The organism is Serratia sp. C2(1), from assembly GCF_036352655.1.
In the GTDB taxonomy this organism is placed as follows: Bacteria; Pseudomonadota; Gammaproteobacteria; order Enterobacterales; family Enterobacteriaceae; genus Serratia; species Serratia inhibens.
On sequence record NZ_JAZFBA010000001.1, the window covers coordinates 1265410 to 1323080 of the forward strand.

At 52.7% G+C, this 57671-nt stretch carries 57 protein-coding genes, 1 pseudogene and 1 other annotated feature (2 of these 59 only partly in view); of the genes and pseudogenes, 35 read left to right on the forward strand and 23 right to left on the reverse strand.

Going from position 1 to position 57671, the window contains the following annotated elements:
* From V2S86_RS05875 to oppF, 6 genes are all read left to right on the forward strand, one after another.
* On the forward strand, positions 1-376 hold the 3' portion of the coding sequence (locus V2S86_RS05875; RefSeq protein ID WP_330761625.1) for an ABC transporter substrate-binding protein. It extends 1262 nt beyond the left edge of the window; the window shows 376 of its 1638 coding nt (coding positions 1263-1638); its start codon lies off the left edge, out of view; it ends in the stop codon at positions 374-376.
* A gap of 150 nt (positions 377-526) precedes the next feature.
* The gene (oppA, locus tag V2S86_RS05880; RefSeq protein WP_330761626.1) at positions 527-2164 is read left to right on the forward strand and encodes an oligopeptide ABC transporter substrate-binding protein OppA; all 1638 of its coding nucleotides are present in this window, start codon (positions 527-529) and stop codon (positions 2162-2164) included.
* A 129-nt stretch (positions 2165-2293) separates the two neighbouring features.
* A complete protein-coding gene (oppB, locus tag V2S86_RS05885) occupies positions 2294-3214 on the forward strand; it encodes an oligopeptide ABC transporter permease OppB (protein WP_330761627.1) in 921 nt (306 codons plus the stop codon).
* 14 nt (positions 3215-3228) lie between these two features.
* Positions 3229-4137 (forward strand): oligopeptide ABC transporter permease OppC, encoded by a 909-nt coding sequence (gene oppC / locus V2S86_RS05890; RefSeq protein ID WP_006321181.1) that lies wholly within the window; start codon positions 3229-3231, stop codon positions 4135-4137.
* Positions 4138-4148: 11 nt separating this feature from the next.
* Positions 4149-5165, forward strand: coding sequence for an ABC transporter ATP-binding protein (locus V2S86_RS05895; RefSeq protein WP_330761628.1), 1017 nt, complete (start codon positions 4149-4151; stop codon positions 5163-5165).
* Positions 5162-6163, forward strand: coding sequence for a murein tripeptide/oligopeptide ABC transporter ATP binding protein OppF (gene oppF / locus V2S86_RS05900; protein ID WP_004945302.1), 1002 nt, complete (start codon positions 5162-5164; stop codon positions 6161-6163). Before V2S86_RS05895 ends, oppF begins: the two co-directional genes overlap by 4 nt.
* A 91-nt stretch (positions 6164-6254) precedes the next feature.
* Here the strand turns inward: oppF and V2S86_RS05905 are convergent, their stop codons facing one another.
* Together V2S86_RS05905 and cls are read right to left on the reverse strand one after the other, a co-directional pair.
* On the reverse strand, positions 6255-6578 hold the full coding sequence (locus V2S86_RS05905) for an HI1450 family dsDNA-mimic protein (protein WP_004945300.1): 324 nt from the start codon (positions 6576-6578) through the stop codon (positions 6255-6257).
* Positions 6579-6634: 56 nt separating this feature from the next.
* Positions 6635-8095 (reverse strand): cardiolipin synthase, encoded by a 1461-nt coding sequence (gene cls, locus V2S86_RS05910; protein WP_330761629.1) that lies wholly within the window; start codon positions 8093-8095, stop codon positions 6635-6637.
* 253 nt (positions 8096-8348) lie between these two features.
* Here cls and V2S86_RS05915 point away from each other — a divergent pair, with 253 nt between their 5' ends.
* Entirely contained in the window at positions 8349-8525 is a 177-nt protein-coding gene (locus tag V2S86_RS05915) for a YciY family protein (RefSeq protein WP_004945296.1), read from the forward strand.
* A gap of 116 nt (positions 8526-8641) precedes the next feature.
* Here V2S86_RS05915 and V2S86_RS05920 read toward each other — a convergent pair whose 3' ends face one another.
* Complete coding sequence (locus V2S86_RS05920) at positions 8642-10120, reverse strand: MFS transporter (protein ID WP_330761630.1); 1479 nt, start codon at positions 10118-10120, stop codon at positions 8642-8644.
* A gap of 124 nt (positions 10121-10244) precedes the next feature.
* On the opposite strand from V2S86_RS05920, the gene V2S86_RS05925 reads away from it, so the two are divergent.
* On the forward strand, positions 10245-10820 hold the full coding sequence (locus V2S86_RS05925; RefSeq protein ID WP_330761631.1) for a TetR/AcrR family transcriptional regulator: 576 nt from the start codon (positions 10245-10247) through the stop codon (positions 10818-10820).
* Positions 10821-10889: 69 nt separating this feature from the next.
* Here the strand turns inward: V2S86_RS05925 and V2S86_RS05930 are convergent, their stop codons facing one another.
* A complete protein-coding gene (locus V2S86_RS05930; protein ID WP_330761632.1) occupies positions 10890-11102 on the reverse strand; it encodes a KTSC domain-containing protein in 213 nt (70 codons plus the stop codon).
* A gap of 330 nt (positions 11103-11432) precedes the next feature.
* Complete coding sequence (locus V2S86_RS05935; RefSeq protein WP_004945285.1) at positions 11433-11729, reverse strand: YciI family protein; 297 nt, start codon at positions 11727-11729, stop codon at positions 11433-11435.
* A gap of 181 nt (positions 11730-11910) precedes the next feature.
* On the opposite strand from V2S86_RS05935, the gene V2S86_RS05940 reads away from it, so the two are divergent.
* Both V2S86_RS05940 and tonB read left to right on the forward strand, forming a co-directional pair.
* Complete coding sequence (locus V2S86_RS05940; RefSeq protein WP_330761633.1) at positions 11911-12564, forward strand: epoxyqueuosine reductase QueH; 654 nt, start codon at positions 11911-11913, stop codon at positions 12562-12564.
* Positions 12565-12801: 237 nt separating this feature from the next.
* The gene (tonB, locus tag V2S86_RS05945; RefSeq protein WP_330761634.1) at positions 12802-13530 is read left to right on the forward strand and encodes a TonB system transport protein TonB; all 729 of its coding nucleotides are present in this window, start codon (positions 12802-12804) and stop codon (positions 13528-13530) included.
* Positions 13531-13594: 64 nt separating this feature from the next.
* Here tonB and yciA read toward each other — a convergent pair whose 3' ends face one another.
* Both yciA and V2S86_RS05955 read right to left on the reverse strand, forming a co-directional pair.
* Positions 13595-14023: an acyl-CoA thioester hydrolase YciA gene (gene yciA / locus V2S86_RS05950; RefSeq protein WP_004945276.1), complete on the reverse strand. Its 429-nt coding sequence runs from the start codon at positions 14021-14023 to the stop codon at positions 13595-13597.
* A gap of 75 nt (positions 14024-14098) precedes the next feature.
* Positions 14099-14638 carry a septation protein A gene (locus V2S86_RS05955; protein WP_330761635.1) on the reverse strand — a complete coding sequence of 180 codons (540 nt, stop codon included), beginning with the start codon at positions 14636-14638 and terminating at the stop codon, positions 14099-14101.
* Between the two features lie 234 nt (positions 14639-14872).
* On the opposite strand from V2S86_RS05955, the gene V2S86_RS05960 reads away from it, so the two are divergent.
* A complete protein-coding gene (locus tag V2S86_RS05960) occupies positions 14873-16573 on the forward strand; it encodes a SulP family inorganic anion transporter (protein WP_330761636.1) in 1701 nt (566 codons plus the stop codon).
* A gap of 47 nt (positions 16574-16620) precedes the next feature.
* Here the strand turns inward: V2S86_RS05960 and V2S86_RS05965 are convergent, their stop codons facing one another.
* Positions 16621-17373 (reverse strand): YciC family protein, encoded by a 753-nt coding sequence (locus V2S86_RS05965; protein WP_330761637.1) that lies wholly within the window; start codon positions 17371-17373, stop codon positions 16621-16623.
* A 97-nt stretch (positions 17374-17470) separates the two neighbouring features.
* Positions 17471-17911, reverse strand: a complete 441-nt coding sequence (locus V2S86_RS05970) for a YkgJ family cysteine cluster protein (RefSeq protein ID WP_330761638.1) — start codon at positions 17909-17911, stop codon at positions 17471-17473.
* Positions 17912-18193: 282 nt separating this feature from the next.
* On the opposite strand from V2S86_RS05970, the gene ompW reads away from it, so the two are divergent.
* Positions 18194-18838, forward strand: coding sequence for an outer membrane protein OmpW (ompW, locus tag V2S86_RS05975; RefSeq protein WP_330761639.1), 645 nt, complete (start codon positions 18194-18196; stop codon positions 18836-18838).
* Positions 18839-18879: 41 nt separating this feature from the next.
* On the opposite strand, the gene V2S86_RS05980 is transcribed toward ompW, so the two are convergent.
* The 6 genes and pseudogenes from V2S86_RS05980 to V2S86_RS06005 form a co-directional block, all read right to left on the reverse strand.
* Complete coding sequence (locus V2S86_RS05980; protein ID WP_004945257.1) at positions 18880-19194, reverse strand: BON domain-containing protein; 315 nt, start codon at positions 19192-19194, stop codon at positions 18880-18882.
* Between the two features lie 220 nt (positions 19195-19414).
* Positions 19415-20221, reverse strand: coding sequence for a tryptophan synthase subunit alpha (trpA, locus tag V2S86_RS05985; RefSeq protein ID WP_330761640.1), 807 nt, complete (start codon positions 20219-20221; stop codon positions 19415-19417).
* The gene (gene trpB / locus V2S86_RS05990) at positions 20221-21411 is read right to left on the reverse strand and encodes a tryptophan synthase subunit beta (RefSeq protein WP_004945250.1); all 1191 of its coding nucleotides are present in this window, start codon (positions 21409-21411) and stop codon (positions 20221-20223) included. Before trpB ends, trpA begins: the two co-directional genes overlap by 1 nt.
* Before the next feature lie 162 nt (positions 21412-21573).
* Positions 21574-22935: a bifunctional indole-3-glycerol-phosphate synthase TrpC/phosphoribosylanthranilate isomerase TrpF gene (gene trpCF / locus V2S86_RS05995; protein WP_330763159.1), complete on the reverse strand. Its 1362-nt coding sequence runs from the start codon at positions 22933-22935 to the stop codon at positions 21574-21576.
* Positions 22936-22938: 3 nt separating this feature from the next.
* A pseudogene (trpD, locus tag V2S86_RS06000) lies at positions 22939-24533 on the reverse strand (bifunctional anthranilate synthase glutamate amidotransferase component TrpG/anthranilate phosphoribosyltransferase TrpD).
* Positions 24533-26095 carry an anthranilate synthase component 1 gene (locus tag V2S86_RS06005; RefSeq protein ID WP_330761641.1) on the reverse strand — a complete coding sequence of 521 codons (1563 nt, stop codon included), beginning with the start codon at positions 26093-26095 and terminating at the stop codon, positions 24533-24535. Before V2S86_RS06005 ends, trpD begins: the two are co-directional and overlap by 1 nt.
* Positions 26096-26120: 25 nt before the next feature.
* Positions 26121-26224 (reverse strand) — a sequence feature (Trp leader region).
* 242 nt (positions 26225-26466) lie between these two features.
* Between V2S86_RS06005 and rnm the strand changes: the two genes are divergently transcribed.
* The 12 genes from rnm to V2S86_RS06065 all read left to right on the forward strand — a co-directional run bounded on the left by rnm (position 26467) and on the right by V2S86_RS06065 (position 36208).
* Entirely contained in the window at positions 26467-27354 is an 888-nt protein-coding gene (gene rnm / locus V2S86_RS06010; RefSeq protein ID WP_330761642.1) for an RNase RNM, read from the forward strand.
* Between the two features lie 47 nt (positions 27355-27401).
* Positions 27402-28022, forward strand: a complete 621-nt coding sequence (locus V2S86_RS06015; RefSeq protein WP_311992409.1) for an L-threonylcarbamoyladenylate synthase — start codon at positions 27402-27404, stop codon at positions 28020-28022.
* Positions 28023-28136: 114 nt separating this feature from the next.
* On the forward strand, positions 28137-28496 hold the full coding sequence (locus V2S86_RS06020; protein WP_006321147.1) for a Rap1a/Tai family immunity protein: 360 nt from the start codon (positions 28137-28139) through the stop codon (positions 28494-28496).
* Between the two features lie 151 nt (positions 28497-28647).
* On the forward strand, positions 28648-29463 hold the full coding sequence (locus V2S86_RS06025; RefSeq protein WP_330761643.1) for an alpha/beta fold hydrolase: 816 nt from the start codon (positions 28648-28650) through the stop codon (positions 29461-29463).
* Positions 29464-29930: 467 nt separating this feature from the next.
* Entirely contained in the window at positions 29931-30704 is a 774-nt protein-coding gene (locus tag V2S86_RS06030) for a DUF3800 domain-containing protein (protein ID WP_330761644.1), read from the forward strand.
* A gap of 69 nt (positions 30705-30773) precedes the next feature.
* The gene (locus V2S86_RS06035; protein WP_330761645.1) at positions 30774-31250 is read left to right on the forward strand and encodes a hypothetical protein; all 477 of its coding nucleotides are present in this window, start codon (positions 30774-30776) and stop codon (positions 31248-31250) included.
* A gap of 1079 nt (positions 31251-32329) precedes the next feature.
* Complete coding sequence (locus V2S86_RS06040) at positions 32330-32785, forward strand: hypothetical protein (protein WP_330761646.1); 456 nt, start codon at positions 32330-32332, stop codon at positions 32783-32785.
* A 153-nt stretch (positions 32786-32938) separates the two neighbouring features.
* A complete protein-coding gene (locus tag V2S86_RS06045; protein ID WP_330761647.1) occupies positions 32939-33832 on the forward strand; it encodes a hypothetical protein in 894 nt (297 codons plus the stop codon).
* A 10-nt stretch (positions 33833-33842) separates the two neighbouring features.
* A complete protein-coding gene (locus V2S86_RS06050; protein WP_330761648.1) occupies positions 33843-34268 on the forward strand; it encodes a hypothetical protein in 426 nt (141 codons plus the stop codon).
* 136 nt (positions 34269-34404) lie between these two features.
* Positions 34405-34863: a hypothetical protein gene (locus V2S86_RS06055; protein WP_330761649.1), complete on the forward strand. Its 459-nt coding sequence runs from the start codon at positions 34405-34407 to the stop codon at positions 34861-34863.
* A 3-nt stretch (positions 34864-34866) separates the two neighbouring features.
* Positions 34867-35013, forward strand: a complete 147-nt coding sequence (locus V2S86_RS06060) for a hypothetical protein (RefSeq protein ID WP_330761650.1) — start codon at positions 34867-34869, stop codon at positions 35011-35013.
* A gap of 634 nt (positions 35014-35647) precedes the next feature.
* Positions 35648-36208, forward strand: a complete 561-nt coding sequence (locus V2S86_RS06065) for a recombinase family protein (RefSeq protein WP_330761651.1) — start codon at positions 35648-35650, stop codon at positions 36206-36208.
* A 533-nt stretch (positions 36209-36741) separates the two neighbouring features.
* Here the strand turns inward: V2S86_RS06065 and V2S86_RS06070 are convergent.
* On the reverse strand, positions 36742-37125 hold the full coding sequence (locus V2S86_RS06070; RefSeq protein WP_330761652.1) for a hypothetical protein: 384 nt from the start codon (positions 37123-37125) through the stop codon (positions 36742-36744).
* A gap of 172 nt (positions 37126-37297) precedes the next feature.
* Complete coding sequence (locus V2S86_RS06075) at positions 37298-38218, reverse strand: DUF4238 domain-containing protein (protein WP_330761653.1); 921 nt, start codon at positions 38216-38218, stop codon at positions 37298-37300.
* 1432 nt (positions 38219-39650) lie between these two features.
* Between V2S86_RS06075 and V2S86_RS06080 the strand changes: the two genes are divergently transcribed.
* The 3 genes from V2S86_RS06080 (at position 39651) to V2S86_RS06090 (ending at position 41273) form a co-directional block, all read left to right on the forward strand.
* Positions 39651-39992, forward strand: a complete 342-nt coding sequence (locus V2S86_RS06080; RefSeq protein ID WP_330761654.1) for a hypothetical protein — start codon at positions 39651-39653, stop codon at positions 39990-39992.
* Positions 39993-40017: 25 nt separating this feature from the next.
* Positions 40018-41034, forward strand: coding sequence for a major capsid protein (locus V2S86_RS06085; RefSeq protein WP_330761655.1), 1017 nt, complete (start codon positions 40018-40020; stop codon positions 41032-41034).
* A gap of 62 nt (positions 41035-41096) precedes the next feature.
* A complete protein-coding gene (locus V2S86_RS06090; RefSeq protein ID WP_330761656.1) occupies positions 41097-41273 on the forward strand; it encodes a hypothetical protein in 177 nt (58 codons plus the stop codon).
* Positions 41274-41302: 29 nt separating this feature from the next.
* Here the strand turns inward: V2S86_RS06090 and V2S86_RS06095 are convergent, their stop codons facing one another.
* Both V2S86_RS06095 and V2S86_RS06100 read right to left on the reverse strand, forming a co-directional pair.
* Complete coding sequence (locus tag V2S86_RS06095; protein WP_330761657.1) at positions 41303-41848, reverse strand: site-specific integrase; 546 nt, start codon at positions 41846-41848, stop codon at positions 41303-41305.
* A gap of 51 nt (positions 41849-41899) precedes the next feature.
* Positions 41900-42934: a hypothetical protein gene (locus V2S86_RS06100; RefSeq protein ID WP_330761658.1), complete on the reverse strand. Its 1035-nt coding sequence runs from the start codon at positions 42932-42934 to the stop codon at positions 41900-41902.
* 111 nt (positions 42935-43045) lie between these two features.
* On the opposite strand from V2S86_RS06100, the gene rluB reads away from it, so the two are divergent.
* Positions 43046-43942, forward strand: a complete 897-nt coding sequence (gene rluB / locus V2S86_RS06105) for a 23S rRNA pseudouridine(2605) synthase RluB (RefSeq protein ID WP_006321138.1) — start codon at positions 43046-43048, stop codon at positions 43940-43942.
* A gap of 43 nt (positions 43943-43985) precedes the next feature.
* Here the strand turns inward: rluB and cobO are convergent, their stop codons facing one another.
* Positions 43986-44576 (reverse strand): cob(I)yrinic acid a,c-diamide adenosyltransferase, encoded by a 591-nt coding sequence (cobO, locus tag V2S86_RS06110; protein WP_330761659.1) that lies wholly within the window; start codon positions 44574-44576, stop codon positions 43986-43988.
* A 13-nt stretch (positions 44577-44589) separates the two neighbouring features.
* Entirely contained in the window at positions 44590-45351 is a 762-nt protein-coding gene (locus tag V2S86_RS06115) for a YciK family oxidoreductase (RefSeq protein ID WP_330761660.1), read from the reverse strand.
* 359 nt (positions 45352-45710) lie between these two features.
* Between V2S86_RS06115 and sohB the strand changes: the two genes are divergently transcribed.
* On the forward strand, positions 45711-46757 hold the full coding sequence (sohB, locus tag V2S86_RS06120; protein WP_330761661.1) for a protease SohB: 1047 nt from the start codon (positions 45711-45713) through the stop codon (positions 46755-46757).
* 46 nt (positions 46758-46803) lie between these two features.
* On the opposite strand, the gene V2S86_RS06125 is transcribed toward sohB, so the two are convergent.
* Entirely contained in the window at positions 46804-47055 is a 252-nt protein-coding gene (locus tag V2S86_RS06125) for a YciN family protein (RefSeq protein ID WP_330761662.1), read from the reverse strand.
* A 425-nt stretch (positions 47056-47480) separates the two neighbouring features.
* On the opposite strand from V2S86_RS06125, the gene topA reads away from it, so the two are divergent.
* From topA to acnA, 3 genes are all read left to right on the forward strand, one after another.
* Positions 47481-50078 carry a type I DNA topoisomerase gene (gene topA, locus V2S86_RS06130; RefSeq protein ID WP_330761663.1) on the forward strand — a complete coding sequence of 866 codons (2598 nt, stop codon included), beginning with the start codon at positions 47481-47483 and terminating at the stop codon, positions 50076-50078.
* A 348-nt stretch (positions 50079-50426) separates the two neighbouring features.
* Positions 50427-51401 (forward strand): HTH-type transcriptional regulator CysB, encoded by a 975-nt coding sequence (gene cysB, locus V2S86_RS06135; protein ID WP_004945202.1) that lies wholly within the window; start codon positions 50427-50429, stop codon positions 51399-51401.
* A 550-nt stretch (positions 51402-51951) separates the two neighbouring features.
* The gene (acnA, locus tag V2S86_RS06140; protein WP_330761664.1) at positions 51952-54624 is read left to right on the forward strand and encodes an aconitate hydratase AcnA; all 2673 of its coding nucleotides are present in this window, start codon (positions 51952-51954) and stop codon (positions 54622-54624) included.
* 57 nt (positions 54625-54681) lie between these two features.
* Here acnA and ribA read toward each other — a convergent pair whose 3' ends face one another.
* Positions 54682-55275: a GTP cyclohydrolase II gene (gene ribA / locus V2S86_RS06145; RefSeq protein WP_006321116.1), complete on the reverse strand. Its 594-nt coding sequence runs from the start codon at positions 55273-55275 to the stop codon at positions 54682-54684.
* Between the two features lie 278 nt (positions 55276-55553).
* On the opposite strand from ribA, the gene pgpB reads away from it, so the two are divergent.
* The 3 genes from pgpB to lapB form a co-directional block, all read left to right on the forward strand.
* Positions 55554-56324, forward strand: a complete 771-nt coding sequence (gene pgpB, locus V2S86_RS06150; protein ID WP_330761665.1) for a phosphatidylglycerophosphatase B — start codon at positions 55554-55556, stop codon at positions 56322-56324.
* Between the two features lie 343 nt (positions 56325-56667).
* Entirely contained in the window at positions 56668-56970 is a 303-nt protein-coding gene (locus V2S86_RS06155; protein WP_330761666.1) for a LapA family protein, read from the forward strand.
* A gap of 6 nt (positions 56971-56976) precedes the next feature.
* Positions 56977-57671: the 5' portion of a lipopolysaccharide assembly protein LapB gene (gene lapB / locus V2S86_RS06160; RefSeq protein ID WP_330761667.1), read on the forward strand. 475 nt of this gene lie beyond the right edge of the window; only the first 695 of its 1170 coding nucleotides appear in the window; the start codon lies at positions 56977-56979; the stop codon falls past the right edge of the window.

Genomic DNA, 57671 nt, shown 5'->3' on the forward strand with positions numbered 1-57671 from the left:
CAATCAGGAGTGGAAAACCTCGTTGGAAAGCCGCCATCAAGGCCAATACGACGTGGCGCGTGCGACCTGGTGCGGCGATTATAACGAGCCCAGCGCTTTCCTGAATTTGGTGGTGTCCAATAGCAGCATCAACACGATCTTCTACAAGAGCCCGGCATTCGACGCCCTGATAGCCAGTACGCTGAAGGCGCCGGATGAGGCTGCGCGTGCCGCTATTTACCAACAGGCGGAAGCGCAGTTGGACAAAGATTCTGCGTTGATCCCGGTGTATTACCGCGTCAGCGCACGCCTGATCAGACCGTCGGTGGGGGGCTTTACCGGTAAAGATCCGCTGGATTATACCGACGTAAAAAATCTGTACATCATCAAGCAGTAAAAGGGGTATTACGCCACGCCAACAACGGGGGAGTAATACAGGGAAGGCCGGCTGCCGCCTTCGTTCATCGGCAGCCGGTATAACAAGGTCCGCTCACGGGCAACGCAGGCTCCACGATGAGTCTGTGATAATAAAAACTGGAGTATATCAATGACCAACATCACGAAAAAAAACCTCCTTGCCGCCGGCATCATTGCCGCGCTGGGCATCACAGCAACCGGAAGTGCCATGGCGGCCGACGTGCCGGCAGGTGTGCAACTGGCAGAGAAACAAGTGCTGGTACGTAACAACGGCGCAGAAGTGCAGTCGTTGGATCCGCATAAAATTGAGGGGGTGCCCGAGTCCAACGTCTCCCGCGATTTGCTGGAAGGCTTGACCATCAATGATCAAAATGGCGCCATCGTTCCCGGCGTAGCGGAAAGCTGGGATAACAAAGACTTTAAAGTCTGGACCTTCCACCTGCGCAAAGACGCAAAATGGTCGAACGGTGAGCCGGTTACGGCGCAAGATTTCGTCTACAGCTGGCAGCGTCTGGCCGATCCTAAAACCGCTTCTCCGTATGCCAGCTATGTGCAGTACGCGCACATTGCCAATATCGACGACATCATCGTCGGCAAGAAAAAGCCGGAAACGCTCGGTGTGAAAGCGATTGACGATCATACCTTCGAAGTGACGCTGACCGAGCCGGTGCCTTATCTGCCTAAACTGCTGGCGCACCCTTCCATGTCGCCAGTCAATAAAGCCGCGGTAGAAAAATTTGGCGAGAAGTGGACCCAGCCTCAGAACTTTGTGGCCAATGGCGCATACAAATTGAAAGGCTGGACGGTGAACGAGCGTATCGTCCTGGAGCGCAACCCGGAATACTGGGATAACGCCAAAACCGTGATCAACCAGGTTACCTACCTGCCAATCTCTTCAGAAGTAACGGACGTCAACCGTTACCGCACCGGCGAAATCGACATGACCTATAACAACATGCCGATTGAACTGTTCCAGAAGCTGAAAAAAGAGATCCCGACAGAAGTTCACGTCGATCCGTATCTGTGTACCTATTACTACGAAATCAACAACCAGAAGTCGCCGTTGACCGACGTGCGCGTGCGTACCGCCCTGAAGTTGGGTATGGATCGCGATATCATCGTTAACAAAGTAAAAAATCAGGGCGATCTGCCCGCTTACGGTTACACCCCGCCATACACCGACGGTGCCAAGCTGACACCACCAGAATGGTTCGGTTGGACCCAGGACAAGCGTAACGAAGAAGCGAAGAAACTGCTGGCTGAAGCCGGCTACGGTCCAGGCAAACCCTTGACGCTGAGCCTGCTGTACAACACGTCGGATCTCCACAAGAAGCTGGCGATCGCTGCCGCCTCTATCTGGAAGAAAAACCTGGGCGTAGATGTGAAGCTGGTTAACCAAGAGTGGAAAACCTTCCTGGATACCCGCCATCAGGGCAACTTCGATATTGCACGCGCCGGCTGGTGTGCGGACTATAACGAACCTTCCTCCTTCCTGAATACCATGTTGTCCGACAGCAGCAACAATACTGCACATTATAAGAGCGCGGAATTCGACAAGCTGATTGGCGATACCCTGAAAGCGAAAACTGACGACGAACGTGCAGCCCTGTACCAAAAGGCCGAAGTCCAGTTGGATAAAGATTCAGCCATTGTGCCGGTTTATTACTACGTGAACGCCCGTTTGGTGAAACCTTACGTTGGCGGTTATACCGGTAAAGACCCGCTGGATAATCTCCACGTAAAAGATCTTTATATTATCAAACATTGATTTTAATGTCGGGGCGCTCCGGCGCCTCGCCACTGATCGGCTGATAATGATAGAGCTGAAGTAAAGGCTAGAAATCCGCCGCCGATACGTACGTCGATGGCCGGCGGATTCATGGAACAGGTACGGGCAATGTTAAAATTTATTCTACGCCGCTGTCTGGAAGCAATTCCGACGCTGTTTATTTTGATCACCATTTCGTTTTTTATGATGCGCCTGGCGCCGGGAAGTCCCTTTACCGGCGAACGTGCGTTACCGCCTGAAGTGATGGCCAACATTGAGGCGAAATATCACCTCAACGATCCTATCTACAAGCAGTACTTCAACTATTTAGGCCAGCTCGCGCAAGGCGACTTCGGCCCGTCCTTCAAATACAAGGATTATTCGGTCAACGATCTGGTGGCCGCCTCTTTCCCGGTTTCGGCCAAATTGGGCCTGGCCGCGTTTTTGCTGGCGGTGATATTGGGGGTTAGTGCCGGTGTCATTGCCGCGCTGAAACAAAACACCAAATGGGATTATACGGTAATGGGCTTTGCCATGACCGGGGTGGTGATACCCAGTTTCGTGGTGGCACCGTTACTGGTGTTGATTTTCGCCATCACGCTGAAATGGCTGCCGGGCGGCGGTTGGAACGGCGGGGCACCGAAATTTATTATCCTGCCGATGGTAGCGTTATCGCTGGCCTATATTGCCAGTATCGCCCGTATCACGCGCGGATCGATGATTGAAGTGCTGCACTCAAACTTTATCCGTACCGCTCGCGCCAAGGGCCTGCCAATGCGCCGCATCATTCTGCGTCATGCATTGAAGCCTGCGTTATTGCCGGTGCTTTCCTATATGGGGCCTGCCTTTGTCGGCATCATCACCGGTTCGATGGTGATCGAAACCATTTATGGCTTGCCGGGTATCGGCCAACTGTTCGTTAACGGTGCGCTAAACCGCGACTATTCTCTGGTATTGAGCCTGACCATTCTGGTGGGTGGCCTGACTATTTTGTTTAACGCGATCGTGGACGTGCTGTACGCCGTTATCGATCCAAAAATTCGTTATTAAGCTGGAGCACGCAAATGATGTTGACGAAAAAGAACAGCGAAGCTCTGGAACACTTCAGCGAAAAGCTGGAAGTGGAAGGGCGCAGTCTGTGGCAGGATGCCCGTCGCCGCTTTGTGCATAACCGTGCGGCGGTCAGCAGCCTGTTTGTGCTGGCGCTGATTACCCTGTTTGTGATTGTAGCGCCGTGGTTGTCGCAGTTCGCCTATGACGATACCGACTGGGCGATGATGTCGGCCGCACCGAGCCTTGAATCGGCGCACTACTTCGGCACTGACTCCTCCGGCCGCGATTTGCTGGTGCGCGTAGCGATTGGCGGGCGTATCTCGCTGATGGTCGGCGTGGCCGCAGCGCTGGTGGCGGTGATTGTCGGTACCCTGTACGGCGCGATGTCGGGTTACCTGGGCGGCAAGACCGACTCGGTGATGATGCGCTTGCTGGAGATCCTCAACTCCTTCCCGTTCATGTTCTTCGTGATCCTGCTGGTGACCTTCTTCGGCCAAAATATCCTGTTGATCTTTGTGGCGATCGGCATGGTGTCGTGGCTGGATATGGCGCGTATTGTGCGTGGGCAAACCCTGAGCTTAAAACGTAAAGAATTTATCGAAGCGGCATTGGTATGCGGGGTTTCCACCCGAAATATCGTTCTGCGCCATATCGTGCCTAACGTGCTCGGCGTGGTAGTGGTGTACGCCTCATTGCTGGTGCCGAGCATGATCCTGTTCGAATCCTTCCTCAGCTTCCTGGGGCTGGGCACGCAGGAGCCGTTAAGCAGCTGGGGCGCATTGCTCAGCGATGGCGCCAACTCGATGGAAGTTTCACCGTGGTTGCTGCTGTTCCCGGCGGGTTTCCTGGTTGTCACTCTGTTTTGTTTCAACTTTATCGGCGATGGTCTGCGTGACGCCCTCGACCCGAAAGATCGTTAAGGAGTGCCATCATGAGCACCATTGAAAACCCGCAGTTGCAAACCGGCACCGCCGTCAAATCGCCGCTGTTGCTGGATGTAAAAGACCTGCGCGTGACCTTCGGCACCCCGGACGGCGACGTGACGGCAGTGAACGATCTGAACTTTGATCTGCGAGCCGGTGAAACGCTGGGCATCGTCGGTGAGTCCGGTTCAGGCAAATCCCAGACCGCTTTTGCGTTAATGGGGTTGCTGGCCAGCAATGGCCGCATTGGCGGCTCGGCCAAGTTTAATGGCCGCGAAATCCTCAACCTGCCGGAAAAACAGCTGAACAAGCTGCGGGCGGAAGAGATTTCGATGATCTTCCAGGATCCGATGACGTCGCTTAACCCTTATATGCGCGTTGGCGAGCAGCTGATGGAAGTGCTGATGTTGCATAAGAAAATGAGCAAAAGCGAAGCCTTCGAAGAGTCGGTGCGCATGCTCGATGCGGTAAAAATGCCGGAAGCGCGCAAACGCATGCGCATGTATCCACATGAGTTCTCCGGCGGTATGCGCCAGCGCGTGATGATCGCCATGGCGTTGTTGTGCCGGCCTAAACTGTTGATTGCCGACGAGCCGACCACCGCACTGGATGTGACGGTTCAGGCGCAGATTATGACGCTGTTGAATGAGCTGAAGCGAGAGTTCAATACGGCCATCATCATGATCACTCACGATTTGGGCGTGGTTGCCGGTATCTGTAATAAAGTGCTGGTCATGTACGCCGGGCGCACGATGGAATACGGCAGCGCACGTGATGTGTTTTATCACCCGAGCCACCCTTACTCCATCGGTCTGCTGAATGCGGTTCCGCGTCTGGACGCTGAAGGTGAAGCCTTGATGACCATTCCCGGCAACCCGCCGAATCTACTGCGCCTGCCGAAAGGTTGTCCGTTCCAGCCGCGTTGTCAGTTCGCGATGGCGCAATGCGCGAGCGCTCCGCCGTTGGAGCAGTTTGGTGAAGGGCGCCTGCGCGCCTGCTTTAAACCGGTGGAGGCGTTGGTATGACAGCGGTAACCGACAAGAAAGTGTTGCTTGAAGTGGCCGATTTGAAAGTGCACTTCGACATTCATGATGATAAACAGTGGTTCTGGCAGCCGGCGAAAACCCTGAAGGCGGTCGATGGCGTGACACTGCGCTTGTTCGAAGGGGAAACGCTGGGTGTGGTGGGCGAGTCCGGTTGCGGAAAGTCGACCTTCGCCCGCGCCATTATCGGCCTGGTGAAAGCCACCAGTGGGCGCGTTGCCTGGTTGGGTAAGGATCTGCTCGGCATGAGCGATACCGACTGGCGCAAAACGCGCAGCGACATCCAGATGATCTTCCAGGATCCGCTGGCCTCGCTGAACCCACGCATGACCATCGGCGAAATCATCGCCGAGCCGTTGCGCACCTATTACCCGAAGATGCCGCGTCAGGAAGTGAAGGACAAGGTGAAGGCGATGATGCTGAAGGTGGGCCTGTTGCCAAACTTGATCAACCGCTATCCGCATGAGTTCTCCGGTGGCCAATGCCAGCGTATCGGCATTGCACGTGCGCTGATCCTGGAACCGAAGTTGGTGATCTGTGACGAACCTGTCTCTGCACTGGATGTGTCGATTCAGGCGCAGGTGGTCAACCTGTTGCAGCAGCTGCAGCGTGAAATGGGGCTGTCGTTGATCTTCATCGCCCATGACCTGGCGGTCGTCAAGCACATCTCCGATCGCGTGCTGGTGATGTATCTGGGCCATGCGGTGGAGTTGGGAACCTACGATGAGGTGTACCACAACCCGCAGCATCCTTACACCAAAGCGCTGATGTCGGCGGTGCCGATCCCGGATCCGGACAAGGAGAGGGAAAAGCAGATCCAATTGTTGGAAGGGGAACTGCCTTCGCCGATCAACCCGCCTTCAGGCTGTGTGTTCCGTACTCGCTGCCCGATTGCCGGGCCGGAATGCGCCAAGACCCGACCGCTGCTGGAAGGGAGCTTCCGCCACGCGGTGTCGTGCCTGAAAGTAGATCCTCTCTAATTCCCGTCGTCTTCACGCCGCAGCGTCGTTCGCTGCGTCAGCAACAAAAAACCCGCCAAAATCGGCGGGTTTTTTCATGCAAGCAGGGGGCTTATTCTTTCCACAAAATATGGCACAGCTTGTGGTCTTTCTCACGGCAGAGCAATACGCGGGCAAACACGTCGTTGATCGGTTCGCCATCGCTGTCTGCCAGGCCAATGACCACCTCGGCAAAAAAGTCCGGGTTCAGGTCAAAATCCACATGTTCCGACCAGTCTTCCGCCGGATCATACAGCTCGGCGCCACCGCGCTCCTCAAACTGCAGGTTGAACAGCAGAATATCCGCCGGATCCAGATTGTCGCCGGCCAATTCCAGAAAGATGTCATAAGCCTGTTCCAGCGTTTCGTCTTCGGTGAGGCGGTTATTCAAATCCATAAAAAAATCCTGATCAAAAATGATTTGACGTTATTAAACCATGCCCGACGCGGCTTTTATAGCAGCGGGCTGAAAAAGTAGAACAGGCGTTCGACAATGCGGTGCCAGAATGGCCGTTTCTGCCACTCTTGGGCGTTCAGCAACTGCGAACGGGCGATATAGTCATCCTGCACGCAGGCCAGATCGCTGCCGAAGCCGTCATCGTCGATGACCAGGGTAATTTCAAAGTTCAACCACAGGCTGCGCATGTCCAGATTTACCGTGCCTACCAGACTGAGTTGGCCATCGACCAGCACGCTTTTGGTATGCAGCAGGCCGCCTTCAAACTGATAGATGCGCACGCCGGCGTCGAGCAATTCTGAGAAGAAGGAACGGCTGGCCCAGCGTACCATCGTTGAGTCGTTGTCGCGCGGCACGATGATGCTGACTTCGACGCCACGCAGCGCGGCGGTGCAAATCGCATGCAGCAGATCGTCGCTCGGCACGAAATAGGGCGTTGTCATGATCAACTGCTCGCGTGCAGAGTACACGGCGGTCAGTAACGCCTGATGGATCATCTCGTCCGGGAAACCGGGGCCGGAGGCGATGACCTGAATGGTATGGCCGCTTTCCTGTTCGAACGGCATGATATTGACATCCGGCGGCGGCGGCAGAATGCGTTTGCCGGTTTCAATTTCCCAGTCACAGGCATAAACGATACCCATGGTGCTGGCGACCGGGCCTTCCATGCGCGCCATCAGATCGATCCACTGTCCGACGCCGGCGCCCTGTTTGAAATAACGCGGATCGACCATATTCATGCTGCCGGTATAGGCGATGTAATTGTCGATCAGGACAACTTTGCGGTGCTGGCGTAAATCCATCCGGCGCAGGAACACGCGGAACAGATTTACCTTGAGCGCTTCTACCACCTCAATGCCGGCATTGCGCATCATGCCCGGATAAGGGCTGCGGAAAAACTGCAGACTGCCGGCAGAATCCAGCATCAGCCGGCAATGCACGCCGCGTCGTGCGGCAGCCATCAGCGATTCGGCGACCTGATCCACCAGCCCACCGGGTTGCCAGATATAGAACACCATCTCAATATTATGACGCGCCAGCTCGATATCGCGGATTAACGCTTTCATCGTCGAGTCGGTAGTGGTGAGCAATTGCAGTTGGTTGCCCTTAACGCCATCGATGCCCTGGCGGCGATCGCACAGCTGAAACAAAGGCCTGGCGACCTCGCTGTATTCTGTGGCGAAAATCCGTTGGCTCTCTTTTAATTCGCTGAGCCAGCGGGCGGTCGAGGGCCACATCGCCTTGGCGCGTTCTGCGCGACGTTTGCCTAAATGCAATTCGCCGAAAGACAAATAAGCCACGATACCGAATAACGGCAGAATATAGATAACCAACAGCCAGGCCATGGCGGAAGGCACAGCGCGGCGTTTCATCAGAATACGTAGCGTGACCCCGGCGATAAGCAGCCAGTAACCGAATACCATGAGCCAACTGATTACGGTATAAAATGTTGTCATAAAGGCGAAAAATCCTGTTCGCAAACCACCAACAATGAGTGTACGCACAGAATGGTAAAGGGGGAACCTTTTCTCGGCGCTTATATTGCATAAATATGATTGCCTTAAGGCACTTGCTGAAAGCGAAAAAAACATTTTTATCCGGTCATCGCGTCGCTTGGCGGCGTGGTAGTGCGTCGAACTGCGGCTTGGATCGCACGGCGAAAGCGCTATAATGCCCGCCGTTGGCATTTGACGGACGAGTGACGAAACGATGAGACGCAGTAGAAACGAGGTGGGCCGTTGGCGGATGCTGCGGCAGAGTCAACGCCGCAGGCATCGCTGGCTGGAACGCCAGTCATGCAGCAACCGGCACATTATTCGGGTGCGACGTCGCCTGGATGATCAGCATCGGCGCGCATTGCTGTTTGTGGTGGCCTACGAGTGGTAACACGAAAACAGTCCCGGCAGGGACTGTGATTTGATGAAAAAGTTGTCTTTAAGTACGAGGGATTATGAGGGCTGCCTCGTATCCCCTTATCGACAAGCTCTCCCTGCTGATGGGGTTTATCCCTTCTTGCCTAAAGTCCATTTCGCCATGCCTGCCCCCAGCACCATTAACAACGCGGCAGCTATCAGTACCGCGATAAATGCCCGATCGAAAGCCGTGCGAGCCAGTTGTCTCAGTTGTTCAGCCCGATCGTCGGCCAGAGTGGCGGCCAGCCGCAGAGCTTCATCAATGCTGTCATAAGCGATGCCGCTCACCGACAAACTGCCCGGCAACGTCAGGCTGTGGCTATAGACGGCTGTCATCAACCCACCCAGCAGGGTGATGCCCAGAACCCCGCCAAGCTCATAGGAGACGTCTTCAATCGACGCCGCCATGCCCGATTTCTCTTCAGGCGCATTCAACATGATGGCGGTCGATGCGGCGGTAATGGCCCCCCCGATGCCAAAACCAGTGAGACACAGGCACGTCAATTGCAATAAAACGCTGCTTTGATAAAACAGGGCGAGGCCGGTGATACCGAGACCGGTCAACATAAAGCTGCCGAGCATCATAAGGCGTTCGCCGTAGCGGGGCAGGAACAGGCCAGTCAGCGGCCCGGCCAGCATGGAAGCCAGCGGGATCGGCAAAATAAATAGCGCGGCCTGCAATGGGCTCAGGTCGAGAACCAATTGCAAACGTTGGCTCAGAACCAGTTCCACGCCAATCAGCGCTATCATCGAGAGCAAGGCAACGCCGACGCCACCGGCAAACAGCCGGTTTTGGAACAGCGAGAAGTCAATCATCGGGTATTGCGCTTGTCTTTGGCGGCGAACAAAAAGGCCAAGAGAGACAATGCCGAGCACAGCGGCGATCGCTAACGCAATGAAGGAAGGGGCCGTTTTGCTCAATTCTTTCAGCGCGTAGATGCTGCCCACCAGACCGATCATGATCTGTACCGAGCCGATAATGTCGTACGGGCGCTTATTTTCCCCGCCACAGTGCGGTATCAGTCGCCATGCCAGCGGCAGCACCAACATCACCACCGGCACGTTGATAAGAAACACAGAACCCCACCAGAAATATTCCAGCAACACGCCACCGACCACGGGGCCCAGCGCAGCTGCGCTGGAGGCGACCGCAGCCCAAATGCCAATAGCCAACGCGCGCTCGCGTTCGTCGGTAAAGATATGGCGGACGATGGACAAGGTTGCAGGCATCATCATGGCGGCACCCACGGCGAGAAATGCACGCGCAGCGATCAACCACTCGGCGGAGGGGGAAAAGGCGGCGGAAAGCGAGGCGACGGCAAAAACCGGTAATCCAGCCATAAACAGGCGCTTATGACCGATGCGGTCGCTCAGCATGCCAGCGCCGGGCAGCAAACCTGCGACCACCAACGGGTAAGCGTTTACGATCCACAATTTTTGTGACGCATTGGCATCCAGCGCCTGCGTCAGCCGCGGCAAGGCGGTGTATAACACCGTCATGTCGATGACGATGAGAAATAGGGCGCTGGAGATTAAGGCCAGTATCAACCAGCGGTTGTTTACGAACATAATATTATTCCAAAAAATGCGGGCAGCGCGGATGCGCCGTCAGAAGGTAAACCCCAGTCTCCACTGGTGGTATACTGGATATAATATATATCCATACGTACGTATTGAAAAGAGAGGTTTATCAATGGGACGTCAACGCAGCATCGATCGTGACAAGGTTCTGGATATGGCCGAAGAGATAGTCGCCAACCAGGGTGCAGCCGGTCTGACCATTGATTCCGTCGCAAAAGCGATGGGGATCTCCAAAGGCGGAGTGCAATACTGCTTCGGCAGTAAAGACGCGTTGATTGATGCGATGTTTGAACGCTGGGGCAAGGCATATGACACTGTGTTCGACGCGATTGCCGGGGAAAATCCCTCTGCGACCACCGCCGTGCAGGCGCATATGCAGGCGACCAGAAGCTCCGATCAGGCATCCAGCGCCAAGGCTGCGGGGCTGATGGCGACACTGATTCAAACGCCGGAGCATCTGGACAGCACGCGCGAATGGTACCGCAGTCGGATTGCCGGCCTGGATTTGACCACTGAGGAGGGAAGGCGCGCGCGGTTAGCTTTTCTGGCCACCGAAGGGGCATTCATGCTGCGGTTTTTCGGCCTGATGGATATTGGCCAACAAGAGTGGGACGCTATGTTTGCGGATATGCAGGCACTGGTTCTGGCGCAAAGCCAAACGGCTGTAGCGGATCCGGCATCGAAGTAAGAAAGTCATCTTACACCCCGACACCGTTCGGGGGCGGCGCGCAGGCCGGGTTGATACTACCCTGGCCGCTTACCCCGTTTTACGGCACAAATATTTGCCTTTTATGACGCCATCATAAAATCTGCCTTTTGAAACCACCACGACAAAATCCTGGTAGATTCGCTTCGGAACCCCAATATATTGGTAGGTCCCCGCATCACGAAACTGGATTTCCAGAATCTGAGCATTTTCATCATAGCCTATTGATATAATTCTTGAAGATGAAACCGGTTGTCGCTGCAAGTAGACTCCCCCTGTTAATTCATTATTATTTATATGGTTATAGGCTGCCCGTTAACCATACCAGAAGCAGGAATGCGCCGCCAGACGCTTTGCTTTAAGAGTAAAGCTATCGCACTGATAGCTGGCGGGGCGAAAGCGGAAAGCGTAGGGTTATCGGACAAGATATTCCCTCGAAGAACCCTTTAGCCAGCCACTCCGTGCTGGCTTTTTTTTACGGTATTGTTCATTCCGAGGCGGGTGTAGAAATAAGTCACGGGCCACTACTGTGACCCGTAATTGTAACAGTGCAACCCGCTGTAATGGAAAGTCACGGATTGACTTGATAGCTATCTAAAATACTTGTTTAAAGGGTTTTACCGTCACGTCACCATAAACGCCGGCGGCGACGTAGGGATCCTGTTCAGCCCAGGCTTGAGCATCTGCCAGCGAGGCGAATTCCGCAATCACCGTAGAACCGCTGAAGCCCGCACTGCCCGGATCGTTGCTGTCGATTGCCGGGTTTGGGCCGGCAACCACCAGACGACCTTCATCCCGCAGCGCCTGCAGGCGTGCCAGATGCGCCGGCCGCACCGACAGACGATTTTCCAATGAATTTGGGACGTCCTGCGCATAGATCAGATAAAGCATATTTCACCTTTAAAATCATTAGTATAGAAGGGGTAATTCAAAGTAGCGCAAAAGGCGCGTCATGGGAATGCCTGCCCGGGGGAATTTATTTCCAGCTGGCGCTTATGCCTTGAAGCAGCTAGTTTTTATTCGTATAGTGCGGCCGCGCGATGAATTGAACTCCTGTGTGAGAGGTGAGGAAATGACGGAACTGGTTAGGGATAAACTCGACTTGCCCGAGGGCAAAAGCAAGCTGTTGCTGCACTCCTGTTGTGCGCCTTGTTCCGGTGAGGTGATGGAAGCCATTCAGGCCTCCGGCATCGAATACGCCATCTTTTTCTATAACCCGAATATTCATCCGCAAAAAGAGTATCTGCTGCGCAAGGAAGAGAACGTTCGCTTTGCCGAGCAACACGGAATACCCATTATTGACGCCGATTACGATACCGATAACTGGTTTGCCCGCGCCAAAGGCATGGAAAACGAGCCAGAGCGTGGGATCCGTTGCACCATGTGTTTCGACATGCGTTTCGAGCGCACCGCGTTGTATGCGCATGAGCATGGCTACGACACCATCTCCAGCTCGCTGGGGATTTCCCGCTGGAAGAATATGCAGCAAATCACCGACTGCGGCATCCGTGCAGCAGAAAAATATCCTGATCTGCAGTATTGGGATTACAACTGGCGCAAAAAAGGCGGCGCGTCGCGAATGATAGAAATCAGCAAGCGTGAACGCTTTTACCAGCAGGAGTACTGCGGCTGCGTTTATTCGTTACGTGATACTAACCTGCATCGCAAAGCGCAGGGGCGACCCCTGATCAAACTGGGTGTGTTGTACTACGGTGATGAAGAATAACGCCGCATTGGTGAAAAAGGACCCGCTACGGCGGGTTTTTTGGTTTTTGTCGCGGTAAACCAGGTTAATAGAGCGTGTGAAATCCTCAATAAAAAAGCAAATGAAAGGTTAATATCCCTATGAGTTTGCAGGTTTTAGCGATGAATAATGACGATTAACGCGATAGTTCGCCATTCGTTATTGAATATGATTGCTATTTGCATTTAAACTTGGCGAACCAGAGGAAACAGAATCATTATGCCGCTAAAAAAGATGTTCCTTAATCGCCGTTTGTCAGTGCCGATTGTCCTGTCCGTTGGCTTACACAGCGCCCTGGTGGTGGGGTTGCTCTATGCTTCCGTCAAAGAGGTCATGGAGTTGCCGAAACCGGAGGATGCGCCAATCAGCGTCATGATGGTCAATACCGCCGCGATGGCGGAACCGCCGCCACCTGCGCCTGCTGAACCGGAACCGCAGGTGGAACCTGAACCGGAACCGCTGCCAGAGCCGCCGCCAAAGGCGATATTGAAACCTGAGCCGGAAAAACCCAAGCCGAAGCCAAAACCGAAGCCGAAGGTTGAAAAGCCGGTCAAGCGTGAACCGAAGAAAGTCGAGCCGCGTGAACCGTCGCCGTTTGAAAATAACGAGCCGGCCAAGCCGATCGACAAAGCGCCGGTGAAGCAAGCGCCTTCAGCGCCGATTCAGGGCAATTCGCGTGATGTGGGGCCGAAGCCAATCAGCCGTGCAGATCCGATCTACCCGCCGCGCGCCAGGGCATTGCAGATTGAAGGCAATGTGCGGGTTCAATTTGACATCGACAGCGACGGGCGCGTGACGAACGTGCGTATTCTGAATGCGGAGCCACGTAATATGTTCGAGCGTGAAGTGAAGCAGGCAATGCGCAAGTGGCGCTATGAAGCCAAGGAAGCGAAAAATCGCACCACGAATATTATCTTTAAAATTAACGGTACCACGGAGATGGACTGATATCGACGTTGGCGCCAATAGAAAAGGGTCGCCGAAGCGACCCTTTTTGCTGTCTGCATTTCAGCTATTCTTCAAAGCCGACGCGGAAGTTCATTTTGCCATCGGGCAGGGCGCGTGAATTGCCCTCATCGTCCACCGCCACATAAGTAAATACCGCCTCGGTTGCACGGTAGCGCTGACCGATAGGCGCGGAGGACACTTTCTTTACCCACACTTCTATATTGATGGTGATCGAACTGCGGCCGGTACGGATACACTGCGCATAGCAGCAAACCACATCACCCACTGCGACCGGTTTCAGGAAGGTCATACCATCGACACGCACTGTCACTACGCGTCCTTCGGCAATTTCTTTCGCCTGAATAGCGCCGCCAATGTCCATTTGCGACATCAGCCAGCCGCCAAAAATATCACCGTTGGCATTGGTATCTGCCGGCATTGCCAGAGTACGCAGCACCATTTCGCCACTGGGTAAAGGTCGTTGTTGAGTCATAGCCGTCTGCTTATCAAAGAAGGGTTTTCATTATACTGCCCGCAGCAAGCGCTACGGGCATTAACAATTTTGTAACTATTTTTTCTGTTCTTCCGGCATGTGCCGATAAATATAAATACCGCTGAGCAAGGTAAACACCAGCGTCAGCGCCGTCAGGCCGAACACTTTAAAGTTAACCCAAACGCTTTGCGGCAGCCAGAAGGCGACGTAGATATTCGCCAGGCCACAGACCAGGAAGAATACCGCCCAGGCCAGGTTGAGGTTGCTCCACACTTTGTCCGGCAGCGTCAGCTCTTTACCCAGCATGCGCTGAACCAGCGGCTTCTTGAGCACCAGTTGGCTGATCAGCAACGCCAACGCAAACAGGCTATAGATGACCGTGACTTTCCATTTGATAAACAAATCGTTATGGAATACCAGCGTCAGGGTGCCGAACACCAGCACCATCAGGAAGGTGATCAGCGTCATCTTCTCGACCTTGCGGTATTTGATCCAGGTGAACACCAGCGCCAGTGCGGTAGCGACAATCAAGGCGCCGGAGGCGACGTAGATATCGTAGAGCTTGTAAAAAGCAAAAAAGACAATTAACGGGAGGAAATCAAGAAACTGCTTCATAAATCAATCCATCATCTGTTCATCTGCCGACTATACCGGATTCGGCGGGCTCTGTGTACCGCAGGGAGGCGCTGATTATCGGCGTTTGAGAACCGGATTTCTGCCATGAAAGCAGGAATTTGCATAAACTTACGATTGAGGTCGCGAGTTAGCGGCTGGCTGCTTGCCGGCACGGCACCGGCATCTCATGATGCGTGTAATAATAGCCTGATAATTTATAACGGAAAACAGTTTATGCAGTGGAAACCTCTCCAGGCGCTAACGCCCGGTTTGACGCATTTATTAGGGTATCAACGCAGTTGGCTTAAACCGGATATACGCGCCGGGCTCTCCGTAGCCGCGGTGGCATTGCCCGTGGCGATTGCTTACGCCGAGCTGGCCGGAGTCAGCCCGGTGGTGGGGTTGTACTCTTGTATTTTGCCGATGGTCGCCTACGCGTTTTTCGGATCATCGCGCCAGCTTATTGTCGGGCCGGACGCCGCCACCTGCGCAGTGATAGCCGCAGTAGTGACGCCGCTGGCGGCGGGTAATATGGAGCGGCACTGGCAGCTCACCATCATGATGACGGCAATGATGGGCGCCTGGTGTCTGTTGGCGAGCCGTTTCAAACTGGGCGCACTGGCGGATCTGCTTTCCCGGCCGATACTCAGTGGGCTGCTGAACGGCGTGGCGATCACCATCATGGTCGATCAAATCGGCAAAGTCCTCGGTTTTGGCGTTCCTCCGGCGCAGTTGATTGAGCGCATTTACGCGCTGCCGGGCAACCTGATGCACAGCGACTGGCTGACCATGGCGGTGTCGTTGCTGACGCTGGTCACGCTGTTGGGGTTTAAAAAATGGCGGCCTAACTGGCCGGCACCGCTGTTTGCCATCGTATTGGCGGCTTTCGTCACCTGGATAGGCGGGTTGCAGCAGCATGGTGTGGTGACGGTGGGCGGTTTTAGCGACGTGCTGCCGATAGTCCAGTGGCCGGATTTCCAGCCGGGTTTGCTGCGAGACATGGTCATTCCGGCGCTTAACCTGGCGGTAGTGAGTTTTGTCAGCATGATGCTGACCGCGCGCAGTTTTGCGGCGAAGAACGGTTATGAGGTGAATGCCGACGCCGAGTTCCGCGCGCTGGGGCTGGTGAATATCGTTTCGGCGCTTTCGCAGGGGTTTGCCATCAGCGGGGCGGATTCCCGCACTGCGGTTAACGATGCCAACGGCGGCAAGAGTCAATTGGTGTCGATCATTGCCGCGGGGGTGATCGCTTTCGTGCTGTTGTTCCTGATGGCGCCGCTGCAGTTTATTCCGGTGGCGGGGTTAGGCGTAGTGCTGATGTATGCCGCCTGGTCGCTGCTGGATTTTCGGGGCATCTGGATCATGCGCCGCCGCAATGCGCAGGCCTTCAGGTTGGCAATGTTCACCTTCTTGTGCGTGCTGCTGGTGGGGGTGATCAGCGGTATCGGCCTGGCGGTATTGCTGGGGCTGATGCAGTTCCTGCGCACGGTATTTCGTCCGACGGAGCAGTTGCTGGGTGTGAACGACGAGGGCATGATCCACTCGATGGGCAACAACAACGGCGTTAAGGCGGTACCCGGCGTGATGATGTACCGCTTCAACTCGCCGTTAACCTATTTTAACGTGGCGTACTTCAAGCGCCGGATCCTGAATTTGGTGGACAGTACGCCATTCCAGCCGCGTTGGGTGGTGGTGGATGCTGTCGCCAGCTTTACCCACGCGGATATCAGCGTTCTGGCGGCGATAGATGAACTGAAACGCGATCTGTTACAGCGTAACGTGAAACTGGTGTTGGCGGGGCGGCGAACCGAGCTGACGCGTTGGTTCCGCATCAATCGGCTGGGGCGCGATCGGGAATTGATTCTGGTGCCGGATTTGTATTTGGCGTTGAAACTGATTCAGAGCAAGGAACAGGCGGAGACGGCGGCCCTATAAGCAAAAAGGGCGCGCCGAGGCGCGCCCTTTTAGTTTCTGCCGGCAGATCAACTGCGCAGCAGCATATACAGACGGAACAGGTAAATCAGCAACAGGGCGGAAACCAGGTTGCTCAGCGCGGTAAGCACTACGCTGGCGACATTCGGGGTCAGCACCGAAAGATGGCTCACCATAAACAACACCAGCAGCTTGGCGGCCAGCCACAGCATCATGGCCGGCACAATCACGCGCGCATTGGCGAAGGCCAGTTTGCAGCTCAGCTTTATCGAAGCGAATACGCCTTTTTTGTCGGCGGTGGTGATGACCGGCGCCAGCGAGAAGGCGATCGCCATGATTACGCCCGGCACGACGAACAGCGTCAAGCCTAACTGAATCAGCAGAGTGCAGATAAACAGCAGCAGCAGCAAACGCGGCAACTCCGGCGCAGAAGCGCCAATAGCGCGCAGCGCGCTGATGCGTTGCCCCTGGGAAACCAGGCGAATCAGCGTCAGCATCCCGCCAACCAGCAACACGTTGCCCACCAACGCGGAGAAAGTGGCGGCTGCCGAAACCTTCAATAACACCATTTGCTGCTCGGGTGTCATTTGCTGAATGATTTCCTGGATCCCCATTCCGGCGGATGCCGTAAAATCACCTTCCGTTGCGGACAAGATCTTCAACTGCTCGACGTCAGGGCTAAAAGCCTGATTGAGCAGCACAGAAATGAACGCGGTCAACAGCGCCAGCATCAGGATGCTGGTCAGTTGATTACGGAAAAAGTTAAAACTGTCACGGTACAATGTGTTGGCCGTGATAGGCATGCAGACTCCTTGGCGTCGAGAAACAAAGATATATCCATCGCCTTTCAAGCTGCGGCATGGTTGGCCGCAACTTGAAATTCATAGGTATATGGCAAAATCAGTGGGCGATTGTACCCTGTTCCGCGTCGCTGTGGCACCCCGAGAGGTGCACTGCGGCTATTTCTTCGGCAATCGCCGTTATTGGCGGCGACAAGGGTAAAGGAACCGGCAGCGGCGGTAGCCCATAACGCTCGCGCGCGCGATCGCAGGCTTCGTTGCGCAGGCCGTTTTCTCCGGACTGATCGAACTCGCGACAAGGGCTGGGGCGATTGAGGTAAATGGAGCAGGACACGGCCTTGCCGATTTCCCCCTCGAGAGCGGTACAGCGCGGGGACTTGCTGTTGGTCCCCTGCATACAGCGCAAAAAGGGAGTTAAGGGTTCGGTAAGAGATATAGGAACCACGCCGCCGCCATCTTCCGCTTCGGCCCAATAGAATGACACTCGAAAATAGCCGCAGCATGCGCCGCAACTGACACAGGGATTAAGAATTTCGCTCATCTTGATTGCACCGACTCCTTACGGCACCAACCAAAACCAACACGGATGATGAAATTACTCAGCGGTTGTTTTTTTAGCAACTGAAATTTGAACATGTAGATAATTTGCAACAAAATCCATTTTTTGATTCAGATCAATCCTTGATTTATTAGTCCCTTAGGTAACCTTGTTTTTAGTAGGAATTAAAAAATTTACACATAAGATGTGATCCCGATGGGATCATAAATACCCGTAAGTAGGTATATTCCCTTCCGAATAGTAACCACACAAATGGAATGGATAATGAAAAAGACAACTCTGGTGGTATTGGCGGCTATGATGGCCCCTATGGTGGCAAGTGCGCATCAGGCAGGTGATTTTCTTTTCCGCGCGGGTGCGGCGACGGTACGGCCCAATGCAGGATCGGACGACGTACTGGGGCAGGGATCCTTCAATGCCGATAATAACACCCAGCTCGGCCTGACTTTCGGCTATATGATGACGGACAATATCGGCGTGGAATTGCTGGCTGCGACGCCGTTCCGCCATAAGGTGTCGTTGAACGGCGCTGCAGTGAACGGCAACATCGCCACGGTGCGCGATCTGCCGCCGAGTCTGATGGCGCAATATTACTTTGGCGACAAGCAGGACAAACTGCGTCCGTATCTGGGGCTTGGCGTGAACTACACCACTTTCTTCGATGAAAAGTTCAATGACAATGGCAAAGGGGCCGGGCTGAGTAATCTGAGCCTGAAAGACTCCTGGGGCGTCGCTGCGCAGGCGGGCCTGGATTACAACCTGGATGCACACTGGATGTTGAATATGTCGGTGTGGTGGATGAATATCGAGACCAAAACCCGCTTTGATGACGCCAACGGCAATCATCACAGCATTGATACGCGGTTGGATCCTTGGGTGTTTATGTTCGGGGCAGGTTATCGCTTCTGAGGATGACCGATACAGGGAGGCGCAATGCCTCCCTGCGATCGTTATTTGAGTTGCATGACGTTCTCAACGGATTTAACACCCGCCACGCCGCGTGTGGTCTGCACCGCACGGTTGGCATCTTCGCTGGAAGTGACAAAGCCGCTCAATTGCACCCGGCCTTTAAAGGTCTCTACGCTGATTTCTCTCGACTTGATGTTTTTATCTGCCAGCAGTGCTGATTTCACTTTGGTGGTAATCACCGTATCGTCAATATAACCGCCAGTCCCCTCGGATTTCGCTGTCGGCGCGCAGGCGCTGACTGCGAATGCCACAACGGCTGCCATGCATAAGGCCGAAAGGGTTTTAAATAGCTTCATAAATTACTCTCCATGCAATGTTATTGTTGAAACTACATTCAGGTTATCACCTGAAAACGCTCAGTATTTCCGCAAAATGCAGAAATCTGCAACGGGCACCTTCAAGTGTGAGTCAATAAGCGGGTTTGTTCAAATTTTAGATGTAAAAAAAACGAACAACCCTGAGAGGAAACAAGGTGTTATCGGCGGGCGTGATCCATCACGCCCACCGCAGGAACGATCAGCTTCGGGTCGCGGCTTTCATTTCGCGAACAAAGTTCGCCAGCCGAGTCAGCATTTCTGCCGGTTGCGCCTGATTTTGCTCGATAATTTTGACGATCGCCGAACCGGAGATCGCACCGGCGGCACCGGCCTGCAGTGCGTCACGTACCTGCGCAGGCTCGGAAATGCCGAATCCCTGCAGCGGTGGCGCGGCATGGTATTCGCGCAGTGTGTTCACCAGATGATGCAGTGGCAATTGAGCGCGGCTTTCGGTGCCGGTAACGCCGGCACGTGACAGCAGGTAGGTATAACCCCGACCGTGCGAGGAGATCTCACGCAACAAATCGTCGTCTGCGTTTGGCGGGCAGATAAAGATAGGAGCGATGCCATGGCGCGTGGCGGCGGCACGGAAGGGCGCAGACTCTTCAAAGGGGACATCGGCAATCAGCACCGAATCCACGCCGACGTCGGCGCAACGCTGGTAAAACGCATCGATGCCTTTATGAAACACCAGGTTGGCGTACATCAGCAGGCCGATAGGAATGGTCGGGTACTTCTGACGAATGGCGGCCAGCATTTCAAAGCATTGGGTCGGCGTCACGCCGGAGGCGAAAGCGCGTAGCGCAGCGCTCTGGATAGTCGGACCGTCGGCCAGCGGATCGGAGAACGGGATGCCCAGCTCCAGAGCATCGGCACCGGCTTCAACCAGAGTGTCGATAATTTGCAGCGATAATGCCGGGTTCGGGTCGCCCAGGGTGACAAACGGGACGAAGGCACCTTCCTTGTTGCTTTCCAGACGTTTGAACAGTTGCTGATAACGTTCCATCAGATTTCTCCCCGAGCTTTCAGTATGTCGTGAACGGTAAATATGTCTTTGTCGCCGCGGCCGGACAGGTTAACCACCAGGATCTGTTCTTTCTGCGGCGTTTCACGGATCATTTTCAGCGCGTGCGCCAGGGCGTGGGAGGACTCCAACGCCGGGATAATGCCTTCGCTGCGCGACAGAGCCTTGAAGGCATCCAGCGCTTCGTCGTCGGTAATCGACACGTATTCGGCACGGCCAATGCTGTTCAGATAGGCGTGCTGCGGCCCGACGGACGGGAAGTCCAGCCCGGCGGAAATGGAATAGGATTCCTCGATCTGGCCTTCGGAGGTCTGCATCATCGGCGCTTTCATACCGAAATAGATCCCGACGTGGCCGTGCTTCAGCGGCGCACCGTGTTGGCCGGTTTCGATACCGAGACCGGCGGGTTCCACACCGATCAGGCCAACGCTGACGTCATCGATAAAGTCGGCAAACATACCGATAGCATTGGAACCGCCACCGACGCAGGCCAGGACTGCGTCCGGCAGGCGACCTTCGCGCTCCAGCATCTGCGCTTTGGTTTCTTCGCCGATCATGCGCTGAAATTCACGCACGATGGTCGGATACGGATGCGGGCCGGCTGCGGTACCCAGCATATAGTGGGCAGTTTCATAGCTGCCGGACCAGTCGCGCAACGCTTCGTTACAGGCATCTTTCAGCGTGGAGGAGCCGCTGTGCACCGGAATGACTTCCGCGCCCATCAGGCGCATGCGGAACACGTTCGGCGACTGGCGTTCAATATCTTTGGCGCCCATGTAGATACGACATTTCAGACCGAGCAGCGCACAGGCCAGCGCTGAGGCCACGCCATGCTGACCGGCACCGGTTTCGGCGATGATTTCGGTTTTGCCCATGCGTTTGGCCAACAATGCTTGCCCCAACACCTGGTTGGTTTTGTGCGCGCCGCCGTGCAGCAAATCTTCACGCTTCAGGTACAGCTTGGTTTTGGTGCCGGCGGTGAGGTTTTTGCACAGCGTCAGCGCCGTCGGGCGGCCGGCGTAGTTTTTCAGCAGATCGATAAACTCAGCCTGGAATTCAGGGTCGCGCTGTGCGCTGACGAAGGCCTCTTCCAGTTGTTTTAATGCCGGCATCAGAATCTGCGGCACATACTGGCCACCAAATTCGCCGAAGTAGGGGTTAAGCAGCGTCATTATAATTCCCGTTATTATCCGTTAAATTGTCTACCCTTCATCTTTCAAACCGCAGGTGTGTTGGTTGCGCGCTTTCACCCCAGTGACTTACCTGAGTAAGTTCCTGGGGATTCACTCTCTTACCGCCTTCCTGTGCCTTGAAATCTATTGGGTATATTTGGCTCAGTAGGCGCGCAGGGTCTTGAACACTGCCGCCAGGCGGGCAGGGTCTTTAATCCCGGGCTGGCTCTCAACGCCGGAATTAAAGTCCAGCCCTGCACAGCCGAGTTTGGCTGCGTCCACGCAGTTGTCTGCGCTCAGGCCACCCGCCAGCATCACGTTATCCAGGTTTTGGCCGTGCAACACTGACCAGTCGAAACGCTGACCGGTGCCGCCGGCGCCGTTATCCAGCAGATAGCGGTCAACGTGCCGCAGGTCACGTGCCGGCAAGCTGTCTTTCACACTCAGCGCTTTCCAAATCTGGCAGGTAGCAGGCAGTTTGGCGCGCAGGGCGTCGATATAGGTTTGATCTTCCGCACCGTGTAGCTGCACCGCTTGCAGACCAAGGCGTTCAACGGTTTGCACCAGGGTTTCCACCTGCGCATCGCAGAACACGCCGACGTATTTCAGCGGCGCACCGGCGATCACTTCGCGGGCGCGGTTGATGTCGACATAGCGCGGTGAACGCCCGACAAAAATCAGCCCGCCGTAGACGGCGCCGGCCTGATAGGCGGCTGCGGCATCCTGCGGGCGGGTCAGCCCGCAAACTTTATTGTCGCCCAGCGTTACCCGGCGTACGGCGGCGCGCAGATCGGTTTCCGACATCAGCGCGCTGCCGATAAGGAATCCGTTGGCAAAGTGGCTCAGTTCGCGGATTTGGCCGTAATTGTTGATACCTGATTCGCTGATCACCGTCACGCCGTGCGGCACGCGTGGCGCAAGTTGGCGGGTGCGATCCAGATCGATGCTCAAATCCCGCAGGTCACGGTTATTGATGCCGACCACACGCGCTTCCAGCGCGATCGCCCGTTGCAATTCTTCTTCGCTGATCACTTCGGTCAGCACGCCCATATTCAGGCTGTGCGCCACGGCCGCCAACTGGCGGTACTGTTCGTCGTCGAGTACCGACAACATCAGCAGGATGGCATCGGCCTGATAGAAACGCGCAAGGTAGATCTGGTACGGGTCGATAATAAAATCTTTGCACAGCACCGGCTGCGTCACCGTTTTGCTGACCAGCGGCAAGAAGTCGAAACTGCCTTGAAAGTACTTCTCATCGGTCAGCACCGAGATGGCCGACGCGAAATCCTTGTAAACCGAAGCGATTTCGACCGGATCAAAGTTTTCGCGGATCAATCCTTTGGAAGGGGACGCTTTTTTGCATTCAAGAATAAACGCCGTTCTGGCCCCTTGCAGCGCATGATAAAAGCCGCGCTCGCTTGGGACGATTTCATCGTGAAAACTGGCCAGTGGCTGTTGTTGCTGTCGTGCTGCGACCCATTGCGCTTTATCACGAACAATCTTGTTGAGCACGGTTTCCTGCATCATTTATCCTCTTGCTGCCAGTGCGGTGACGCGCTCGTAAGCTTGCCCGCTGTGAATCGTTTCCAGTGCCTGCTGCGCGTTTTGGCGCAGGTCTTCATGCCCGAATAACTTCAGTAGCAGCGCCACGTTAGCGGCTACCGCTGCGGCGTGCGCCGGGTCACCTTTACCTTGTAACAACCGTGCCAGAATGTCACGGTTTTCTTCCGGTGAACCGCCCCGCAGGGCCTCCAGCGGGTAGCTTTGCAGTCCGAATGACTCTGGCGTCAACTGATAGCTTTCAATTTCACCGTTGTTCAGCTCCGCCACCTGGGTAGCGGTGTGGATCGCCACTTCGTCCATGCCGCCGCCGTGCACCACCGCTGCACGCTGGTAGCCCAGCACCCGCAGAGTCTGTGCAATCGGCAGTACCAGCTCAGGGCTGTAAACGCCGATCAGCGCCAGCGGCGGACGCGCCGGATTGATCAACGGGCCGAGCACGTTAAATACCGTACGGGTTTTCAACTGCTGGCGGACCGGCATCGCATGGCGAAAACCGGTGTGATACTGCGGTGCAAACAGGAAGCATACGCCCAGATCATCCAGCGCCTGGCGAGACTCTTCCGCCGGCAGATCCAGACGAATGCCGAAGGCCGCCAACAGGTCCGAAGAACCGGAACGGCTGGAGACGCTGCGGTTGCCGTGTTTCGCCACTTTGGCGCCGCATGCCGCCGCCACGAAAGCGCTGGCGGTAGAGATATTGATGCTGTTGGTGCCGTCGCCGCCGGTGCCGACAATATCGGCAAACGGATAGTCCGGGCGCGGGAACGGGAGGGCATCGGCAAGCAGGGCTTTGGCCGCACCGGCGATCTCTTCCGGGCGTTCACCGCGGATTTTCATGCTGATCAGTGCCGCTGCCAGTTGGCTTGGCTCCAGCTCACCGCGCACGATGGCGCTGAACAACTGCCGGCTTTCCTCTTGGCTCATTGTCTCCGAGCGGTACAGTTTTTCAAGAATAGGTTGCATCGTCGTTTCCCTTATTATTTCGCCAGCGCCCAAGCCAGCGTTTGCTCAAGCAAACGCGCGCCATGGGTGGTGAGGATCGATTCCGGATGGAACTGGAAACCGCATACGCGATGCCGATCATTACGCACTGCCATCACCATATCGCCAAAGCGAGCGTTAACGGTGAGTTCGGCCGGGATATTGCTGCCGACCAATGAATGGTAGCGAGCCACCGGCAGCGGGTTCACCATACCGGCAAACATGCCTTCGCCATCGTGGCTGATGGCCGAGGCTTTGCCGTGCAGGATCTCGCCCGCCTGGCCGACGTGGCCACCATAAGCTTCCACGATCGCCTGGTGCCCCAGACAGATGCCGATAATCGGCAACTGTCCGCGCAGGCGTTGCAGCAATTCCGGCATGCAGCCGGCTTCGGACGGCGTCCCCGGGCCCGGGGACAGCATCAGCACCGGTTGCTCCATTTGTTGCAGGCGCTCGATAATCATGTCTGCGGAAATCTGGTTGCGGTAAATCACCACCTGGTGGCCGCTGGCGCGCAGCTGATCGACCAGGTTATAGGTAAAGGAATCAACGTTATCGAGCAGTAAGATATCGGCCATCAGAACACCTCCTTGGCCTGGTGCGCGCTGGCAATGGCACGCAGCACGGCACGTGCCTTATTACGGGTTTCATCGGCTTCCGCCTGAGGAACAGAATCCAGCACCACGCCTGCGCCGGCTTGCACGGTGGCGATACCGTCTTCAACATACGCGGAGCGGATGACAATACAGGTATCCAGGTCGCCGGTGGCGGTGAAATAGCCCACTGCGCCGCCGTAGCTGCCGCGACGGGAGCCTTCAGAGGCGGCGATCAGCTGCATGGCGCGAACCTTGGGCGCACCGCTCAGGGTCCCCATGTTCATGCAGGCCTGGTAGGCGTGCAACACGTCAAGGTCTGCGCGCAAGGTGCCGATCACCCGGGAAACCAGGTGCATCACGAAAGAGTAGCGATCCACTTTGGTCAGATCCGCCACGTAGCGGCTGCCGGCCTGGCAGATGCGCGCCAGATCGTTACGCGCCAGATCGACCAGCATCAGATGCTCGGCCAGTTCCTTGTGATCGGTGCGCATTTCCAACTCGATGCGGCTGTCGAGATCCAGATCCAACGAACCATCAGCTCGGCGCCCACGCGGACGAGTACCGGCGATAGGGTAAATTTCGATCTGGCGGTTGCCGGCATCGTATTTCAACGCGCTTTCCGGAGAGGCGCCGAACAGCGTGAATTCGTCGTCCTGCATAAAGAACATGTAAGGGCTTGGGTTGCTGTCTTTCAACGTTTGATAGGCCGCCAGCGGGGCCGGGCATGGCAGCGAGAAGCGGCGTGATGGCACTACCTGGAAAATCTCGCCCTGGCGAATGGCCTGCTGCAGTTCGCTGACCACGGCGCCGTATTCCTCATCGGTCTGGTTGCAGCTCAACTGCATGTTTTCCAGCTTCTGGTGCGGAATGGGTTGCGGGGTCTGCTTCAACTGGGTCTGCAACTGCTCAAGACGCTGCTGCAGACGCTGTTCTTCTGCCGTATCGGCGGTAAACACGCTGGCTTGCAGGCGGGCGACGCCGCGCTGGTGGTCCAGCACCAGCAGGGTTTCCGCCAGGTAGAAGCAGAAGTCCGGGCAACGTTGATCCTGGCGCAGTGCCGGCAGATTTTCGAAACCGGCGACCAGGTCATAAGCAAACAGGCCGCCGAGCATGACTGCTTCACGTTCGTCCGCCGGGGCGTCAACCAATGTCAGTAGAGTACGCAACGCATCAAATACTGACAGCGAGCGCAGGCGGGCATCTTCATCCTGCACCGCATCAATGACCGGGAAGGTCAGTTCGCGGCCGTTTGGGCGAACCTGAATCTGGACTTCTGCCGGCAGCGCTTCATCGAGCAGCGGTAGCATCGCCGCGCCGTTGGCGGTCAGCGCCTGCAGTGTGACGTTGCGGCCCAGAGCGGTGATGCGCAGAGCGCTGTCGATCACCAGCAGGCTCTGGAGGTTTTGCTTGCTGTTTATCTCGGCAGACTCCAGCAGCAGGGTGGCCGGGCGCGCGCCGCACAACTGGTGGAAAATGGTAGTCGGATCGCCCCGGTAGCGGGTTTCCGCCTTCAGCAGTGTGAGTTGTGGTTTGATGTTCATCATGGGTAGTTCCAGTTAGATTTTGTCCATAAAAAAGCCCGCGTTACCAGCGGGCTTAGGGAATCTGCAGTGTCAGATGACAGGTATGCGCGATTACACCGCCCGCGAAAGGGAAGTACGCCACCAACGAAGAAGAGAAGTTTGCTTATTCATTTCTGTGCTCTCTCGATTATCATCCAACCAGGGAATGCCCCTGAACTTGTGTACTAGTTAACTGGTTCGCAGGAATAAAGTCAACCCTCTTTTTACACAATGTTTTAGCGGCAAGCGTGAGTTATTTTCATCAGGACGGAAGTGTGCAATCCAGAATAGATTTCCGTCCGGCCGACGATCGCGGGTATGATAGAAGGCCAAGCCATTGCCGGATATTTCTTTTGACAGACAGCAACCCCCAGCCTTCCGCGTTTACCCTTTACGACCTCCACAGCCATACCACCGCCTCCGACGGCTATCTGACGCCGGCGCAGCTGGTGCAGCGGGCGGTTGAAATGCGGGTTGGCGTATTGGCCATCACCGACCACGACACCACCGATGGGCTGGCCGCCGCCGCCGCCACGATTGCCGAACTGTCGCTGCCATTGCAATTGGTTAACGGGGTAGAAATCTCTACCCTGTGGGAAAACCACGAGATTCATATCGTTGGTTTGGGGATGGATATTACCCATCCGGCGATGGTGCAACTATTGGCCGAACAAAGCGAACGTCGCAACCTGCGGGCGCAGGAAATTGGCGTTCGGCTGGCAAAGGCGCGTATCGATGGCGCCTTCGAAGGCGCACAAAAACTGGCTGACGGCGGAGCGGTGACCCGTGGGCATTTTGCACGTTACCTGGTGCAGATCGGCGTTGCCGACAACATGGCGCAGGTGTTCAAGAAATATCTGGCCAAGGGCAAAACCGGTTACGTTCCGCCACAGTGGTGTACAATAAAACAAGCCATTGATGTGATTCATCAATCTGGCGGGCAGGCGGTGATCGCGCATCCGGGCCGTTACGATCTGACGGCTAAATGGCTGAAGCGGCTGTTTGCGCATTTTGCCGAGCACGGCGGCGACGCGATGGAAGTGGCTCAATGTCAGCAAGCACCGCATGAGCGTTCGCAGCTGGCGAAGTACGCGCAAGAGTATCAATTACTGGCGTCGCAGGGATCGGATTTTCATCAGCCCTGCTCGTGGATCGAACTGGGCCGTAAACTGTGGTTACCCGCTGGCGTTGAGCCGGTATGGCGTGACTGGCCGCAACCGCAGCAGGCCGCAGTATATTGATTTAACGTGGGCGGATGCGCCTGCGTGCATCATTTTAGGAGCAAGTCATGAGTCAGCTTTTTTATATTCATCCAGATAATCCTCAACCGCGCCTGATCAACCAGGCGGTGGACGTGCTGCGCAAAGGCGGGGTGATTGTTTACCCCACCGATTCCGGTTACGCGCTGGGCTGCAAGCTGGAAGAGAAATCGGCTATGGAACGTATTTGCCGTATTCGTCAGTTGGACGGTAACCACAACTTTACGCTGATGTGCCGCGATTTGTCCGAACTCTCTACTTACGCCTATGTCGACAATACCGCATTCCGCTTGATCAAAAACAACACGCCAGGCAATTACACCTTCATTCTGAAAGCGACCAAAGAAGTGCCACGCCGCCTGATGAATGACAAACGCAAAACTATCGGTCTGCGCGTACCTTCGAACCCGATTGCGCTGGCGCTGTTGGAAGTGCTGAACGAGCCGATGATGTCGACCACGCTGATGTTACCGGGTAACGATTTCGCCGAGTCCGATCCGGAAGAGATCAGCGATCATCTGGGCAAACAGGTAGATCTGGTGATCCATGGCGGTTTCCTGGGCCAGCAACCGACCACAGTGATTGACCTGACTGAGTCGGCGCCGGAAGTGGTACGCGAAGGTGCGGGCGACACGACGCCTTTCCGTTGATCTTATCGCTGCGGCGGTTGCTCATTTTCTGAAAAGTGGCTGAAACGACGTCATTTATCGTGAAAGCCGCTATTCTACAGTATCGAAAACTGAAAATAGGCAGGATGCGTGGCGATGATTAAACGGGGTTCTCTTTTAGCGGTCTTATTGTTTTCTTCTGTGGCCAATGCCGGTTTTTATTCCGGCAACGCTTTGCTGTCTGAAACCGGCGGCTATGTGAAAAATAAAAATGGGGCGGCCACCGTTGCCGAAGCGTTGGATGGCGGGCTGTTTATGGGGTATGTGGCCGGCGTTTTTGACACCTATTCGATGCAGGGCAATCGCAATATTTGCCCGGACGCCGGCATGAGCGTAGGCATGGCTTCTGATGCAGTACTGCATTATTTAAATGAACATCCGGAACAGCTGCACTATTCTGCACCTTCAGTGATCATGCTGGCGTTAACCGCTGCTTATCCTTGTGAAAGACACTAAATTTGTTCATTTGGTGCGTATTTTTTCATTAGGTGCGCCCCCCGTTTTTTAGCACGTTCTTCAATAGATTAGATCGCTAAACGCTGTCAGTTTACTTTCTGCGCACAAGTCCTCTTAACTGCTTTGAGGACATGACGCTTCAGGAGGCAAAATGACAGCGTTTCACTTTGGTACCCACTCTCTCGATTATCATGATTCCGGTTCAGGCCCGCTGACGCTGGTCTTGCTGCCCGGCTGGTGTGAGCCAAAAACGGTATTTGACCCCTTCAGCGCGCTGGCGAGTGAGCGATACCGGGTGATTAGCCTCGACTGGCGTGGGCACGGCCTGTCTTCTCGCGATGATGCGCTTTCGCTTGGCGCCGAAGATCTGCTGGAAGACGTCCATCAGCTGCTGACTGCTCTGCAGGTGGAGAATTTTGTGACGCTTTCGGTGGCACACGCCAGCTGGATTGCCGTCGCGCTGGCAGAACTTATGCCGCAGCAGGTCAAAGGCCTGGTATTTCTCGATTGGATCATGACGCAGCCGGTGCCGGCATTTTTCCAGTCGGTACAACAAATGCAGCGGCCAGAGCAATGGCTGGTGGCACGCGATGCGCTGTTTGCGTTCTGGCAGGGCGGCCTTGACCATCCGCAGGTGAAACATCATCTGACCGTTGAAATGGCCCGCGAGGATTTCCGCGTCTGGCAGGCCGCCGGCGTGGCGATAGAACACGCTTACCGACAATATCAATCGCCGCTTAACCGGTTGGGCCAATTAAATTCCCCCCCGCCTTGCCGGCATATTTACTCGCTGGATCGCGATGAAAATTATCTGGAGCAACAGCGGGCATTTGCTGCCGAATATCCGTTTTTCTCGGTAGTGCGACTGGGGCATGCTCGAACGCACCTGGGGATCCTCGAACGGCCTGATGAAGTGTATCGGGCGGTGGTTAACTTTCTTGGCGATGAATCTTCTTTCTTGCTTTGACCTAATGCGGGCAAGAGTTCGCGGTTAACAGATTTCGATAATCGGCCAGGTAATAAAGTGGGTTCCAACCCTATTGAAAGCCTGTATAATGCGCGGTTCGATCCAAGTAAACGTATTGTTACCGCTGTGGCGCCAGTCGCCGCAGCGGTCATCCCCCCGACGCCTGTGAAGGCGCAATATTTAAATTAATTTATCAATAAAAACAACTACATAAATAATCATTAATCTGAGTGAGATTGGTTTGTGTGACAGTCTTTAGCTCAAGTTGTATCCCCGAATGTGTTACACATCTAGCCCTATATCCCCTCTGCTTATCCCTCTAAAACGCTCTCAGGGCGGTTTTGTGCTGCTTTCTGGCATCTTTCATATGTGTCCTCTGTTTCAGTTAAAAGACGGTTAAAAGCTGATTGTGTTAGTCACGTGATTTCACTACAGTTAACCAAAGAAAGTTAAATAGGAGTAATCCTATGGAATACTATGTTTATGGTGATGAGAGTGGAACCACAGGTAGTGACCGTTGTTACTCAATCGGTCTTCTTTGCGTTAGAAAAGACCGCTTACAACAATTTGAGATGTATGTTCAAGAATTAAAGAGGAAGCATGGAATCATAGGGGAGCTTAAATGGTCGAAAATTAAGAATAGTGCAGGGCAGGCTAATATTTGTATTGAACTCCTCGTCATGGTCTTAAAAAGTAGTTGCTGTTTCCATTCTATAGTCGTTCAAAAAGGTTTATATCGTAATTGGCGTGAAAATAGAGAAATGGCATTCTATCAAACGTACACTTATCTACTGAAAAATACAGCTGCACGTTTGAAAAGTTCGCTAGAGGTACTTATGGATCAAAAGGTTGATAAATATAAAAAACATGATGAAGTTACGGGAATTATAGCAAATAATATGCTTGCTAGAATAGGTAGAGAGAAAAGTGTAAAAAGTGTCACAATGAATGATTCTAAAGAATATCTTGGCCTTCAGGTTGTTGATATATTGACCGGTGCAGTTAATTCAGGTTACCTAAAGTTTATAAGTCCTCAACTTATTTTGTCCAAATCAAAAGAATTGGCATTTAATCGAATGGCTGGCATTTTGGGTTGGGATAAGTTTCATTACGATACATATCCAAATAGAGATTTCAATATATGGCATTTTCCAACTGATATTAGAGGGGTTCCGGAGACAAGAAGTATACGGCCATGTTATAAAATAAATCTAGTGGCCAAGAATGAGGTAGATGGTTGAAATTACACTTGTTTTACTCTTTGGTGGTTTTTTTGTTTTATTGAGTTTAATAATGAAAATGAGGTTGGAATGTCTGATTTGGAAAGGTTATTTAAAGTGGAGTATGTTGGGGTTGTTATATCGATTATAGCCTTGCTGATTTCAGCCTTTAATTTCTGGAATGCAAGAGCTGTCAGGTTGAAAAATGCAGACGATGCATTGTATAAATTGAAAGGAGAGACGCTATCCAAGTCTAGAGAAATCGAGATAACATACCAAGAAATTGTCAACACTACTGATTATTTCATAAATAAGGTTAGAAAGAACACGTCTTTGCCGGAGGCTAAGAAAACTTTAATCATTAATGGAATTGATGAAGTAAAAAAAGGATTGTTTACTCTCTCACTTGCTGATGCAAAAGCCTGCACAAATTATATAATCGAAAACTTCGACTCAATGGATGAAAAAAAGACTAAAGAATATCACCTCGCATTTATTTCTGAATTGGAACGGCTTAAAGCGAATGGGAAATCACTTGAAAGGAAATTAGAACAATTACTAGATTAGTCTTCAAACGTCTTGGTATGGGGGCAGGAACGGCCAACATAAATGGTTACCGCAGGGCACTTCAAGATTAAGGGCGCATAATGCGCCCTCTGTATGACTTAGACAGCTTGACGGTACGAGTCCTGAACACCATCGCGATAGCCTTGTGCAAAAGCCGCCTGAGGACTTTTGTGCCGAACGGTGCCAGCTTGGCTCTCAGGTAGTGCTTCAAGGTTTACCCATGCTTGAGAACTACGAAGCAAACCTTGCCTGTAGCCTTGCAGATAGGCACACCCACAGCACTTGTGACGGCCTTCACCACCTTGATCTTCAGGAAGTTGGGCGAATACCGGTGCGTACCGGTGACTGTTGTAGCAAATACTCATTTTATTGCGGCCTTAGCCCTGATAGGGCACGAAAGGTTTTGCAAGGCCCGTCTATGCTGTCTACAATCCGTCTTGTCTAAGGTAAGAAAGTAGCAAGCTAACGGTTAGCTTTGAGTCGTCAAACTCTTAGCGACCTTGCTTCTAGGGAAGCCGAGTTCACTATGTGGATTCGGCTTTTTTGTTGTCTAGAGAATATAAAAACACTATATGTAGTGCCTCTTGTCTCTGACTCAATCAAGATAATGAGAAATTAAGAGATTGGCAAGTGAACAAAACCGGCCTAATTTGTGGATAACTTGGGGGTGAAATTTGGCTTCCGGCCGTGAGTGCGCACGGTGACTGGGGCAACAAGCTTGTCAATAAGCGTGATAATAATTTCCTGATGGTATACGCCCGCAGTATTGGTCGTTGTCTTTTCTGCCTTAATGAGTTGCCCCTTGACAATCTACCCCGATATCCGGATATTGACGGCTTCACCAAATCCAGATCACATCTAAAAGCATAATGCAACTTCTATTGATAAAACTCTGGACATTTTAAACGTTCCATGACATAATAGTGTTATAGATTAGTGAGTTGAATCCAGATCACAGTATTTCCAATACTTCCCATACTGATTTATAAACATACCATTTGACAGCACAAGAGATAGCTCCCGCAGGGTGCTTCCTTCCGTGTTGCGATTTTATTTTTCCAAATTTAAGAGGTAGTTACATGAAACAAACCGAGTTCATTCGGCGGTCTACCGCTGAGCAAATCCTGAAAGCGCTGATAGCGAACCGGATTAAGCGTCACATGGTTTACGCATACCGTAAACGTCACCCCAATGATCAGGCCGGGATCGAGAAAACTGGTGTCGCACTGGAACAGTACCGTATTCACCTGCTGGAACAGAAGCGACAGCCATCGAAACCAACGGCGGCGACATTAGCCCTTGCTGAGCTGCTTGATGAACATCATCCGCACGCCAACGCCCGCTCCTCGATGACTAAGGACATGATCGAACGTCAAAAACATCTCATTAAGCTGGCCTTTGGCCGTGATATCAGCACGGAACAAGTGTTTACCCTCTGGGCGGCATCCAACATGAATATTTACAGTGAATTGTCTCAGCAGGGGCATCTCACCCACAGGGATAACAATTCCCAACTACGTGATGAGGGCATGTAACCATGAAGCTGAGTTTAGACGATGAAACATACAACATTCTACGTGAAGAATCCGACCGGCTCGGGATGCCGGTTCCAAGGCTAATTCGCCAGATGTGTCAGAGTGCCGCAAGGCAAATCCAGTTAAAGACGAACCCACAGGGAGAAGTAAATAGTGAGCAAGAAGAACAGAAATGAAGGCAGTTTTATACAGGTAGAGTATGACGTTCTCGACCTGATTTCATACAACGGCGTGGCTATTGATGGCTGCATGAAATTGATACTCTCGATGGCCCGCAGCTACCAACGCAGCGGCAACGTGTATTACGAATCCAACCCAACCCTACAACGCCGCCTCGGCCTCGGAGAGGTCGCTGTTTCATCACGCATTAAAAAGCTGGAAGCCTCAGGTCTGATGCGGGTAGAGCGTATCTCGGGTGTGGGAAACAAATATTACCCGTTGCCTTTCGACCTCGCCCTAGCAGTGTTTATCCCTGAAAAAGGTGCTACACGCGATATTCTCAGAAAACAATCAGTAGAACAGCCAGAACCAACAGTGCAGCCAGTGGAACATGAACCAGCAGCAGAACCGCAGGAATTCAACCAGCCAACAGAGCAGGGGCCAGCCGATGAATACGCTAATGATTCTCCAGTACAAAACGATGGGTATCAGGGTTCAGATGATCAGGATCAGGTTGCTAATGATTGCCACTCTGTTAGGAATCCTGTTGTTACTGCCTCTGATATTGATACAGCCTTTACTTCAGTTTTCGCTGTCGTCCCTGTCATAGAAGATGCTTTTGCTGTCGCAGAAAAAGTTGCTGTTGGTATCCCAGAGGCCCAGCCTGTAGAGCCTGCAACGTCTGAGACATGGCTTGACGCACCATTTACCCCACACGGAGAGTTAATCCCGGAGGCCGTGCAACATTGTGTTGAGCATGGCGTAACTGACCCTGAAGAGCGGAAGCATTTTGTGCGGAAAATCGTTGATCCGGACTACGTGAGAGAGAAACCCATTTATAACCCGACACCGGCAGCAGCACCGGAATGGGAGGATTTGCCCTTCTAAGGAGGAATATTTGCTTACTGTAGAAGATGAAAGGCTAGTTGAAGAGATCGCCGCCCGGCTCTCTGAAAGAAAATCCCGCAAGATAGCGTTGGCAAAATACCCAGTAGAAACCTTAAAACGCGTTAAATCTATGCTGGTTCAGCAAGTGCCAATGGCGACTATCTGCAAGTTGTGCGGCGTGCCTAGTAGTGTGGTGATCAAGCTTCAGAAGGATTACAACCCGAAATTACGCAAGCGCTTTCACCTTAATCAGGGCGACAAAGTGTTTTACATCCGCCAGATGCTGGCTGACAACTGTACACCTGAGCAGATCGCCAAATTTCTTGACCTCAGTGTTAGGGGATTCATCAGTTGGTGGAAGCATCGTAAAAACGACACCGCCGATCAGCCAACCAAGGGCAGGCCATCGCACTACACCGGATTCACCTACAACTAACTAAAACAATGTCAGTACAAAAATCAAACATCAGCCGATGGGCCATTGATGCACTTTTTTACGCCTTAAAACCAAGGGTAATTATCACTCTAGTTATTATTATTTTCATAACCGATTACATATTGAGGATTCCCACATGAATATTTTTGAATCGATCGTAGATTCTCTGAAGGTACAGCTAGCAGAGCGACAAGCGCCAGAGGTTGAACATAGTTCAATCAGCAAGGCAAAGGAAGGTCTAGCGGCGACTATCGCGGAGCACATTAAAAAGCAGTCTGCACAACCGGTAGCTATTGAAGAACCAGCCACACAACCGGCAGATAGTCGCAAAATCAAGAGCAAGGGTATTGCCTTAACCGCTGCCGCTCAAGGTGGGCCAGCAAATGGCCGTCCGGTTTCTTTGCTGATGAAATCATCAGACCAACCAAACATTATCCGCCGCCAGCTGATTCTCAAATCTGCCGCCGGTGGCGCAACTTTGATCCGGACGTCGGATGGAACCTTGCTATCTGAAAATGGCATGCAAATAACCAAAAGCATGCACGCGCTCATGGATCAATTGGGTATTGGGTACACGATCAAGGATGAGGGGTAAGCGATGGAAGATATCGAAACAATCCGCTCGGTTATCTCTTTGGACTTTACCCCTGAGGAGTGTATAGCCGATAGCGTTAACATGGGCAACATGTTCCCGGCACTAAACCAACCGCAGATAGATGAAGTTGGAATCAATGGGCAACAGTGATGAGTCTATTAGCTAAAACATCGGAGGGTAAATCCGACAAATTCTCTAACGTCATTACCGAATCAAGCCTCTATCCGATAAGGAAGGGGCTTTTTTATTGCTGTAATTATTCCGATTAAATACATTTAAATATGAATTAATAGGAGAGGATGTAATTTTAATTGATCAATAAACGTACAGTTGCGGTAGTGTGCGGTGGTCACTTAAGGAATATTGAGCAAGTGGTAACGGGGCTGTAGGCCTTGGGGTAGTAGGCATCGTAAAATATATTGTGTGGATAAATAAATTTGTTGTAGGGTTATGGGTTAAACACAATATCGGTATTTACTTTAAAAATAAAACACCGTTTTATTTCTATCAAATGATACTAATTTTACTTATCAATTGAGACTTATTATCATCTTTGGGTGGTGCCGGGGAACCCGGTGCCAGTGAGATCAGGCTAACTTTCCCAACTCAAATAGCATGAATCAGGATGTGGATGACGTTGGTACCTGTAGTCTCAAAACCATCTCCTTTTGATACGGACAAAACAGCATGTGAAACAGGGTGTTTCCATGTCTCAAAAGCTTGATTTCGTTGTTTTGATACAATACAATTATGAGACTTACTTTTAAGACAGGAAGTTTCCTATATGTCATCCGTCATTGGTTATGTCCGCGTATCCACCCACGATCAAACTGTAGAAAACCAAAAGCAGCAGATTGAAGAGGCTGGCTATCAGATTGGTAAATGGTTCAGCGATGAAGCTGTGAGCGGCTCTGTAAAAGCGGTAGAGCGTAAAGGCTTCAGCGACCTGCTGAACTATGTCCGTGAAGGTGACACGCTGATTGTTATCGGTATAGACCGCTTAGGCCGTAACACGATTGATGTCCTTTCAACTGTTGAGATGCTACAGGCGAAAGGCGTGAAGGTTATCAGCCTGAGGGAGGAGTTCGACCTGTCTACGTCCGTTGGTAAGGCCATGCTAACGATGATGGCTGGGTTAGCATCGCTCGAGAAAGACCTAATAGCAGAACGCCGTACAGCGGGTATCAAGCGTGCTCAGAGTGAAGGTGTCCACTGTGGTAGACCGAGCAAGGCCAACAGCGAACAAGTTATGGTACTGCTAGCACAGGGGTTGTCACCTAAGCAGATCATGGCAGAGTTGAACATCAGTAAGGCCACGTACTATCGCCTCAAAGCCGTTGGTTGAAGCCCTCTGATATTTGGGCAACATTTGAGCGATTTATAGGGGGGCCTGAGGGCTGCCTAGCACCGATATCCAAACATTAAGTAAAATCCCAACAATTCCCCAACAGATCCACCTGAAGTGGCTCATGCAAAGAGGGCTTTCAGCCCGTAGCCGCTGAGGGTAATATCAACAGAGAAAAAATCGCACACTTCAATATTTGGCTGACTGTCATACAAGGCGAAGGGGTAGGAGATGAGATCCAAAATTTTGGCCGGGGTAAGAATTAGGTTTTTCTGGCCTATCGCCAAAGTGGGTCTTCTAGCGGTTTTATTGGGAGTACAGGCTCAGGCACACGCAGGCAGGATTACGATCAGCCATCCAGAGAGTGAAGATCTACCCAACGGTAAAACCCTCTGTATTTACACCACACCCATCTACACCTTTTCGGTAACCGTGAAAGGCCGCTGCCCAGTTTCCAAAACTTTCGACACTGAAGATTCAGAATGATGAAGAAGGGAACCGCCTCCCTTTTGAAGTAAGCTCTTAAGTAGAATTTACTGGGATTTGTAGACACCGCAAATTATGTCGGCTATCGCCGCCGCCACGCTGTTCCCTCCATTCACATAATCAACTTTTGCTATAAGTTTGTCTGATAAGTTGAAAATATTCACTGAACCTAGTCCAACTTTGCAATCTTTGTCTGATACTGAGAATTTTGTATAGTTGACGCCTTTATTGGAGTAATCGCTGCTAGGTATTTGTTGGATGATGGCTGAACTGGCCCCATTTACATGTTGCACTGAGTCATTTTTACCATAGAAGAGAGTGTCATTGTTGGATGCAAGAAATGTCCATCCTTTTATATTTGGTGCTGTTTCGGCATTAACTGAGGACGCTGCGCCGATCAAAAGTGTTGCCAACAGCAAGTGTCTTTTCATTAGTAAACCTTCTATCTGTAAGACTAATCCCAATTGTCGTTTTTTATCATAACCCTTAAATTTTTACATCCTTTCTCACCTTCAGATCGGGATTTTATTTGAGGTTTTTGAGCTGTTCCCAACTATGGTGGCCCCGGCATAATCATTAGCTATCTAATGGATTGATTCTCTGTTAGAAAAGGAAATTAAAGCCATTATGTAAGTGGGCACCAGGAATGCTTCGGATCAACTGTTCAACAGGATTATCAAAAATATCGTACTGACAGTGTGTTCCGCATGTGAATGCATCATCTTTTATTAGAGGCATTTCAGACTTAAAAAAAATGTTATTACAAGAATAAACTTGGACTGCATGATTGCACATAGTGACTTCTTCATCGTTTAGAACCAAAGTTGATAGCCGAGGTTCAACACTATATGAAGTTGGTCGATAAATGATCACACTTATATTAGGGGTTATAGGTGCTAGTATCATAGGGCTGATAGGTGGATTTGCTGGAGCGGTAAAGCTATGGTAGAAACCATCGCCAAATATGAACTCTTTCTCAGTTGAGAAAAGAACCGCAAACTTCCCACTTGAACCAATATGATCAGAGACCATACGTTGTGTATCTCGCATATTTAGGCCAATTATTCCTTCTCGCTCAGCTTTAGGAATTGCGCCACGTAGCCACTCTGCCACACTCACTGATGCTTCCCGGTTCCGAGGGCTACGTATTACCAGAGATACTACGCATTCGGTTAGAATCTTTAGCTGTTCCTCTGTGCTGTGGTGTGCTTGAAATCGTTCGGTTAGCTGGAGGTTAGGGAGATCCTTTCTTGAGAGATTATTCATCCACTCTATTACTTTCGGGAAGTTATTATCTGCTAGATCAAAGGTTTTTTCGAAGCTCTGATCCCAAGGCGAAGGCTCTCCGGGAATTCGGCTTAGTTTGATATGATGGCCATTTCCAATCATACCTAATTGTGCCGGTGGGATTTTATTGGTAGCGAGATCAGGAGTTAGCCGGTTAGTAAAACCTTCATCATTCGCCCAATGTTTAGAAACACATCTTGGCCACCAATGATGACGCTCTGTTTTTAATTTTTTCATATGGTTAGACTCTATCGCGAGAATTTTTTAGAAGCGTTAACGTGTGCCATCTTTTTGTTTTAGTTTGCCAGTTCAGGCGAGCAACCTCTAAGCTTTTAGATGGCAATTTGTCACTGAGGCACTTCGTAGGAAGGGGAGTAGTTGTGACCGGTAACTTCAGACCCCCTCGGAAATCGAGGTGCAATCACCCCGACAATCAAGGGGGTACCCCCTCGGAAATCGAGGGCAATAAGATTAACTATAAAAACATACTATAAGAATAACTAAAACCTCAACCTCCTTCGCTTCGCTCAGTCGGTTACACGCGTAGCTACGCATTTCCCCCACTGGAGGAACACAGAGTGTTCGAAGGGAAGGAGAGAGAAGAGAGTTTATGGTTTTTAGTTTGTTTGGTTACTGGAGAGAGCCTAAGCGGCTATCGAGTTGTTGTTGGTTATGGTGACTTGTCACCTTGGGCATTGTCCTACGGACAAGCCACCTTTTGGGCAATGGAGAGAGCTACGCTCTCGACCTTTGGAATATGTCACGAGGCAGATAGCCGAGAGTCAAGGGGGCGGCGGGGGCTGGCGGTCATCACGCAGAACTGTACCATTCCTACCAACTTTACCATCATCACCCACACCTTATCACCTGATTCAACTCCACAACCTAAAATCCTTCCTGTATGACATCAGATTCAACGCTACACCAGAATCCATGCCATTCACTAACTTAGTGGATAAAGTGCCGCACGGTGGCTTACAGCTCGCCCTGTGGGGTTCTGCATTGCATGATTTCATTCTTAATGCACGCATTGCAATTCATGTCAACAGCCATTTCGTAATAAATATTGATATTTATCATCATTAATGTTATAATAGATACATAGGGAAAGAAAACGGTAAGCCAATCGAAGTATCTTCTCTTGAAAGCCCCGGTTTCCTGAAATTACCGGGCAATGCCCTTCGGGGTAGCCAAAAATCCTGATTCCCCGATCAGGTCAATCTGATGAGGCCTTTAGTAAGCGTCGATCAGAGCAAGGTACAGCCTCCCGGCTGGCCTTTTTTAAACCGATTCACCAAAGATACATTTCATGCAGGACAGTCGATTTAAAAAAGGTGCGAATCTAGGCCACTCGCCCCGGTGCTGGCGTTCACGCGCCACACATCTTACCAGAGGCAGGCGGTTAAACTCCTTTCCGCTGTAGGTTGCGTTGATTCAGACATATCAAGGTAGCCGCCTCACATATCCCTGTGGATACCTTATGTAGTAACGGTTGGTGCTCCCCTCCGGGGGAGTTCTTTTATCTGCCGTATACCGCACGCCACACCGTCAGCATTACCCAAAGAATTCTCAAAGTATTGAGATACCGAACTGGATTAACCAGAGCGGCGGACGTACTCGTCCAATTTTCAACCAACTGTTTCAACCAACTGTTATATAAGGATTCACAATGAAATTAGAAGGACAACAACTCCGCAGTTACACAGACGTGATTGCATATGCTGCTGATCCAGTATTCAGCCACACCGAGGTGGTGATCGCCAGCCTAGCCGCCGACCTTGTACCGGGAAACGTCATAGATTCGACAGGTGCTCTATACGCTGCATCATCCACTGATGAACCGATGATCGTGATCAGCAATACCGCAGCGGGTGCTAATCGCCATGTTCTGGTGGTCGACCGGGGGGTAATCGTCAAACGTTCAGCTCTGACTGCCGCAGATGTAGCGGGACTAACTGCCGCACTGGCAAAGATCAAGACAAGCGGTAAAGTCCGTTTCTCTGTTAACTAATAATAATTAAAAGGATTTTACCTCCATGTCAAAACAATCGTTTGATCAGCTAGACCTGATCTCCCCGTTCGTATCTGCTCCTACTACCGGCAATCTGCTGCAAGATCTTGGCGTCTTCTCACGCGATGAGAGTAAAACCCCATCAGTGCAGGTTGATTATTTGCTGGGTGAACAGTCAAAGCTACTGGAGTATACGGAGAGATTTGGTACAGGTTATAATGTGACCGATCGCCAACGCGGCAAGAACTTCTCTGTTCAAATCCCGCATACAACTACCTCAGGCCGTATCACATCAGAAGACTGGCAGGGCCATCGTAAATTTGGCACTAACCGCGAAGAGGCCAAGCTGGAACTGATCGCAGCAGAAGCTGCAAAACAACATGAAAGTTATCTGCGAAGCAAAGAAGCCCGATTGGCTACCGCACTGTTCGAAAATAAGGTTCTCGACCCCCACACGAATGACGGCCTGATCGATTTCACGGATGTGTTTGGCTTCCAGCAGGGTGCAGCGGCAATTACTACCGGCCAACTGGATAACCCACTGGAACAGATCGACAACGCCAAGCGATCCATTCGCCGTAAAATGGGGGCATTCACCAAAACTACCTCTGGTTTTGTCGCACTCGTTGATGATGAGCTATTCGCCAAGGTGAAATGGCACTCCCAGACGTTGGCGCTGATTCAGCACAACATGATCTCCCCAAATTTCCTATTCAATAACAAGGAAGTCTATCCGGGATATGAGATGTTCAATGTAAACGGAATTACCTTTATTCAGAATTCGAACAGTGATATCACGGCTATCGGAGATGGAGAGGGATTCCTGTTCCCTATCATTAAACCCACGGCTATCAGTGCTTCTCCTTTCGTGAATATCGCAGGTCCGGCAAGCCGCAACTTTGATTTGGCAGGCAGTGGAATCATGGATTTTTACGCCTACTCTGTGGCTGATAAGCTTGGTAACCCTGAGATCTTCTCTGAGTTCAGCCAACTGCCGATCTGTTACCGCTCCGACTTTGTAACCAAATTGTCGCTGGCTTAATCGCTATCTGCATTGGGGGGGCTAATTGACCCCCGGCTAAAATTTGAGAGGGGATGAACCTGATGAAAGTAATAGTTTTGGACGGTCGCGGCCAGCCGCTTATCAACGGCTGTGACTCACTGTTGAATGTTGCCGAAATCTGCCGAATGCTCGGGATTAACCGGAATACATTCAATAGCATTGTAAAGAAGCTAGGCAGCGTAGAAGCCGCCATCCAGCAAGTAAAGAAGAAGAAATGAAGCCCGCCTTTAGTGCGGGTTTTTTTACGTTATAAGATTGAATCGACAACCGGTAGTAAGTCTTTCAACGGTGGCCTATGGGTGTATCTAGCAGTTATTCCGAGGCTCTGTGTTCTGCTATGACCAACCACAAACTGAACCAATGCTGCATTAGTTCCACTGGCTACAGCACGGCTAATGAAGGTGTGCCTTAAGCTGTGTATGCGTCGTTTCAATCCGAATTCGTCATAGGTCGGAATCTCGAGGTTATCCATGATGGAAACCCAACAATTAGTTATTGAGGTGTAATCTGGCAGGTCACCGAAAACTAGATCATCGTCAGAAAGAAGATCCATGCGGTTGAACAAAACAGGTTCTAACTTTTGGTGGATTGGAATCTGGCGCTGAGCGTGATCGCTTTTCCCTCCCTCTATGAATATGTAATGTCGTCCTGTCTCCTCATCCTGCCGTATGTGTTTCTTGCGTATGTCGGCAATCTCCCCACGGCGAGCACCTGTATAAATGAGCGTAAGAAAGTAATCTTTTCTCCAGTCTGTGCCGGGGAGGTTGGACAGGGCATTTTTCAACTTTTTCATTTCACCGTCGCTATAGTGACCCCCTCGATTAGGAATCACCTCATAGCTGATTCATGTGGTTGGGGCTGTGGTGAGGATGTCTTTATGATCCACAAGGTATGTCTTGAACAGGGAGCGCCAGATCTTAAGGTGCTTGTGAACGTGCTCACTCGAAATCAAATCCTCTTCAGGAACATCATAGGCGATACACTCTGCTAGTTTCATACTGGAGTAGGGTTTATGGGTTCGAGTAGGGAGATTTTTAGCAACCAGCAATGCTTCTCTAATGTGCTGTTTGGTGATGCCATCTACCGGGACATCTCCCACCACGTAGAGCAAAACTTCATAGAACCGTTGATTCTCACCAGCGACTGAACGCCGCCATTTCTGCCCCTTGTCGGCAACATACATTTTCCAAGCTTCGGATAACTTGATTGCGGGAGGGGTGTTATCTTTTGCATCTATAGTGACGTTGTCACTCGCTGTTAACCGTTGACTACTCGGTAACTTTGATTTTAGCGAGCTAACCAACTGCTCATACATGGGGAAATCCCCATCATAGAAAGCTTGGTATGCTTGATAGAGCTTTGCCTTCGACATATCCAAAGTTGTGGAGGCAGCAGATATTTCCTTGGCAAGGGATGAAGGGTCAATGTTTTGATGCAGGAAATTAGCTTTGATGAGCAGTTCCGATCCCTCATCACCTTGATATACCCATGACTGGGCCGCTTTAGCATGCTCGCCAGCCGCTGCCGCTGTTGCTGCCGGATCACTAATCGTCTCTCCCATTCCTTTCGCTATTTTACCTATCCTTGGTAAGGATTCCGCTTCAAAGATATCCGCTTCAAGCATCCTCAATAAGAACGTATCCAAATCCTGTTTGGTAAGCTCACGCATTCCGTTCAGCTTATCTTTGAACTCCTCTACGGACATCGCCCCAGACTGAACCAACGGGATGTAGGGAGCCATTTTGGACATCGTCACTTGGGCCTGTTTCAGACTGTCAGTATTGAGCGATAAACGAACAAACTTTTTAGAATCATTAACTCTAAAATTTGTGTAGAATGTCCGGCCACGCTGTATCGTGTGTGACACCTTGTTTGACATGTTGTGTTCCAAAATGTGTGCAAGATTATAGGGTTATGGCGTTACTGGCCGTAACTGATTGAAAGAATAGTATATGATGACGTCTGTGAAGGCGACACTAGAGGTTGCTCAATGAGCGAAAAGTTACAAAAAGTTTTAGCGCGCGCCGGCCATGGTTCGCGTCGTGAAATCGAAACCATAATTGAAGCCGGCCGCGTCAGCGTTGACGGTAAAATTGCCAAACTGGGCGACCGCGTTGAAGTGACTGCGGCGATGAAAATTCGCCTTGATGGTCACGTGCTTTCAATTAAAGAATCCGAAGAAACGGTTTGCCGCGTGTTGGCTTATTACAAGCCGGAAGGTGAACTCTGTACTCGTAGCGATCCTGAAGGCCGCCCGACGGTGTTTGATCGCCTGCCTAAACTGCGTGGTTCTCGCTGGGTAGCGGTAGGGCGTCTGGACGTCAATACCTCAGGCCTGCTGTTGTTCACCACCGACGGTGAGCTGGCAAACCGCCTGATGCACCCGAGCCGTGAAGTCGAGCGCGAATACGCGGTGCGCGTATTTGGCCAGATTGACGATGAAAAAGTGAAGCAACTGAGCAAGGGCGTTCAGTTGGAAGATGGCCCGGCCGCTTTCCGTACCATCACTTTCCAGGGCGGCGAAGGCATTAACCAGTGGTACAACGTGACGCTGACCGAAGGGCGTAACCGCGAGGTGCGTCGTCTTTGGGAAGCGGTTGGCGTTCAGGTCAGCCGTCTGATCCGCGTGCGTTATGGCGATATCGATCTGCCTAAAGGCCTGCCGCGTGGCGGTTGGACCGAACTGGAATTGCCGGCGATTAACTACCTGCGCGAATTGGTTGAGCTGAAGCCTGAAACCGTCAGCAAGATGCCGGTAGAGCGTGAACGTCGCCGAGTGAAAGCGAATCAAATTCGTCGTGCAGTCAAGCGCCACACCCAAGTGGCCGGCAGTGGTCGCCGTAGTGCAGCAGGCAGCAAGCCTGGCAAGCCAAGCAAGCGCAGCTAATCATTACGCCGCAGCCTCTCAGGGCTGCGGCGTTTTCTTTTCGTTACCAGTCAATGCCCTTTTGCGCCATGATACCTGCGTCAAACGCGTGTTTTACCGGCCGCATTTCCGTCACCGTATCCGCCATTTCCAACAGATCGCGATGGCAGCCACGCCCGGTGATAATCACCGTCTGGTGGGCAGGGCGCTGTTGCAAGGCTTCCAGCAGCTCGTCTAACTCAAGATAACCGTAACTGACCATATAGGTCAGCTCATCCAACAGCACCAGATCCAGGCTGCTGTCGGCCAGCATGCGTTTGCCGTGTTGCCATACGGCCTGACAGGCGGCGGTATCGCCGGCTTTATTCTGGGTTTCCCAGGTGAAGCCGGTTGCCATTACCTGGAATTCAACCCCGTGCTGCTGCAGCAGATTTTTTTCCCCGTTCGGCCATTCGCCTTTGATGAACTGAATAACGGCGGCTTTCATTCCGTGGCCGACGGCGCGCGTGACTGTACCGAACGCCGCAGTGGTTTTGCCTTTACCGTTACCGGTGAACACCAGCAGTAAACCTCGCACTTGCTGGGCGGCGGCGATACGAGCGTCGACCTGTTCTTTCAGGCGCTGCTGACGTTGTTGATGGCGGTCTTCGGCCATGATAAAGCCTCCTTTATTCAGCGGCGCCGGGTTTACGATTGGGTTGAGCATCGAAGCTCATACCGGTTTTGCGGCGGCTGTCATCGCCCATTAAATAGAGGTAAAGCGGCATAATATCCGCCGGCGTTTTCAGCTTGCTTTTATCTTCATTCGGGAAAGCCGATGCGCGCATTTGAGTACGTGTTCCGCCAGGATTGATGCAATTTACCCGAAGATGGCGGCTTTTATATTCTTCGGCCAACACCTGCATCATGCCTTCTGTGGCAAATTTTGACACCGCATAAGCACCCCAGTTGGCCCGGCCCGTGCGGCCAACGCTGGAACTGGTAAAGACCAGCGATCCGGCATTGGATTTCAGCAGCAGCGGCAACAGCGCCTGGGTGAGCATAAAGGTCGCGTTGACGTTGACCTGCATGACGTCGTGCCACATTTCCATCGACAAGTCAGCCATCGGAGCGATATCTCCCAACAGCCCGGCGTTATGCAGAACACCGTCGAGACGTGGGATCTGAGTTGCCAGAGCGTTCGCAACTTGTTTGCACTGTTCCTGCGTGGTGTGCAGCAAATCCAGCGTGACGGTGAAGCTTGGTGCGCCTCCCAGCCGGGCGATCTCGGCTTGTACCGCCCGCAGCTTGCTTTCGGTACGGCCCAGCAGCACCAGTTGTGCGCCAAATTTGGCGTAGGTGAGTGCGGCTTCGCGTCCGATGCCGTCACCGGCGCCGGTGACCAGGATGATTCTTTGTTCCAGCAGGTCATGTTTCGGGTGGTAATGCACAATAATTCCTCGCGCCGTGGTGGCTGTCTCCCGCTTGCATCGGGGAGCGGTGTGGATTAAGAGACCCTGACGGGAGCAAAGGCTCGACCGCATGCAGGATCCCGCAGCGAATTTGGCTCATCATGTTGATGAATAATCCGTGTTATATGCCTCAAATGGATCGTATTTTCAATGATTAGGCAGCAGAATCGGCATTCTTTTGTAACAAAAATGGAACAGCGGTGGCTTGGTTAAGTCAAAAAGCGCCCACATAGTACAGAGGCATCACAAGGAATTATTATTTAGCCGCGACAGCCACAGCGTCGGTTGGCTAGAATGAATGAGATCATACTAACAACCTGTAAATAAAGGCGGAATCTGTGGAGTTTATATCTGTTTATGGCCTGTTTCTGGCCAAAGTCGCGACGGTAGTGATTGCCATCGCCGCGCTGGCGTTGCTGGCGGTCAGTATTGGGCAACGCAAGGCCCGGCACAAAGGGGAATTGCAGCTTACCGATCTCGGTGAGCAATATCGGGAGATGCAACGCGACATGCGCCTTGCGCGGATGGGCGATGCGGAACAAAAGACCTGGAGCAAACAGTTTAAAAAGCAGACCAAAGCCGACGACAAACTGAAAAAACAGCGCGCTAAGGCCGGTGCGGTTGAAGCGACCAAACCTTGCCTGTATGTGCTCGATTTCAAAGGCAGTATGGATGCCCATGAAGTGACTTCGCTGCGTGAGGAAATCTCGGCGGTGCTGGCGGTGGCAACGCCGCAGGACGAGGTTCTGCTGCGTTTGGAAAGCCCGGGTGGGGTAGTGCACGGTTATGGTCTGGCGGCATCTCAGTTGGCTCGCTTGCGCACTGCGGGGATCCGGCTGACGGTAGCCGTAGACAAGGTGGCGGCCAGCGGCGGTTATATGATGGCCTGCGTGGCGGATCGCATCGTCGCGGCGCCCTTTGCCATCATAGGATCTATTGGCGTAGTGGCGCAAATCCCCAACTTCCACCGCCTGCTGAAAAAGAACGATATTGATGTGGAACTGCATACTGCCGGCCAGTTCAAACGCACGCTGACGCTGTTTGGTGAAAACACCGAGCAGGGGCGCGAGAAATTCCGCGAAGATCTGAATGAAACCCATGAACTCTTTAAAGAGTTTGTGCACCAGCAGCGACCTTCGTTGGATATCGACAGCGTGGCGACCGGCGAGCACTGGTTTGGCTCTCAGGCGAAAGATAAAGGGTTGATTGATGCGATTGGCACCAGTGACGATTTGTTGATCGCCGAAATGGAAAATCACGAAGTGGTCGGGGTGCGCTATGCACGTCGTAAACGCTTGATGGATCGTTTTACCGGCAGCGCGGCGGAAAGCGTCGATCGTTTGCTGCTGCGCTGGTGGCAGCGCGGTGAAAAACCGCTGCTTTAAGCGCTTTGATTAAACACCACGGGGGCTAAAACCCCCGTTTTTTTGTTTAATCAGCCAAATGATATTTTTCGGAAAGTACATGGGCCAAATGTTTAAACATATTAAATACTGCAGTGGTTTTTACCGTAGGTAATCCATCCTGATCCAAAAAGAATTCGCCACGGAAAACTAAAACGCTGCCTTTTTGTTCAACATCGTTAGCCACCATGCCCTGCAGATAATCGCTATGCTGCCGAATAATGTTATTTGCTTCTTGCAGCAGGGCCTCGCGGTCAATGGGGGTGGTATTTATGCGCATTATTACACTCCAATCATAAATTCTGCGCGTATTCTAACGCCGGTTCGCATTTATCCGCAAACAGACTAAGGTTTATTTGCCGTCTGGATGGCTAGCTGTATCCATCGATTGGCGAAATCTCTCTTTCCGTGCTAATTAGGTTGCGTGACGCTTTTTATCAGGTACAGTGTGGGATTTTGCGGCGTCGGGTGGAAGCTTTTGTTTACGCCATGAATGAGTCTCACACAGCCATACTTCTGGGGCATGAGTGAATAGTCGGCAGGATCAACAACTTGCACTCAGGTTGAGCAGTTAAGCAACCAATAGAAAAAAACATGTTGATCTCTTGCCAGACTGCCGCAATATAAAAAAGAGATATGAATCGCTGCGGCACGGCGAGATAAAAGACTTCTTTTTAGAAGAAACAAATTTAGGTAAAGGTAAATATGGGTAAAGCTCTCGTAATAGTTGAGTCCCCGGCAAAAGCCAAAACTATTAATAAATACTTAGGTAATGACTACGTGGTGAAGTCCAGCGTCGGTCATATCCGTGATTTGCCGACCAGTGGCTCAGCCAGCAAAAAGAGCGCTGACTCAACCGAAGACAAAGCCAAGAAGAAAGTTAAAAAAGATGAGAAGACGGCGCTGGTAAATCGGATGGGCGTCGATCCTTATCATGGCTGGAAAGCGGATTATGAAATTCTGCCAGGTAAAGAAAAAGTTGTCGCAGAGTTAAAATCGTTAGCGGAAAACGCCGACCATATTTATCTCGCAACCGACCTTGACCGCGAAGGGGAAGCCATTGCCTGGCACCTGCGGGAAGTGATCGGCGGTGACGACAAACGCTTTAGCCGCGTGGTGTTCAATGAAATCACCAAGAATGCGATCCAACAGGCCTTCAAACAGCCGGGTGAATTGAATATCGATCGTGTTAACGCACAGCAGGCGCGTCGCTTTATGGACCGCGTAGTGGGTTACATGGTATCGCCGCTGCTGTGGAAGAAAATTGCCCGCGGCCTGTCTGCCGGGCGCGTGCAATCTGTTGCTGTACGGTTGGTGGTGGAGCGTGAACGCGACATCAAAGCCTTTGTGCCGGAAGAGTATTGGGAGTTGCACGCCGATCTGCTGGCGAAGAATGATACCGCGCTGCAGATGGAAGTGACGCATGCCCACGACAAACCCTTCAAACCGGTTAACCGTGAGCAGACCCACGCCGCCCTTAAACTGCTGGAGAAAGCCCGTTATACGGTGCTGGATCGCGAAGACAAACCCACCAGCAGCAAGCCTGGCGCGCCTTTCATTACTTCTACGTTGCAACAGGCGGCCAGCACCCGGCTGAGTTTTGGCGTGAAGAAAACCATGATGATGGCACAGCGGTTGTATGAAGCCGGCCACATTACCTATATGCGTACCGACTCCACCAACCTGAGCCAGGATGCGCTCAACATGGTGCGTGGCTATATCGGCGACAATTTCGGCGACAAATACCTGCCGAAAGCGCCGAATCAGTACAGCAGCAAAGAAAACTCGCAGGAAGCGCACGAAGCTATCCGTCCGTCGGATGTGAACGTGCTGTCCGAGCAGTTGAAAGATATGGAAGCGGATGCGCAAAAGCTGTATCAACTGATCTGGCGCCAGTTTGTGGCCTGTCAGATGACGCCGGCGCAGTACGATTCCACTACGCTGTCAGTGAAGGCCGGTGATTATCAGTTGCGCGCCAAAGGCCGCACGCTGCGTTTCGAGGGCTGGACCAAAGTGATGCCTGCCTTGCGCAAGGGTGACGAAGACCGCACCTTGCCGTACGTCGAAGTAGGCAGCGATCTGGAACTGCAAAAGCTGATCCCGAGCCAGCACTTCACCAAGCCGCCTGCGCGTTACAGCGAGGCTTCGCTGGTGAAAGAGCTGGAAAAACGCGGTATCGGCCGCCCATCGACCTACGCGTCGATCATCTCGACCATTCAGGACCGTGGCTATGTGCGGGTCGAAAGCCGCCGTTTCTACGCCGAGAAAATGGGTGAGATCGTTACCGACCGTCTGGAAGAAAACTTCCGTGAGCTGATGAACTATGACTTTACGGCTCGCATGGAAGACGGCCTTGACCAGGTAGCCAATAACCACGCCGAGTGGAAAGCGGTGCTGGATGAGTTTTTTGCCGAGTTCAGCGAGCAGTTGGAGACGGCGGAGAAAGATCCTGAAGACGGCGGCATGCGCCCGAATCAGATGGTCATGACCAGCATTGACTGCCCGACCTGCGGCCGTAAAATGGGCATCCGTACCGCCAGCACCGGTGTGTTCCTCGGTTGTTCCGGTTATGCGCTGCCGCCGAAGGAGCGCTGCAAAACCACCATAAACCTGGTACCGGAAACGGAAGTGCTGAATATCCTCGAAGGGGATGACGCAGAAACCAACGCATTGCGTGCTCGCCGTCGTTGCCAGAAATGCGGCACGGCGATGGACAGTTACCTGATCGATAACCAGCGTAAGCTGCACGTCTGCGGTAATAACCCGGCGTGTGACGGCTATGAAATCGAAGAGGGCGAATTCCGTCTGAAAGGGTATGACGGCCCGGTGGTTGAGTGCGACAAATGTGGTTCCGAAATGCACCTGAAAATGGGACGTTTCGGTAAGTACATGGGCTGTACCAACGAGACGTGCAAAAACACCCGTAAGATCCTGCGCAACGGCGATGTTGCGCCGCCGAAGGAAGATCCGGTTCCGTTGCCGGAGTTGCCATGCGAAAAGTCAGACGCTTACTTTGTGCTGCGCGACGGTGCTGCCGGCGTGTTCCTGGCGGCCAACACCTTCCCTAAATCGCGCGAAACTCGTGCGCCACTGGTAGAAGAGTTGGCTCGTTTCAAGGATCGTCTGCCGGAAAAACTGCGTTATCTGGCGGATGCGCCGGTGGCGGATGGCGAAGGCAACAAAACGATGGTGCGCTTCAGCCGTAAAACCAAACAACAGTATGTCTCTTCAGAGAAAGACGGTAAGGCCACTGGCTGGTCCGCTTTCTACGTTGATGGCAAATGGGTGGAAGGCAAAAAGTAAATCTGCAGCGTCATGGATGCAATAATAAAAACCAGCCCTGGTGGCTGGTTTTTTGTTGCCTAAACGGGACGGGTCTATTTTCCCGATCCCGCAACCAGGGTTTCACGTTGATAGCAATGCAAAATAATCGTTATCATGGTGTGACGTGGATCTATACTTGAAGCGGCTACGTGATATAGTGGTTATATAAAAAGTTTTTTTATGATTAAAGCTTATTAATAACGGCGTTTTCTTCAGCATCTGGGTAAGACACTGTGTTTAGGCTTGTCAGTTTTCAGCATACCGGGGCGACACCGATATACCTGGCTGCGGGTAAGCCGCAGTGTTTAACCTAGGATGGTATAAGATATGAAATTGCAGCAGCTTCGTTACATTGTGGAAGTGGTTAACCACAACCTGAATGTCTCCTCGACGGCAGAAGGGCTTTACACTTCACAACCCGGTATCAGCAAGCAAGTGCGCATGCTGGAAGATGAGTTGGGTATCCAGATTTTCGCTCGCAGCGGCAAACACCTTACTCAGGTTACCCCGGCAGGCCAGGAAATCATCCGCATCGCGCGTGAGGTCCTGTCTAAAGTGGACGCGATCAAAGCCGTTGCCGGCGAGCACACCTATCCAGATAAAGGTTCGCTGTACGTCGCTACCACGCATACTCAGGCGCGTTACGCGCTGCCCAACGTCATCAAAGGCTTTATCGAGCGCTACCCGCGCGTTTCGTTGCATATGCATCAAGGGTCGCCGACGCAAATTGCGGAAGCGGTATCCAAAGGCAACGCGGACTTTGCCATTGCCACCGAAGCGCTGCATCTTTACGACGATTTGATCATGCTGCCTTGCTACCATTGGAACCGTGCGGTGGTGGTGAAGCCCGATCACCCATTAGCCGGAAAAAGCCATATCACTATTGAAGAATTGGCGGCATACCCGATCGTCACCTATACCTTCGGCTTTACCGGGCGTTCCGAACTGGACACGGCGTTCAACCGCGCCGGCCTGACGCCACGCATCGTATTTACCGCAACGGATGCCGACGTCATTAAAACCTACGTGCGCCTGGGGCTAGGCGTTGGTGTTATCGCCAGCATGGCGGTGGATCCCGTGCAGGATCCGGATCTGGTGACTGTGGATGCGCGCGATATCTTCACCTATAGCACGACCAAAATCGGCTTCCGTCGCAGCACCTTCCTGCGCAGCTACATGTACGATTTTATCCAGCGTTTCGCTCCGCACCTGACTCGCGACGTGGTCGACAACGCCGTAGCACTGAGATCGAACGAAGAGATCGAAGCAATGTTCAAGGACATCAAGCTGCCGATTAAGTAAGCCGTTAGGCTGGGAATGGATCCCGAGACGAGTTTGACGCAGAAGGAGGGGATTCCCCCTCCTTTTCACCATTTGAAGAATGGCCTTTTTCCCCGTAGTTGAAAGCATTTCCCCACACTTTATCACCCTTGGGGGGCAGTTGCGGTGACGCAACTTGCGTTGCACTGAGAGCAGAGTGCGCGCCTTACCCGGCCGCGACTTGGGTGACAATAAAGCGCAATACCCGTTCAGCTGCAGCGGGATCGGCGAATTGGCGAAACTCTGCCGCGTTCCCCGGCCTGTAGACACCCAGCATGAGTTTCCAAAATTGTCCGGTCAAATTGGACAGGGAAAAATGCATTATCGCCGTGCCGCCCGTGTGTAGGATGTATACAGTTAGGGTCCTTACATGATTTAGCCGCAGGCGTGTGCATTTTCCGCCGTTGATTGCTTCTGCCTATCGTTCTGATCAAAACGTGTTGTTATCAAAACGTTAATTCTTCTATGTGGTATCTTTAAACAAGACCTCAGTGATTACCCTGTTTTAGTCATAATAAGAAATGGAGGAGCTATGTCGTCCGATCTTCGAGAAATGAGTCTGGATAAGCTGGTTGCGCTGAACAGCGAGTATTACTACTACAGTCTGCCGCTGGCGGCGAAACAGTTGGGTGATATCGACCGGCTGCCAAAATCGATGAAAGTGCTGCTGGAAAACCTGCTGCGCCATGTGGATGGCGACACCGTGCAGGTTGATGACCTGAAAGCGATCGTCGATTGGTTGCAAACCGGCCATGCCGATCGCGAAATAGCCTATCGCCCGGCGCGCGTGTTGATGCAGGACTTTACCGGCGTGCCTGCGGTAGTGGATCTGGCCGCCATGCGCGAAGCGGTGCAGCGGTTGGGGGGCAATGTTGACCAGGTTAATCCGCTATCGCCGGTTGATCTGGTGATTGACCACTCGGTCACCGTGGATGAGTTCGGTGACGACGATGCGTTTGAAGAAAACGTGCGTATCGAAATGGAGCGCAATCACGAGCGCTATACGTTCCTGCGTTGGGGGCAGAAAGCCTTCAACCGCTTCCGCGTAGTACCGCCGGGCACCGGCATCTGTCATCAGGTTAACCTGGAATACCTCGGCCAGACGGTGTGGCATACCGACGAAAGCGGCAGGCACGTTGCCTATCCGGATACCTTGGTCGGCACCGATTCTCACACCACCATGATTAACGGCCTGGGCATTCTCGGTTGGGGCGTTGGCGGTATCGAAGCCGAAGCGGCGATGCTTGGTCAGCCGGTTTCCATGCTGATCCCAGACGTGGTGGGTTTCAAGCTGACGGGCAAACTGGGCGAAGGCATCACCGCCACCGATCTGGTGTTGACGGTAACCCAAATGCTGCGTAAGCATGGCGTGGTAGGCAAATTCGTTGAATTCTACGGCGATGGTCTGGCAAGCCTGCCGCTGGCCGATCGGGCGACCATCGCCAACATGTCGCCGGAGTTTGGTGCCACCTGCGGTTTCTTCCCGGTGGATGAAGTCACGCTTGGCTACATGAAGCTGAGCGGCCGCAGCGATGAGCAAATTGCGCTGGTGGAAGCCTACGCCAAAGTGCAGGGTATGTGGCGCCACCCTGGTGATGAACCGGTGTTTACCAGCACGCTGGCGCTGGATATGGCGACGGTAGTGGCCAGCCTTGCCGGGCCGAAACGTCCGCAGGATCGCGTAGCGTTGCCGGATGTGCCGAAGGCGTTTAATGCCGCAACCGAGTTGGATATCGGCAGCCAAAAGAGCAAGTCGGAATTTAAAACCTTTACTCTCAGTGGTCGGGAACACGAACTGCATAATGGCGCGGTAGTGATTGCCGCGATCACTTCATGCACCAACACCTCCAATCCCAGCGTAATGATGGCCGCCGGCCTGCTGGCGAAGAACGCGGTGAAGAAAGGGCTGCGTGCCAAGCCTTGGGTGAAGACTTCGCTGGCGCCTGGCTCCAAGGTGGTCACCGACTATTTCGACAGCGCCAAGCTGACGCCATACCTTGAGGAGCTGGGTTTTAATCTGGTGGGCTATGGTTGTACCACCTGTATCGGTAACTCCGGGCCTTTGCCTGAACCCATAGAGCAGGCGATCAAAGAGGGCGATCTTACCGTGGGCGCGGTGCTGTCGGGTAACCGCAACTTCGAAGGGCGCATCCATCCGCTGGTGAAAACCAACTGGCTGGCCTCGCCGCCGCTGGTAGTCGCCTACGCGCTGGCCGGCAGTATGAAGGTTGATCTGACCAACGATTCGTTGGGTGACGGGCGTGACGGCAAGCCGGTTTATTTGAAGGATATCTGGCCGAGTAGCCAGGACATCGCGCTGGCGGTGGAACAGGTGCGCACCGAAATGTTCCACAAGGAATATGGCGCGGTGTTTGACGGCGACGCCAATTGGCAGGCGATTCAGGTTGCCGGTTCTGCCACTTATCCGTGGCAGGCTGACTCCACCTATATTCGACACCCGCCGTTCTTCAGCACCATGCAGGTGAAACCGGACCCGGTGCAGGATATCAAGAATGCGCGCATTCTTGCCATTCTGGCGGATTCCGTGACTACCGACCATATCTCCCCTGCGGGGAACATCAAGCGCGACAGCCCGGCGGGGCGCTACCTGAGCGATCGCGGTGTCGCGGCCCAGGACTTTAACTCATACGGCTCGCGCCGCGGTAACCATGAAGTGATGATGCGTGGCACCTTTGCCAATATCCGCATCCGCAACGAAATGGTGCCGGGAGTTGAAGGGGGTTACACTCGCCATATTCCTTCGCAAAATCAGCTGTCGATCTACGACGCCGCTATGCAGTATCAGCAGGAGCAGGTGCCGCTGGCGGTCATTGCCGGGAAAGAGTACGGTTCCGGTTCCAGCCGCGACTGGGCGGCGAAGGGGCCGCGCCTGCTGGGGGTTCGGGTGGTGATTGCCGAGTCTTTTGAACGCATCCATCGTTCGAACCTGATCGGTATGGGCATTCTGCCATTGGAGTTTCCGGCAGGCGTCAACCGCAAAACGCTGGGGCTGAGCGGGGATGAGCAGATCAGCGTAAGTGGCTTGCAAACGCTGAAACCGGGGCAGACGGTGCCGGTGCATATCACCTACGCGGACGGTCGCCAGGAAGTGGTTAATACGCGTTGCCGTATCGATACCGGCAATGAGCTGACCTACTACGAGAACGACGGCATCCTGCACTACGTGATCAGGAAAATGTTGTAAGAATGCGGTAATAAAAAAGGGCGCCGTTGATGGCGCCCTGATTTTTTCGAAAGAACATTACTTCTGGTCCAGCAAATGGCCCATTTTGGCGGCCTTGGTCGCCAGGTAGCGTTCATTTTTTGGATTGCGGCCGACGATCAAGGGGACGCGCTCGGTAATGTTGATTCCCGCCTCGGTCAAGATCTCAACCTTTTTCGGGTTGTTGGTCAACAAACGCACCGCGTCCACGCCCAGCAATTTGAACATGTCCGCACACAGGGTGAAATCACGTTCGTCAGCGGCAAAGCCGAGTTGATGGTTGGCCTCTACGGTATCGGCGCCCTTGTCCTGCAGGGCATAGGCGCGGATCTTGTTCAGCAAACCGATATTGCGCCCCTCCTGGCGGTGGTAGAGCAGGATGCCGCGGCCTTCTTCCGCAATATGTTCCAGCGCGGCTTCCAGCTGAAAACCGCAGTCGCAGCGCAGGCTGAATAATGCATCGCCGGTCAGACATTCAGAATGTACGCGTGAGAGTACCGGCGTCGCGCCGGCAATATCACCGAAGACCAACGCCAGATGATCGTGCCCGGTTGCCAGTTCTTCGAATCCTACCATCAGGAAATCGCCCCAAGGTGTTGGCAGTTTTGCCTCTGCCACCCGTTTAAGCTGCATGTTGCTCTCCACAAACACATCCGATTCAATCATTGTTGCGCATCCTACGTCCGACGCAGTGACCTGACCAGTATTAAAACGCGCAACGACGATCTGTATTTCGTTAATTATCGGCTATTTTGCCATAACTTCTTGCCCTGAGGTGCTCAGCAAACCAGCATCCGGCGTTTTCAGCCCATTATTATTGCGACAGGTTTTTTATCTGTTTAATTTTTCGAGTGTTATCGATATTGCAAGATTGTTACACTGGCCCTTGGCTTAAACAAAGGAAACGTGGAATGTTTGAGATAGCAAAACGCACGGCAGCGGGGGCGATAGTGCTGTTGCTGATGCCGCTGGCAGTGTGGTTATCCGGCTGGCAATGGCAGCCGGGCGGTAACGAACCCTTGCTGAGAGGCCTTTACTGGGTGACCGAAACCGTGACCTCGCCGTGGGGGATTATCACCAGCCTCATTCTCTCCGCCTGGTTTCTTTGGTGTCTGCGCTTTCGTCTCAAGGCGGCCATCGGCCTGGTCATTTTGCTCTCTGCCGCGGTATTGATTGGCCAGGGCGTAAAATCACTGATCAAGGATCGGGTGCAGGAGCCGCGACCCTTTGTCGTCTGGCTGGAGCAGAACCATGGCGTGGACGGAAAATACTTTTACTCGCTGCATCGCAAAGAGCGCAGCGCGCTGGTAGCGGAACAGTTGCAGGATCAGCCGCTGGTGCCCGTCTGGCTGAGCAAGCACTGGCAGTTTGAAACCGGTTTTGCCTTCCCTTCAGGGCATACAATGTTTGCCGCCACCTGGGCGTTGCTGGGGGTGGGGCTACTGTGGCCGCGCCGTCATTACAAAACCGTCGCGTTGCTGATGTTGTGGGCAACCGGCGTGATGGGCAGCCGTTTGCTGTTGGGCATGCACTGGCCGCGCGACCTGGCGATGGCGACATTGATCAGTTGGCTGCTGGTGACGATTGCTTGTTGGCTGGCGCAACGCTGGTTTGGTCCGCTGACGTTGCCTCCTCAGGAGCAAGAGGAAGTGGCGGAAAGAACGTCCGGAAGCAAACATTAGGTGACACAGTCACTTATCACGGCGCCGAACTGGCGCCGTATTAATCTCTTACATTCGCCAGTCATTGCAATTCCTGTGGCAACCCCCATATCTTTATAAATTCATTATTTTGAGAAGCTTTCTCATTAATTTCCCTGGGTGGCCCATTTACTGCCGAATATGCCGGCAGATATCGGGTTTTATCGTGCAGCAGGGTTTCCCTGGCACGATGGGAAATGCTAACTTAATGAGAGGGACGCCACGCATTGGCATATACCTTTCGTCTTTCGAGTCGCCGCCAGGCGGCAACTTGAAATACATCGGGTATAATTCATCCGATTAACTCGGCATCGCGGGAAAGAATGTGAAATATTTGCTGATTTTTTTGTTGGTTCTGGTGGTTTTCGTGATTTCTGTCACGTTGGGCGCGCATAACGATCAGGTTGTGAGTTTTAATTACCTGGTTGCGCAGGGCGATTACCGTATATCGACCCTGTTGGCTGCGTTGTTTGGCGCCGGTTTTGTTCTCGGTTGGGTCATTTGTGGCCTGTTCTATCTACGTACCCGCATTGCGCTGGGGCGAGCCGAACGCAAAATCAAGAGGCTGGAACTGCAGCTTGAACAACCTGCTGAGCCGGCAGCTCAGCCCGTTGTCAGCAAGGAATAATCTTCTATGTTAGAGCTGTTGTTTCTGTTGCTGCCCGTGGCTGCCGCGTACGGTTGGTACATGGGGCGCAGAAGTGCTCAACAGGATAAACAACAGGAAGCCAACCGCCTGTCGCGTGAGTACGTGGCCGGGGTGAACTTCCTGCTTTCCAATCAGCAGGATAAAGCGGTCGATCTGTTCCTCGATATGTTGAAAGAGGACAGCACTACCGTTGAGGCCCACCTGACGCTGGGTAACCTGTTCCGCTCGCGCGGCGAAGTCGACCGTGCAATACGCATCCATCAGGCGCTGATGGAAAGCGCTTCTCTGACCTTCGAACAACGCTTGCTGGCGGTGCAACAGTTGGGCCGCGACTATATGGCCGCCGGCATGTACGATCGCGCGGAAGACATGTTCGGCCAGTTGGTCGGCGAAGAGGATTTCCGCATCTCGGCGCTGCAGCAATTGCTGGTGATCCACCAGGCAACCAGCGACTGGCTGAAAGCGATCGACGTGGCGGAAAAACTGGTCAAGCTGGGTAAAGACAAACAACGTATCGAGATCGCGCATTTCTACTGTGAGCTGGCGCTACAGGCCATGGGCAGTGACGATCTTGATAAGGCGATGAGCCTGCTGAAACGTGCGGCCTCGGCGGATAAACAGTGCGCCCGTGTGTCGATTATGTTCGGTCGCATCTATATGGCCCAGGCGGAATACGCCAA

Coding starts and splice junctions, on each gene's coding strand:
- yciA (WP_004945276.1), bottom strand. CDS start 14,023: ATGACTCAACAACGACCTTTACCCAGTGGCGAAATGGTGCTGCGTACT.
- V2S86_RS06075 (WP_330761653.1), bottom strand. CDS start 38,218: ATGAAAAAATTAAAAACAGAGCGTCATCATTGGTGGCCAAGATGTGTT.
- rluB (WP_006321138.1), top strand. CDS start 43,046: ATGAGCGAAAAGTTACAAAAAGTTTTAGCGCGCGCCGGCCATGGTTCG.
- V2S86_RS05915 (WP_004945296.1), top strand. CDS start 8,349: ATGAGACGCAGTAGAAACGAGGTGGGCCGTTGGCGGATGCTGCGGCAG.
- oppF (WP_004945302.1), top strand. CDS start 5,162: ATGACAGCGGTAACCGACAAGAAAGTGTTGCTTGAAGTGGCCGATTTG.
- V2S86_RS06060 (WP_330761650.1), top strand. CDS start 34,867: ATGGAAGATATCGAAACAATCCGCTCGGTTATCTCTTTGGACTTTACC.
- ompW (WP_330761639.1), top strand. CDS start 18,194: ATGAAAAAGACAACTCTGGTGGTATTGGCGGCTATGATGGCCCCTATG.
- V2S86_RS06100 (WP_330761658.1), bottom strand. CDS start 42,934: ATGTCAAACAAGGTGTCACACACGATACAGCGTGGCCGGACATTCTAC.
- trpA (WP_330761640.1), bottom strand. CDS start 20,221: ATGGAACGTTATCAGCAACTGTTCAAACGTCTGGAAAGCAACAAGGAA.
- V2S86_RS06095 (WP_330761657.1), bottom strand. CDS start 41,848: ATGAAAAAGTTGAAAAATGCCCTGTCCAACCTCCCCGGCACAGACTGG.
- V2S86_RS06055 (WP_330761649.1), top strand. CDS start 34,405: ATGAATATTTTTGAATCGATCGTAGATTCTCTGAAGGTACAGCTAGCA.
- pgpB (WP_330761665.1), top strand. CDS start 55,554: ATGTTTGAGATAGCAAAACGCACGGCAGCGGGGGCGATAGTGCTGTTG.
- topA (WP_330761663.1), top strand. CDS start 47,481: ATGGGTAAAGCTCTCGTAATAGTTGAGTCCCCGGCAAAAGCCAAAACT.
- trpB (WP_004945250.1), bottom strand. CDS start 21,411: ATGACGCTGCTTAACCCCTACTTCGGCGAATTTGGTGGCCAGTATGTG.
- oppC (WP_006321181.1), top strand. CDS start 3,229: ATGATGTTGACGAAAAAGAACAGCGAAGCTCTGGAACACTTCAGCGAA.
- V2S86_RS05965 (WP_330761637.1), bottom strand. CDS start 17,373: ATGCCTATCACGGCCAACACATTGTACCGTGACAGTTTTAACTTTTTC.
- oppA (WP_330761626.1), top strand. CDS start 527: ATGACCAACATCACGAAAAAAAACCTCCTTGCCGCCGGCATCATTGCC.
- V2S86_RS06005 (WP_330761641.1), bottom strand. CDS start 26,095: ATGATGAACATCAAACCACAACTCACACTGCTGAAGGCGGAAACCCGC.
- V2S86_RS06070 (WP_330761652.1), bottom strand. CDS start 37,125: ATGAAAAGACACTTGCTGTTGGCAACACTTTTGATCGGCGCAGCGTCC.
- cysB (WP_004945202.1), top strand. CDS start 50,427: ATGAAATTGCAGCAGCTTCGTTACATTGTGGAAGTGGTTAACCACAAC.
- oppB (WP_330761627.1), top strand. CDS start 2,294: ATGTTAAAATTTATTCTACGCCGCTGTCTGGAAGCAATTCCGACGCTG.
- V2S86_RS05920 (WP_330761630.1), bottom strand. CDS start 10,120: ATGTTCGTAAACAACCGCTGGTTGATACTGGCCTTAATCTCCAGCGCC.
- tonB (WP_330761634.1), top strand. CDS start 12,802: ATGCCGCTAAAAAAGATGTTCCTTAATCGCCGTTTGTCAGTGCCGATT.
- V2S86_RS05980 (WP_004945257.1), bottom strand. CDS start 19,194: ATGAAGCTATTTAAAACCCTTTCGGCCTTATGCATGGCAGCCGTTGTG.
- V2S86_RS06085 (WP_330761655.1), top strand. CDS start 40,018: ATGTCAAAACAATCGTTTGATCAGCTAGACCTGATCTCCCCGTTCGTA.
- V2S86_RS05940 (WP_330761633.1), top strand. CDS start 11,911: ATGACGGAACTGGTTAGGGATAAACTCGACTTGCCCGAGGGCAAAAGC.
- V2S86_RS06065 (WP_330761651.1), top strand. CDS start 35,648: ATGTCATCCGTCATTGGTTATGTCCGCGTATCCACCCACGATCAAACT.
- V2S86_RS06025 (WP_330761643.1), top strand. CDS start 28,648: ATGACAGCGTTTCACTTTGGTACCCACTCTCTCGATTATCATGATTCC.
- trpCF (WP_330763159.1), bottom strand. CDS start 22,935: ATGCAGGAAACCGTGCTCAACAAGATTGTTCGTGATAAAGCGCAATGG.
- V2S86_RS06020 (WP_006321147.1), top strand. CDS start 28,137: ATGATTAAACGGGGTTCTCTTTTAGCGGTCTTATTGTTTTCTTCTGTG.
- V2S86_RS06125 (WP_330761662.1), bottom strand. CDS start 47,055: ATGCGCATAAATACCACCCCCATTGACCGCGAGGCCCTGCTGCAAGAA.
- V2S86_RS05935 (WP_004945285.1), bottom strand. CDS start 11,729: ATGCTTTATCTGATCTATGCGCAGGACGTCCCAAATTCATTGGAAAAT.
- V2S86_RS05905 (WP_004945300.1), bottom strand. CDS start 6,578: ATGGATTTGAATAACCGCCTCACCGAAGACGAAACGCTGGAACAGGCT.
- V2S86_RS06015 (WP_311992409.1), top strand. CDS start 27,402: ATGAGTCAGCTTTTTTATATTCATCCAGATAATCCTCAACCGCGCCTG.
- V2S86_RS06035 (WP_330761645.1), top strand. CDS start 30,774: ATGTCTGATTTGGAAAGGTTATTTAAAGTGGAGTATGTTGGGGTTGTT.
- V2S86_RS06040 (WP_330761646.1), top strand. CDS start 32,330: ATGAAACAAACCGAGTTCATTCGGCGGTCTACCGCTGAGCAAATCCTG.
- V2S86_RS06080 (WP_330761654.1), top strand. CDS start 39,651: ATGAAATTAGAAGGACAACAACTCCGCAGTTACACAGACGTGATTGCA.
- V2S86_RS05970 (WP_330761638.1), bottom strand. CDS start 17,911: ATGAGCGAAATTCTTAATCCCTGTGTCAGTTGCGGCGCATGCTGCGGC.
- ribA (WP_006321116.1), bottom strand. CDS start 55,275: ATGCAGCTTAAACGGGTGGCAGAGGCAAAACTGCCAACACCTTGGGGC.
- V2S86_RS05925 (WP_330761631.1), top strand. CDS start 10,245: ATGGGACGTCAACGCAGCATCGATCGTGACAAGGTTCTGGATATGGCC.
- V2S86_RS05960 (WP_330761636.1), top strand. CDS start 14,873: ATGCAGTGGAAACCTCTCCAGGCGCTAACGCCCGGTTTGACGCATTTA.
- V2S86_RS05895 (WP_330761628.1), top strand. CDS start 4,149: ATGAGCACCATTGAAAACCCGCAGTTGCAAACCGGCACCGCCGTCAAA.
- V2S86_RS06090 (WP_330761656.1), top strand. CDS start 41,097: ATGAAAGTAATAGTTTTGGACGGTCGCGGCCAGCCGCTTATCAACGGC.
- V2S86_RS06030 (WP_330761644.1), top strand. CDS start 29,931: ATGGAATACTATGTTTATGGTGATGAGAGTGGAACCACAGGTAGTGAC.
- V2S86_RS05955 (WP_330761635.1), bottom strand. CDS start 14,638: ATGAAGCAGTTTCTTGATTTCCTCCCGTTAATTGTCTTTTTTGCTTTT.
- cls (WP_330761629.1), bottom strand. CDS start 8,095: ATGACAACATTTTATACCGTAATCAGTTGGCTCATGGTATTCGGTTAC.
- cobO (WP_330761659.1), bottom strand. CDS start 44,576: ATGGCCGAAGACCGCCATCAACAACGTCAGCAGCGCCTGAAAGAACAG.
- acnA (WP_330761664.1), top strand. CDS start 51,952: ATGTCGTCCGATCTTCGAGAAATGAGTCTGGATAAGCTGGTTGCGCTG.